General features: G+C 71.8%; 47 protein-coding genes and 1 pseudogene (2 of these 48 running past the window's edge). 31 read left to right on the forward strand and 17 right to left on the reverse strand.

Annotated elements, in window-relative coordinates:
* The 8 genes from ACFWXC_RS07290 to ACFWXC_RS07325 form a co-directional block, all read left to right on the forward strand.
* Positions 1-758: the 3' portion of an ABC transporter permease gene (locus tag ACFWXC_RS07290; protein ID WP_384474435.1), read on the forward strand. 106 nt of this gene lie to the left of the window's left edge; the window shows 758 of its 864 coding nt (coding positions 107-864); its start codon lies off the left edge, out of view; it ends in the stop codon at positions 756-758.
* Between the two features lie 11 nt (positions 759-769).
* A complete protein-coding gene (locus tag ACFWXC_RS07295; RefSeq protein WP_384474438.1) occupies positions 770-1,585 on the forward strand; it encodes an ABC transporter permease in 816 nt (271 codons plus the stop codon).
* Positions 1,586-1,641: 56 nt separating this feature from the next.
* The gene (locus tag ACFWXC_RS07300) at positions 1,642-2,637 is read left to right on the forward strand and encodes a LacI family DNA-binding transcriptional regulator (protein WP_384474441.1); all 996 of its coding nucleotides are present in this window, start codon (positions 1,642-1,644) and stop codon (positions 2,635-2,637) included.
* Positions 2,638-2,777: 140 nt separating this feature from the next.
* Positions 2,778-4,130: an ABC transporter substrate-binding protein gene (locus ACFWXC_RS07305; RefSeq protein WP_384474444.1), complete on the forward strand. Its 1,353-nt coding sequence runs from the start codon at positions 2,778-2,780 to the stop codon at positions 4,128-4,130.
* A 5-nt stretch (positions 4,131-4,135) separates the two neighbouring features.
* Positions 4,136-5,092: a carbohydrate ABC transporter permease gene (locus ACFWXC_RS07310; RefSeq protein ID WP_384474447.1), complete on the forward strand. Its 957-nt coding sequence runs from the start codon at positions 4,136-4,138 to the stop codon at positions 5,090-5,092.
* On the forward strand, positions 5,089-5,970 hold the full coding sequence (locus ACFWXC_RS07315) for a carbohydrate ABC transporter permease (RefSeq protein ID WP_384474450.1): 882 nt from the start codon (positions 5,089-5,091) through the stop codon (positions 5,968-5,970). The genes ACFWXC_RS07310 and ACFWXC_RS07315 overlap by 4 nt, the downstream gene beginning before the upstream one ends.
* 30 nt (positions 5,971-6,000) lie before the next feature.
* Positions 6,001-7,608, forward strand: a complete 1,608-nt coding sequence (locus tag ACFWXC_RS07320; protein WP_384474453.1) for a glycoside hydrolase family 13 protein — start codon at positions 6,001-6,003, stop codon at positions 7,606-7,608.
* A gap of 87 nt (positions 7,609-7,695) precedes the next feature.
* Positions 7,696-9,840 carry a discoidin domain-containing protein gene (locus ACFWXC_RS07325; protein ID WP_384474456.1) on the forward strand — a complete coding sequence of 715 codons (2,145 nt, stop codon included), beginning with the start codon at positions 7,696-7,698 and terminating at the stop codon, positions 9,838-9,840.
* On the opposite strand, the gene ACFWXC_RS07330 is transcribed toward ACFWXC_RS07325, so the two are convergent.
* The 4 genes from ACFWXC_RS07330 to ACFWXC_RS07345 are packed head-to-tail and all read right to left on the reverse strand — an operon-like array spanning position 9,809 to position 13,166.
* Positions 9,809-10,624, reverse strand: a complete 816-nt coding sequence (locus tag ACFWXC_RS07330; protein WP_384474459.1) for an ABC transporter ATP-binding protein — start codon at positions 10,622-10,624, stop codon at positions 9,809-9,811. The two genes, ACFWXC_RS07325 and ACFWXC_RS07330, sit on opposite strands and share 32 nt — an antisense overlap.
* Positions 10,625-10,648: 24 nt before the next feature.
* A complete protein-coding gene (locus ACFWXC_RS07335; RefSeq protein WP_384474462.1) occupies positions 10,649-11,425 on the reverse strand; it encodes an ABC transporter permease in 777 nt (258 codons plus the stop codon).
* A complete protein-coding gene (locus ACFWXC_RS07340) occupies positions 11,422-12,195 on the reverse strand; it encodes an ABC transporter permease (RefSeq protein ID WP_384474887.1) in 774 nt (257 codons plus the stop codon). Before ACFWXC_RS07340 ends, ACFWXC_RS07335 begins: the two co-directional genes overlap by 4 nt.
* A gap of 5 nt (positions 12,196-12,200) precedes the next feature.
* Entirely contained in the window at positions 12,201-13,166 is a 966-nt protein-coding gene (locus ACFWXC_RS07345) for an ABC transporter substrate-binding protein (protein ID WP_384474464.1), read from the reverse strand.
* A gap of 244 nt (positions 13,167-13,410) precedes the next feature.
* Here ACFWXC_RS07345 and ACFWXC_RS07350 point away from each other — a divergent pair, with 244 nt between their 5' ends.
* Positions 13,411-14,163 carry a helix-turn-helix domain-containing protein gene (locus ACFWXC_RS07350; protein ID WP_384474467.1) on the forward strand — a complete coding sequence of 251 codons (753 nt, stop codon included), beginning with the start codon at positions 13,411-13,413 and terminating at the stop codon, positions 14,161-14,163.
* On the opposite strand, the gene ACFWXC_RS07355 is transcribed toward ACFWXC_RS07350, so the two are convergent.
* From ACFWXC_RS07355 to ACFWXC_RS07370, 4 genes and pseudogenes are all read right to left on the reverse strand, one after another.
* Positions 14,114-15,061 (reverse strand): PDR/VanB family oxidoreductase, encoded by a 948-nt coding sequence (locus ACFWXC_RS07355; RefSeq protein ID WP_384474470.1) that lies wholly within the window; start codon positions 15,059-15,061, stop codon positions 14,114-14,116. The genes ACFWXC_RS07350 and ACFWXC_RS07355 overlap by 50 nt on opposite strands.
* Positions 15,058-15,228 (reverse strand): hypothetical protein, encoded by a 171-nt coding sequence (locus tag ACFWXC_RS07360; protein ID WP_351711551.1) that lies wholly within the window; start codon positions 15,226-15,228, stop codon positions 15,058-15,060. Before ACFWXC_RS07360 ends, ACFWXC_RS07355 begins: the two co-directional genes overlap by 4 nt.
* On the reverse strand, positions 15,225-16,289 hold the full coding sequence (locus ACFWXC_RS07365) for a Rieske 2Fe-2S domain-containing protein (protein WP_384474473.1): 1,065 nt from the start codon (positions 16,287-16,289) through the stop codon (positions 15,225-15,227). Before ACFWXC_RS07365 ends, ACFWXC_RS07360 begins: the two co-directional genes overlap by 4 nt.
* A gap of 299 nt (positions 16,290-16,588) precedes the next feature.
* Positions 16,589-16,774: pseudogene (locus ACFWXC_RS07370) on the reverse strand (VOC family protein); the annotation flags it as partial.
* A gap of 172 nt (positions 16,775-16,946) precedes the next feature.
* Between ACFWXC_RS07370 and ACFWXC_RS07375 the strand changes: the two are divergent.
* Positions 16,947-18,359, forward strand: a complete 1,413-nt coding sequence (locus tag ACFWXC_RS07375; RefSeq protein WP_384474476.1) for a DEAD/DEAH box helicase — start codon at positions 16,947-16,949, stop codon at positions 18,357-18,359.
* A gap of 142 nt (positions 18,360-18,501) precedes the next feature.
* Here the strand turns inward: ACFWXC_RS07375 and ACFWXC_RS07380 are convergent, their stop codons facing one another.
* Positions 18,502-19,896, reverse strand: a complete 1,395-nt coding sequence (locus ACFWXC_RS07380) for a PLP-dependent aminotransferase family protein (RefSeq protein WP_384474479.1) — start codon at positions 19,894-19,896, stop codon at positions 18,502-18,504.
* A 114-nt stretch (positions 19,897-20,010) separates the two neighbouring features.
* Between ACFWXC_RS07380 and ACFWXC_RS07385 the strand changes: the two genes are divergently transcribed.
* The 4 genes from ACFWXC_RS07385 (at position 20,011) to ACFWXC_RS07400 (ending at position 23,480) form a co-directional block, all read left to right on the forward strand.
* Positions 20,011-21,234 (forward strand): Tm-1-like ATP-binding domain-containing protein, encoded by a 1,224-nt coding sequence (locus tag ACFWXC_RS07385; RefSeq protein WP_384474482.1) that lies wholly within the window; start codon positions 20,011-20,013, stop codon positions 21,232-21,234.
* 79 nt (positions 21,235-21,313) lie between these two features.
* Positions 21,314-22,141 (forward strand): phosphoenolpyruvate hydrolase family protein, encoded by an 828-nt coding sequence (locus ACFWXC_RS07390; protein WP_384474485.1) that lies wholly within the window; start codon positions 21,314-21,316, stop codon positions 22,139-22,141.
* A 46-nt stretch (positions 22,142-22,187) separates the two neighbouring features.
* Complete coding sequence (locus ACFWXC_RS07395) at positions 22,188-22,619, forward strand: cupin domain-containing protein (RefSeq protein WP_384474488.1); 432 nt, start codon at positions 22,188-22,190, stop codon at positions 22,617-22,619.
* A gap of 243 nt (positions 22,620-22,862) precedes the next feature.
* Positions 22,863-23,480 (forward strand): TOPRIM nucleotidyl transferase/hydrolase domain-containing protein, encoded by a 618-nt coding sequence (locus ACFWXC_RS07400; protein WP_384474491.1) that lies wholly within the window; start codon positions 22,863-22,865, stop codon positions 23,478-23,480.
* A gap of 130 nt (positions 23,481-23,610) precedes the next feature.
* On the opposite strand, the gene ACFWXC_RS07405 is transcribed toward ACFWXC_RS07400, so the two are convergent.
* The gene (locus ACFWXC_RS07405) at positions 23,611-24,996 is read right to left on the reverse strand and encodes an MFS transporter (protein WP_384474494.1); all 1,386 of its coding nucleotides are present in this window, start codon (positions 24,994-24,996) and stop codon (positions 23,611-23,613) included.
* A 304-nt stretch (positions 24,997-25,300) separates the two neighbouring features.
* Here ACFWXC_RS07405 and ACFWXC_RS07410 point away from each other — a divergent pair, with 304 nt between their 5' ends.
* On the forward strand, positions 25,301-25,675 hold the full coding sequence (locus ACFWXC_RS07410; RefSeq protein ID WP_384474890.1) for a hypothetical protein: 375 nt from the start codon (positions 25,301-25,303) through the stop codon (positions 25,673-25,675).
* Between the two features lie 60 nt (positions 25,676-25,735).
* Here the strand turns inward: ACFWXC_RS07410 and ACFWXC_RS07415 are convergent, their stop codons facing one another.
* Positions 25,736-26,536, reverse strand: a complete 801-nt coding sequence (locus ACFWXC_RS07415) for an IclR family transcriptional regulator (protein ID WP_384474497.1) — start codon at positions 26,534-26,536, stop codon at positions 25,736-25,738.
* Entirely contained in the window at positions 26,526-27,350 is an 825-nt protein-coding gene (locus ACFWXC_RS07420) for an IclR family transcriptional regulator (RefSeq protein WP_384474500.1), read from the reverse strand. Before ACFWXC_RS07420 ends, ACFWXC_RS07415 begins: the two co-directional genes overlap by 11 nt.
* 217 nt (positions 27,351-27,567) lie before the next feature.
* On the opposite strand from ACFWXC_RS07420, the gene ACFWXC_RS07425 reads away from it, so the two are divergent.
* The 15 genes from ACFWXC_RS07425 (at position 27,568) to fxsT (ending at position 47,082) form a co-directional block, all read left to right on the forward strand.
* On the forward strand, positions 27,568-29,478 hold the full coding sequence (locus ACFWXC_RS07425) for a PEP-utilizing enzyme (protein ID WP_384474503.1): 1,911 nt from the start codon (positions 27,568-27,570) through the stop codon (positions 29,476-29,478).
* A gap of 33 nt (positions 29,479-29,511) precedes the next feature.
* Positions 29,512-30,615, forward strand: coding sequence for a PEP/pyruvate-binding domain-containing protein (locus tag ACFWXC_RS07430; RefSeq protein WP_384474506.1), 1,104 nt, complete (start codon positions 29,512-29,514; stop codon positions 30,613-30,615).
* Positions 30,612-31,061 (forward strand): acetyl-CoA carboxylase biotin carboxyl carrier protein, encoded by a 450-nt coding sequence (locus tag ACFWXC_RS07435; RefSeq protein WP_384474509.1) that lies wholly within the window; start codon positions 30,612-30,614, stop codon positions 31,059-31,061. Before ACFWXC_RS07430 ends, ACFWXC_RS07435 begins: the two co-directional genes overlap by 4 nt.
* A complete protein-coding gene (locus tag ACFWXC_RS07440; protein ID WP_384474512.1) occupies positions 31,058-32,440 on the forward strand; it encodes a biotin carboxylase N-terminal domain-containing protein in 1,383 nt (460 codons plus the stop codon). The genes ACFWXC_RS07435 and ACFWXC_RS07440 overlap by 4 nt, the downstream gene beginning before the upstream one ends.
* On the forward strand, positions 32,437-34,011 hold the full coding sequence (locus tag ACFWXC_RS07445) for a biotin carboxyl carrier protein (protein WP_384474515.1): 1,575 nt from the start codon (positions 32,437-32,439) through the stop codon (positions 34,009-34,011). The genes ACFWXC_RS07440 and ACFWXC_RS07445 overlap by 4 nt, the downstream gene beginning before the upstream one ends.
* A complete protein-coding gene (locus ACFWXC_RS07450; RefSeq protein WP_384474517.1) occupies positions 34,008-34,973 on the forward strand; it encodes an HAD-IIA family hydrolase in 966 nt (321 codons plus the stop codon). The genes ACFWXC_RS07445 and ACFWXC_RS07450 overlap by 4 nt, the downstream gene beginning before the upstream one ends.
* Complete coding sequence (locus ACFWXC_RS07455; protein WP_384474520.1) at positions 34,948-36,966, forward strand: acetoacetate--CoA ligase; 2,019 nt, start codon at positions 34,948-34,950, stop codon at positions 36,964-36,966. Before ACFWXC_RS07450 ends, ACFWXC_RS07455 begins: the two co-directional genes overlap by 26 nt.
* Positions 36,963-38,036, forward strand: a complete 1,074-nt coding sequence (locus ACFWXC_RS07460) for a LacI family DNA-binding transcriptional regulator (protein ID WP_384474523.1) — start codon at positions 36,963-36,965, stop codon at positions 38,034-38,036. The genes ACFWXC_RS07455 and ACFWXC_RS07460 overlap by 4 nt, the downstream gene beginning before the upstream one ends.
* Positions 38,037-38,116: 80 nt before the next feature.
* Positions 38,117-38,980 (forward strand): dioxygenase, encoded by an 864-nt coding sequence (locus ACFWXC_RS07465; RefSeq protein WP_384474526.1) that lies wholly within the window; start codon positions 38,117-38,119, stop codon positions 38,978-38,980.
* Between the two features lie 228 nt (positions 38,981-39,208).
* The gene (locus ACFWXC_RS07470; protein WP_384474528.1) at positions 39,209-40,216 is read left to right on the forward strand and encodes a zinc-dependent alcohol dehydrogenase family protein; all 1,008 of its coding nucleotides are present in this window, start codon (positions 39,209-39,211) and stop codon (positions 40,214-40,216) included.
* Positions 40,217-40,352: 136 nt separating this feature from the next.
* Positions 40,353-41,279, forward strand: coding sequence for a LuxR C-terminal-related transcriptional regulator (locus ACFWXC_RS07475; RefSeq protein ID WP_384474531.1), 927 nt, complete (start codon positions 40,353-40,355; stop codon positions 41,277-41,279).
* Positions 41,280-41,408: 129 nt separating this feature from the next.
* The gene (locus tag ACFWXC_RS07480) at positions 41,409-42,704 is read left to right on the forward strand and encodes an alpha/beta hydrolase fold domain-containing protein (protein WP_384474534.1); all 1,296 of its coding nucleotides are present in this window, start codon (positions 41,409-41,411) and stop codon (positions 42,702-42,704) included.
* 147 nt (positions 42,705-42,851) lie between these two features.
* Positions 42,852-43,310 (forward strand): hypothetical protein, encoded by a 459-nt coding sequence (locus ACFWXC_RS07485; RefSeq protein WP_384474537.1) that lies wholly within the window; start codon positions 42,852-42,854, stop codon positions 43,308-43,310.
* 75 nt (positions 43,311-43,385) lie between these two features.
* A complete protein-coding gene (locus ACFWXC_RS07490) occupies positions 43,386-43,619 on the forward strand; it encodes a hypothetical protein (protein ID WP_384474540.1) in 234 nt (77 codons plus the stop codon).
* A complete protein-coding gene (gene fxsT, locus ACFWXC_RS07495) occupies positions 43,612-47,082 on the forward strand; it encodes an FxSxx-COOH system tetratricopeptide repeat protein (protein ID WP_384474543.1) in 3,471 nt (1,156 codons plus the stop codon). Before ACFWXC_RS07490 ends, fxsT begins: the two co-directional genes overlap by 8 nt.
* 38 nt (positions 47,083-47,120) lie before the next feature.
* Here the strand turns inward: fxsT and ACFWXC_RS07500 are convergent, their stop codons facing one another.
* The 4 genes from ACFWXC_RS07500 to ACFWXC_RS07515 form a co-directional block, all read right to left on the reverse strand.
* Entirely contained in the window at positions 47,121-50,873 is a 3,753-nt protein-coding gene (locus ACFWXC_RS07500; protein WP_384474546.1) for a tetratricopeptide repeat protein, read from the reverse strand.
* Between the two features lie 58 nt (positions 50,874-50,931).
* Positions 50,932-54,378: a tetratricopeptide repeat protein gene (locus ACFWXC_RS07505; RefSeq protein WP_384474549.1), complete on the reverse strand. Its 3,447-nt coding sequence runs from the start codon at positions 54,376-54,378 to the stop codon at positions 50,932-50,934.
* Positions 54,379-54,622: 244 nt separating this feature from the next.
* Entirely contained in the window at positions 54,623-55,372 is a 750-nt protein-coding gene (locus ACFWXC_RS07510; RefSeq protein WP_384474552.1) for a class I SAM-dependent methyltransferase, read from the reverse strand.
* 86 nt (positions 55,373-55,458) lie between these two features.
* Complete coding sequence (locus tag ACFWXC_RS07515) at positions 55,459-55,854, reverse strand: nuclear transport factor 2 family protein (RefSeq protein ID WP_384474555.1); 396 nt, start codon at positions 55,852-55,854, stop codon at positions 55,459-55,461.
* 53 nt (positions 55,855-55,907) lie between these two features.
* Between ACFWXC_RS07515 and ACFWXC_RS07520 the strand changes: the two genes are divergently transcribed.
* Complete coding sequence (locus ACFWXC_RS07520) at positions 55,908-56,486, forward strand: PadR family transcriptional regulator (protein ID WP_384474558.1); 579 nt, start codon at positions 55,908-55,910, stop codon at positions 56,484-56,486.
* 51 nt (positions 56,487-56,537) lie between these two features.
* Here ACFWXC_RS07520 and ACFWXC_RS07525 read toward each other — a convergent pair whose 3' ends face one another.
* On the reverse strand, positions 56,538-57,671 hold the 3' portion of the coding sequence (locus ACFWXC_RS07525) for a C40 family peptidase (RefSeq protein WP_384474561.1). It continues 15 nt past the right edge of the window; only the last 1,134 of its 1,149 coding nucleotides appear in the window; its start codon lies beyond the right edge, outside the window; it ends in the stop codon at positions 56,538-56,540.

Raw genomic sequence — 57,671 nt, forward strand, 5'->3', positions numbered from 1 at the left:
GCTCGCTGGCCGTGCTGTTCGTCTCCGCGTTCTGGACGACGGACTCCTTCACCTCCGAGGTGGTGAAGGTCTGGTCGACCGACAACTTCCACGAGCTGTTCACGACACCGGTGTTCCGGCAGGTGATCCTGCGCAGCGTCGGCGTCGCCCTCGCGGTGACCGTCCTGTGCGCGGTGATCGCCTTCCCGGTCGCCTTCTACACCGCCCGGGTGGCCAGGCCGAGCCGGCGGCCGCTGCTCGTGGTCGCCATCCTCACGCCGCTGTGGGCGAGTTACCTGGTCAAGGTGTACGCCTGGCGGCTGATCCTGTCCGAGGGCGGGCTCGCCGACTGGCTGCTGAAGCCCCTCGGGCTGAGCGGACCCGGCTTCGGGCTGCCGGCCACCGTGCTCACCCTGACCTATCTGTGGCTGCCGTACATGATCCTGCCGATCCACACCGCGCTGGAGCAGCTGCCCGACAACCTGCTGGACGCCTCCGCGGACCTCGGCGCCCGCGCCGGGCGGACCTTCCGTTCCGTGGTGCTGCCGATGGTGCTGCCGTCGGTCGCCGCCGGATCGGTGTTCACCTTCTCGCTCAGCCTCGGCGACTACATCACCGTGCAGATCGTCGGCGGCAAGTCCCAGCTCATCGGCAACCTCGTCTACGCCAACATCGAACTCAACCTGCCCATGGCCGCAGCCCTCGCCACCGTCCCGGTCGTCGTCATCGTGCTGTACCTGCTCGCGATGCGCCGCACGGGCGCGCTGAGCAGCCTGTAGAGGAGCCCGCCGTGCAACTCTCCCGTTCCGCGCGGATCGCGGTGCGTGTCGCCGCCGGGTTCGGCTTCGCGGTGATCTACGTGCCGTTGCTGCTGGTCCTCGTCAACTCCCTGAACCCGGACCGCAGCGCGAGCTGGCCGCCGCCAGGCCTGACCACCCGCTGGTGGTCGGTCGCCTGGCACAGCCTGGGCGCCCGCGAGGCCCTGTGGACCTCGGTGAAGGCCGGGCTCGGTGCCACCGCGATCGCCCTGGTGCTCGGCACGCTCATCGCCTTCGCGGTCGCCCGGTACCGCTTCTTCGGCCGGGACGCCCTGTCCTTCGTGGTCGTCCTGCCGATCGCCCTGCCCGGCATCGTCACCGGCATCGCCCTCAACTCGGCCTTCAGCACGGTCCTCGAGCCGCTCGGTGTCGGACTCGGCCTGTTCACCGTGGTCGTCGGACACGCCACCTTCTGTGTGGTGATCGTCTTCAACAACGTCGTCGCCCGGCTGCGCCGCACCTCCGGCACCTATGAGGAGGCGGCGGCCGACCTGGGCGCCGACACCTTCCGGGCCTTCGCCGACGTCACCTTCCCGCTGGTGCGCTCGGCGCTGCTCGCGGGCGGACTGCTCGCCTTCGCGCTCTCCTTCGACGAGATCGTGGTCACCACCTTCACCGCGGGACCGGGCGTCCAGACCCTGCCGCTGTGGATCTACGACAACATGACCCGCCCCCAGCAGGCACCGGTGGTGAACGTGGTGGCGGCCGTGCTCGTACTGCTGTCGGTGGTCCCCATCTACGTCGCCCAGCGGCTGTCGGCGGACACGGCCACCGGCAGCCGCGTCTGACCCTGGCTCCCAGGCTTACGCAAACTGCTTGCGTAAATTGCGCTACGCTTGCGCCCATGACGCGACGACTTGCGGAAGTGGCCAAGAAGGTCGGGGTCAGCGAGGCCACGGTCAGCCGGGTACTCAACGGCAAACCCGGGGTCTCCGAGGCCACCCGGCAGGCGGTGCTCTCGGCCCTGGACGTCCTCGGCTACGAGCGCCCCACCCAGCTGCGCGGCGAGCGCGCCCGGCTCGTCGGCCTGGTCCTGCCCGAGCTGCAGAACCCCATCTTCCCGGCCTTCGCCGAGGTCATCGGCGGCGCGCTCGCCCAGCTCGGGCTCACCCCCGTGCTGTGCACCCAGACCAAGGGCGGGGTCTCCGAGGCGGACTACGTGGAGCTGCTGCTGCAACAGCAGGTCTCCGGAGTCGTGTTCGCCGGCGGTCTTTTCGCGCAGGCCGACGCGCCGCACGACCACTACCGGCTGCTCGCCGACCGCAACATCCCGGTGGTGCTGATCAACGCGGCCATCGACCATCTCGGCTTCCCCGGCGTGTCCTGCGACGACGCCGTGGCGGTGGAACAGGCCTGGCGACACCTCGCCTCCCTCGGCCACGAGCGGATCGGACTCGTCCTCGGCCCCGCCGACCACATGCCGTCGGCCCGCAAGCTGGCCGCCGCGCGCGCCATGGGCGACCTCCCGGATGCGAACGTGGCCCGGGCCATGTTCTCGATCGAGGGCGGTCACGCGGCCGCCACGCGCCTCATCGACCAGGGGGTCACCGGCATCATCTGCGCCAGCGACCCGCTGGCGCTGGGGGCGATCAGGGCGGCCCGCCGCAAGGGCCTGGACGTCCCGTCCCGCGTCTCGGTCGTCGGCTACGACGACTCCGCGTTCATGAACTGCACCGAACCCCCGCTGACCACCGTCCGCCAGCCCATCGAGGCCATGGGCCGGGCGGCCGTCGAACTGCTGAACGTACAGATCGGCGGCACCGCCGTACCGCCGGAGGAGCTGCTGTTCGAGCCGGAGCTCGTGGTCCGCGGCTCGACAGCGCAAGCGCCCCGGATCTGAGATGCAGCACATCCAATTTGCTGTCGAATAATTACAGATTCTGCGCGACATCTTGCGGACTCCTGTCGCCGGTGCTTGAGTGTGCGGCGCCCACCGGTCCCGGTGCGGCGCCCACTGCTCCTGTTCTGGGGGGTCCACCGATGTCCAGCACCGGGTTCCGCCGTGCTCTCGTCGCGATAGGTGTCTGTTCGTCCCTAGCGCTCTCGGCCTCGGCCTGCGGGTCGGGCGACGACGACGCGGGGAGCGGCAAGACGCGCATCACCGTCAACTGCGAGCCGCCGAAGAGCGCCAAGGTCGACCGCTCGTTCTTCGACCAGGACATCGCCGACTTCGAGAAGAAGAACCCGGACATCGACGTCGTCGCGCACGACGCGTTCCCCTGCCAGGACCCGAAGACCTTCGACGCCAAGCTGGCCGGCGGCCAGATGGAGGACGTCTTCTACACCTACTTCACCGACGCCAAGCACGTCGTCGACATCAACCAGGCCGCCGACCTGACGCCGTACCTCAAGGACCTGAAGAGCTACGACACCATCCAGAAGCAGCTGCGGGACATCTACACCGTGGACGGCAAGGTCTACGGCATCCCGCGCACCGGGTACAGCATGGGTCTGATCTACAACCGCGCGCTCTTCCAGAGGGCCGGTCTCGACCCCGACAAGCCGCCGGCGACCTGGGAAGAGGTCCGCGCCGACGCCAAGAAGATCGCCGCCCTCGGCAACGGCACCGTCGGATACGCCGACTACAGTGCGCAGAACCAGGGCGGCTGGCACTTCACCGCCGAGCTGTACTCGCAGGGCGGTGACGTCGTCTCCGCCGACGGCAAGACGGCGACCGTCGACACCCCCCAGGGCCACGCGGTCCTGCAGAACCTGCACGACATGCGCTGGACCGACAACACCATGGGCAGCAAGCAGTTGCTGATCCTCAACGACGTGCAGCAGATGATGGGTTCGGGCAAGCTCGGCATGTACCTCTCCGCCCCCGACAACATCCCGATCCTGGTCAAAGAGAAGGGCGGCAACTACAAGGACCTCGCCCTCGCCCCGATGCCCGGCGGCCAGGGCACCCTCATCGGCGGCGACGGCTACATGTTCAACAAGAAGGACACCCCGGAGCAGATCCGGGCCGGCCTCAAGTGGCTCGACTCCATGTTCCTCACCCCCGGTGACGGCTTCCTCGGCGACTACGCCCGCGCCAAGAAGAACAACGCACCCGTGGGCCTGCCCGAGCCGCGCCTGTTCACCGGCGCCGCCGACGCCAAGGACCAGCAGGTCAAGAAGGCCAACGCCAACGTCCCGGTGGAGAACTACCAGGCCTTCCTGGACGGCAACCAGTCCCTCCAGATGAAGATCGAGCCGCCCAACGCCCAGCAGATCTACTCCGTCCTCGACGGCGCCGTCTCCGCCGTCCTCACCAAGAAGGACGCCGACATCGACCAGCTCCTCAAGGACGCCAACGAGAAGATCGACGGCATCCTGGCGCGGAGCTGACCGCGATGACCAAGACGGCCGAGCACCGACCCGCCCCGGCGGCGGTCGGCGCCCGACAGGCCCCGGCGCCGTCCCCGGCAGGGGACCGGAGGCGGCGCCGGATCCTCGACCAGGCCCGTGCCTACGGGTTCCTGCTCGGCGGACTGATCTGCTTCGCCCTGTTCTCCTGGTACCCGGCGATCCGCGCGGTCGTGATCGCCTTCCAGAAGTACACGCCCGGCTCGTCCCCGGAATGGGTCGGCACCGCCAACTTCACCCGGGTCCTGCACGATCCCGAGTTCTCGGCGGCCTGGCGCAACACCCTCACCTTCACGCTGCTCGCGCTGCTGATCGGCTTCGCGATCCCGTTCGTCCTCGCCCTGGTCCTCAACGAGCTGCGGCACGCGAAGGCGTTCTTCCGGGTCGTGGTCTACCTGCCGGTGATGATCCCGCCGGTGGTCAGCGCCCTGCTGTGGAAGTGGTTCTACGACCCGGGAGCCGGCCTCGCCAACGAGACCCTGAGCTTCCTCCACCTGCCCACCTCGAACTGGTCCAACGGCGCCGACACCGCGCTCGTCTCCCTGGTCATCGTGGCCACCTGGGCGAACATGGGCGGCACCGTCCTGATCTACCTGGCCGCCCTCCAGTCCATCCCCGGCGAGCTGTACGAGGCCGCCGAACTCGACGGCGCCAATCTCCTCCAGCGCGTCCGGCATGTGACGATCCCTCAGACCCGGTTCGTCATCCTCATGCTGATGCTCCTTCAGATCATCGCCACCATGCAGGTGTTCACCGAACCGTTCGTCATCACGGGGGGCGGCCCGGAGAACGCCACGGTCACCGTGCTCTACCTCATCTACAAGTACGCGTTCCTCTACAACGACTTCGGCGGCGCCTGCGCCCTCAGCGTCATGCTCCTGGTGCTGCTCGGTGTCTTCTCCGCCGTCTACCTGCGGCTGACCCGCTCCGGGGAGGACGGATGAGCAGCGCCACCCGCACCCTGATCTCGCCGGCGACCCTGGCCCGCCCGCGCGGGAAGGCGGTCTACTGGACCGTCTTCACCGGAGTCGTCCTGCTCTTCGCGCTCGCCTTCCTGTTCCCCGTGTACTGGATGGTGACCGGCGCGATGAAGTCCCCGGACGAGGTCACCCAGACCCCGCCCACCCTCATCCCCAAGCACTGGCACCTCACCGGGTACACCGACGCCTGGGACCTGATGCAGCTGCCCCAGCACCTGTGGAACACGGTGGTGCAGGCGGCCGGCGCCTGGGCCTTCCAGCTGGTGTTCTGCACGGCCGCCGCCTACGCCCTGTCGAAGCTCAAGCCGGCCTTCGGCAACGTGGTCCTCGGCGGGATCCTGGCCACCCTGATGGTCCCGGCCCAGGCCCTGGTCGTCCCCAAGTACCTGACCGTGGCCGACCTGCCGTTCATCCACACCAGCCTGCTGAACGACCCGCTCGGCATCTGGCTCCCGGCCGTCGCCAACGCCTTCAACCTCTATCTCCTCAAGCGGTTCTTCGACCAACTGCCGCGCGATGTGCTGGAGGCCGCCGAGATCGACGGCGCCGGCAAGCTGCGCATCCTGTGGTCGGTGGTGCTGCCCATGTCCCGCCCGGTGCTCGGGGTGGTGTCGATCTTCGCCCTGGTCGCGGTGTGGCAGGACTTCCTGTGGCCGCTGATGGTCTTCTCGGACACCGACAAGCAGCCCATCAGCGTGGCCCTGGTCCAGCTGTCGCAGAACATCCAGCTCACCGTGCTCATCGCCGCGATGGTGATCGCCAGCATCCCGATGGTCGCGCTGTTCCTCGTCTTCCAGCGGCACATCATCGCCGGGATCAGCGCGGGCAGCACCAAGGGCTGACGCCCTTCCTCCGACAGAAAGGCACGCACAGTGGGACAGCCCAGCCATGCCCCGAAGGACCTCGACTGGTGGCGTTCCGCCGTCATCTACCAGGTGTACGTCCGCAGCTTCGCGGACGGCGACGGCGACGGCACCGGCGACCTCGCGGGCGTCCGCGCCAAGCTGCCGTACCTCGCCGGCCTGGGCGTGGACGCCCTGTGGTTCAACCCCTGGTACCTGTCACCGCTGAAGGACGGCGGCTACGACGTCGCCGACTACCGGGCCATCGACCCGGCGTTCGGCACCCTCGCCGAGGCCGAGAAGCTCATCGCCGAGGCGGGGGAGCTGGGCATCCGGACGATCGTCGACATCGTCCCCAACCACGTCTCCGACCAGCACCCCTGGTTCCGGGCGGCGTTGGCGGCCGGGCCCGGCAGCCCCGAGCGCGAGCTGTTCCACTTCCGCCCGGGGCGGGGCGCGCACGGCGAGCTCCCGCCCAACGACTGGCCGTCGCAGTTCGTCGGCTCCACCGAACCGGTCTGGACCCGGCTGCCCGACGGCGACTGGTACCTGCACCTGTTCACCCCCGAACAGCCCGACCTCAACTGGGCCCACCCGGCCGTCCGCCAGGAGCACGAGGACATCCTGCGGTTCTGGTTCGAGCGGGGCGTCGCCGGCGTCCGTATCGACTCCGCCGCTCTGCTCGCCAAGGACCCGGACCTGCCCGACCTGGCCACGGATCCGCAGCCGCACCCCTTCGTCGACCGCGACGACCTCCATGACATCTACCGCTCGTGGCGCGCGGTCGCCGACGCCTACGACGGGGTCTTCGTCGGCGAGGTCTGGCTCCCGGACGCCGAGCGCTTCGCCCGCTACCTGCGCCCCGACGAACTGCACACCGCCTTCAACTTCTCCTTCCTGTCCTGCCCCTGGGACGCGAACCGGCTGCGGACGTCGATCGACACCACCCTCGCCGAGCACGCCCCGGTCGGCGCGCCCGCCACCTGGGTGCTGTGCAACCACGACGTCACCCGCACGGTCACCCGCTACGGCCGCGAGGACACCGCCTTCGACTTCGCGACCAAGGCCTTCGGCACCCCCACCGACCTGGAGCTGGGCACCCGCAGGGCCCGCGCGGCAGCCCTGCTGTCCCTGGCGCTGCCCGGCGCGGTGTACGTGTACCAGGGGGAGGAGCTGGGGCTGCCCGAGGCCGAGATCCCGGCGGACCGCATCGAGGACCCGATGTACTTCCGGTCGGACGGCACCGACCCCGGCCGGGACGGCTGCCGGGTGCCGATGCCCTGGGCCGCCGGTCTGCCCTACGCGGGGTTCGGTTCGCGCGAGGAGCCGTGGCTGCCGCAGCCGGCCGGCTGGGCCGCGTACGCGGCCGACCGCCAGCAGGACGACGGCGACTCCATGCTCAGCCTCTACCGCCGGGCCATCGCCGCCCGCCCGCTCTTCGGGGCCGGCCCGCTGACCTGGCTGCCCGCTCCCGAGGGGGTCCTCGCCTTCACCCGCGCCGAGGGACTGATCTGTGTGGTCAACCTCGCGCCCGACCCCGTCGAACTCCCCGCCCACACCCAACTTCTCCTCACCAGCGGCCCGTTGGACGGCACCGGCCGTCTGCCGCAGGACACGGCGGCCTGGTTGATGAGCTGAGCCGCCGGTACCGCTCGCGCTATTCCCCTCCCCCCACCCCGAAGGGATCAGCAGATGCAGCGCACCACAGCCAGAGCTGTCAGGAGCATGCCAGCGGTGGCGGCCGCTGTCGCCCTCGCCGCCGGCATGCTCGTCGCCGTCGCGCCCGCCGCCCACGCGGCCGCGGGCGCGAGCCTGCCCTTCACCTCGGTCGAGGCGGAGGCGGCGACCACCACCGGCAGCAAGATCGGCCCCGACTACACCCAGGGCACCCTCGCCTCCGAGGTCTCCGGCCGCCAGGCCGTGCGGCTGACCTCCGGGCAGCGCGTCGAGTTCACCGCGCCCCAGGCGTCCAACGCCGTGAACGTCTCCTACAGCGTCCCCGACGGCCAGTCCGGCACGCTGAACGTGTACGTCAACGGGGTCAAGCTGGCGAAGACCCTGACCGTCACCGCCAAGTACTCCTACGTCGACACCGGCTGGATCGCGGGCGCCAAGCAGCACCACTTCTTCGACAACGCACGCCTGCTGCTCGGCCAGAACGTCCAGGCCGGCGACAAGGTCGCCTTCGAGTCCACCGGCACCCAGGTCACCGTCGACGTCGCCGACTTCGAGCAGGTCGCCGCGGCCGCCGCACAGCCCGCCGGATCGGTCTCCGTCACCTCCAAGGGCGCCGACCCCAGCGGCAACGGCGACTCCACCCAGGCCTTCCGGGACGCCATCGCGGCCGCCCAGGGCGGGACGGTGTGGATCCCGCCGGGCGACTACAGGCTCACGTCCTCCCTGAGCGGCGTGCAGAACGTCACCCTCCAGGGCGCCGGCAGCTGGTACTCGGTCGTGCACACCTCGCGGTTCATCGACCAGTCCAGCTCCTCCGGGAACGTCCACATCAACAACTTCGCGGTGATCGGCGAGGTCACCGAACGTGTCGACTCCAACCCGGACAACTTCGTCAACGGGTCGCTGGGGCCGAACAGTTCGGTCTCCGGGATGTGGATCCAGCACCTCAAGTGCGGGTTCTGGCTGATGGGCAACAACGACAACCTGGTCGTCGAGAACAACCGCATCCTCGACACCACCGCCGACGGCCTCAACCTCAACGGCACCGCCCACGGCGTCCAGGTCCGCAACAACTTCCTGCGCAACCAGGGCGACGACTCCCTGGCCATGTGGTCGCTGTACTCGCCCGACACCAACTCCAGCTTCACCAGCAACACCATCTCCCAGCCGAACCTGGCCAACGGCATCGCCATCTACGGCGGCACCGACATCGCCGTGCGGAACAACCTGATCTCCGACACCAACGCGCTGGGCAGCGGCATTGCCATTTCCAACCAGAAGTTCGCTGACCCGTTCTCACCGCTGTCCGGGACGATCACCGTCGACGGCAACACGCTGGTCCGCGCGGGCGCGATCAACCCCAACTGGAACCACCCGATGGGCGCGCTGCGCGTCGACTCCTACGACAGCGCCATCAACGCCACCGTCAACATCACCAACACCACGATCACCGACAGCCCGTACAGCGCCTTCGAGTTCGTCTCCGGCGGTGGGCAGGGGTACGCGGTCAGGAACGTCAACGTGACCGGTGCGACCGTGCGGAACACCGGGACGGTCGTGGTGCAGGCCGAGGCGCAGGGCACCGCCGCCTTCCGCAACGTCACCGCCACCGGCGTGGGCGCGGCCGGCATCTACAACTGCCCCTACCCGGCGAGCTCCGGCTCCTTCGCGCTCACCGACGGCGGCGGCAACTCGGGCTGGTCCAGCACCTGGTCGGACTGCTCGACCTGGCCGCAGCCGGGGCAGAGCAACCCCGACCCCGACCCGAGCCGCAACCTCGCCAAGGGCCGCCCGGCCACCGCCACCGGCTCCCAGGACGTCTACACACCCGGCAAGGCGGTCGACGGCGACGCCAACAGCTACTGGGAGTCCGCCAACAACGCCTTCCCGCAGTCGCTGACCGTCGACCTCGGCTCCGCCTACGCGGCCCGCCGGCTGGTGCTGAAGCTGCCGCCGTCCTCGGCCTGGGGCGCGCGCACCGAGACCGTCACCGTGCTGGGCAGCACCGACGGCTCGAACTACTCGACCGTGGTGGGCTCCACCGGGTACCGGTTCGACCCGGCCACCGGCAACACCGTCACCGTCGCCCTGCCCGGCAGCACCAACCTGCGTTATCTGCGGCTGACCGTCACCGCCAACAACGCCTGGCCTGCCGGGCAGTTCAGCGAGGTGGAGGCGTATCTGACGGCGTGACCTCCGCCGCCCGGGGAGTCCCGCGTTTCGCCGCCTGGATCTGCTCGTACACATGGGTGCGCAGCTCGGCGAAGCGCGGGGCGACCCGGGTGTGCAACTGGTCGCGCCGGTCCGGCAGGTCGACCTTCAGCTGTTCCTGGACGACGGTCGGCGAGGCGGACAGGACGATCACCCGCTGGCCCAGGTAGACCGCCTCGTCGATGTCGTGGGTGACGAACAGGATCGTGATGCCGCGTTCCTGCCACAGACCCCGGACCAGATCCTCCAGATCGGCCCGGGTCTGGGCGTCGACGGCGGCGAACGGCTCGTCCATCAGCAGGACCCGGGGTTCGTAGGCCAGGGCCCGCGCGATCGCGACCCGCTGCTGCATACCGCCGGAGAGCTGCCAGGGATAGGCGCCGGCGGCATCCGCGAGGCCGACCGAGCGCAGCGCGTCGGAGACCAGCTCCCTGCGCCGCTCCCGCGGCAACCGCTTCTGCTTCAGCGGGAGTTCGACGTTGTCGGCGACCCGCATCCAGGGGAACAGGCTGCGACCGTACTCCTGGAAGACGAACGCCATCCCGGGCGGCGGCCCGGTCACCTTCCGTCCCTCCAGGAGGACTTCGCCGCCGGTCGGGGTGAGCAGGCCGCCCATGCACTTGAGCAGGGTGGTCTTGCCGCAGCCCGACGGGCCGACGAGACAGACGAGTTCGCCCGCCTCCACGGTGAAGGTGAGGTCCCGCACCGCCTCGATGCGGCGGCCGGATCCGTCGTAGACCTTCTGCAGGCCGCGTACGTCGAGCATGGACCGCCCCTTCACGATGTTCACTCAGGACCGCCGGGTTGTCGCGCGCAGCCCGTGGTACCAGCCGAGCACCCGTCGCTCGACCACCTGGAAGACCACCGACAGCGCGAAGCCGAGCAGGCCCAGCACCAGGATCCCGGTCCACATGTCGGGGATCGCGAAGCTGCGCTGGAACTGCACGATGGTGAAGCCGAGCCCGTTGCTGGCCGCGGACATCTCGCTGATGACCATCAGGATGATCCCGATCGACAGCGCCTGCCGCAGGCCCGCGAAGATCTGCGGGCTCGCCGAACGCAGTACCAGCGTACGCAGCCGGGTCACGCCCGTGATGCCGTAGGAGCGGGCCGTCTCCGTCATCACCGGGTCGACCGCCCGTACGCCCTCGACGGTGTTGAGCAGGATCGGCCAGACGCAGCCGCTGACGATCACCACGATCTTCATGGTGTCGCCGATGCCCGCGAACAGCATGATGACGGGGACGAGAACGGGCGGCGGCACCGCCCGCAGGAATTCGAGCACCGGCTCGCACACCGCCCGCACCCGCCGGTACGAGCCGACGACCGTTCCCAGGGCCACGCCCACGACGGCCGCCGTCGCGTACCCGGCGAGCAGCCGCAGCACACTGCGCAGCAGGTCGTCGCGGAGCCGCTGACCGGTCCAGACGTCCGGGAAGGTCTTGAGGATCGTGCGCAGTGGCGGCCAGAAGGGGTTCGTACTGCCGTCGGAGGCCACCCACCACAGCGCGACCAGCACCGCGGGCAGGGCCAGCACGTACACCGCGCCGAGCAGCAGCCGCCTCACACCGCCACCTCCCCGCGCACCGACTGGTGCCAGGCAAGCGCCCGCCGCTCCACCGACCGGGCGCCCACGTTGATGAGCAGCCCCAGCAGCCCGGTGACCACGATCAGGGCGTACATGTCCGGCACCGCCTGCGAGGTCTGCGCCACGGCGATCTGCTGGCCCAACCCAGGTGCGCCGATGACCAGTTCGGCGGTGATGGTGAGGATCAGCGCGACCGCGGCGGCCAGCCGGACGCCGGTCATGACGTACGGCAGCGCGGTCGGCCACAGCACATGGCGGACCCGGGCCCAGGTACCGAGTCCGTACGACCGTGCCGTCTCCTCCGCGACCGGGTCGACGTCCTGGACGCCGTACATCACCTGGACCAGGACCTGCCAGAAGGAGGCGTAGACGACGAGCAGCAGGACCGAGCGGAGTTCCGTGCCGTAGAGCAGGATGGCGAGCGGGATCAGGGCGACCGAGGGGATCGGGCGGAGGAACTCGACCGTGGAGGCGGTGGCCTCGCGCAGGTGCGGGACGACCGAGAGGACGACCCCCGCCACGATGCCGGCGCCGACCGCGATGGCCAGGCCCGCCGCCCAGCCGGTGAGGGTGTCGCCGAGCGCCGACCAGAAGGCCCCGTCGGCGAGTTCGGTACCGAGGGCGCGGGCGATCCGGCTGGTCGGCGGGAAGTAGTCCGCCTTGACCAGACCGAGCCGCGGCACCGCCTCGCCGAGGGCGAGGAAGGCCGCGAGCCCGGCCGCACCGAGTGCGGTGTTCAGCCCCTTCACTTCCTTCACGGCAGCAGCTTGTCCAGGTCGGGCGCCGTCTTGAAGAGGCCGTCCTGCTCGCTGAGCTTCTCCAGGGTGTCGATCGACGCACGGTTCGGGTCGGCGGGCCACTTCGGCAGGGTCACCGCGGCCAGCACGTCCGCGGGGGTCTTGGTGTAGGTGGTCACGATCCCCCGGACCTCGTCCGGGTGCGCGTCCGCGTAGGCCAGCGACTCGGCCGTGGCCTCCTGGAACCTCTTCACGACGTCCGGGTTCTTCTGCGCGTACGACGTCGAGGTGAAGTACATGGCCACGGTGAGGTTCTTCGCCACGTCGACCAACGGCGAGGCGATCTCGGTGGCGCCCTGGAGCTTCATGGTGGCGAGCGCCGGCTCGACCGCCATCGCCGCGTCGATCTGCCCCTTGTCGAGCGCGGCCGGCATCTGGTCGAAGGCCAGCTCGACGAAGCTCACCTTGCCGGGGTCGCCGCCCGCCTTGCGCACCGACTCGCGGACCGCGGTCTCGTTGATGTTCTTCAGCGTGTTGACGGCGACCTTCTTGCCCTCCAGCTGCTTCGCCGAGGTGATGCTGCTGCCCTTCTTCACGACGAGCCCGCCGAAGTCCTTGCCCGCCACGCCCGTCGAGGCCACGCCGTTCGCGATCGCCTGCACCGGCACGCTGTTGGACTGGGCGATCATCAGCGAGGTCATGTTGCTGAACCCGAACTGGAACTGACCGCTGGTCACACCCGGAACGATGGCCGCGCCGCCCTGCGCGAGCGTCATCGACAGTTTCAGGCCGCGCTTGCTGTAGAAGCCCTCCTTCTGCCCGAGGTAGAGGGGGGCCACGTCGACGATGGGGATGATGCCCACCTTGACGGTGGTGGTGCCGCCCGACGAGGGCGATGTGGACGACGAGCCCCCGGAGGAGCCGCAGGCCGCCGTGGTGAGCAGGATGGTGGCGGCCGCGAGACCGGCGAGCAGACGACGCATGGGCTCCTCCTGTGCAGACAACGGTGTTCCGACAGGGTGTGCGCTGTGCGCACAGTGGTGCTCGGATGGTGCTCAGCGGGAAGGTAGAACCGGCCGGACAACCCGGTCAATGGGTTCAGCTGACAAAATTGTTGACAGTTACCGAACCGCGCTCTCACCGTGTTCTCGTGTCGAGCCGTCGAACCGCCGCGCAGCGGCGGACCGCGACGGGCCGTGACGGGACGTACCGGACCGGGAGGCGCCGATGTCGAGTGATGCCCGCGCACCGCACTTCGTGAGGTCCTTCGAGCGCGGCCTGGCCGTGATCCGCGCCTTCGACGCCGAGCATCCGGCGCGCACGCTCAGCGAGGTGGCCCGCGCCTGCGACCTGACCCGGGCCGCCGCCCGCCGCCTGCTGCTCACCCTCGTCGACCTGGGCTACGTCCACTCGGACGGCCGCCGGTTCCGCCTCACCCCGCGCGTCCTGGAACTCGGCTACGCCTACCTCTCCGGCCTCGACCTGCCGAGCCTCGCCCAGCCGCATCTGGAGCAACTCGCCGCACTGGTGGGGGAGTCGGCGGCACTCTGCGTCCTGGACGCAGACGCGGTGGTGCATGTCGCCGCGGTCCCGGCCCGGCGGGTGATGGCGGCGACCGTCGCGGTGGGCGCGAGGTATCCGGCCCACCGGACCGCGGCGGGGGCGGTACTGCTCGCCCACCCGCCCGAGCCCTGCTCACCCGGCCCGCCTGCGGCGGAGTCGATACGCCGTCAGGGATTCGCCCTGCTCGAGGACGACCTGGAGGACGGCGTCAGAACACTGGCCGCCCCGGTGCGGGACCGGAGCGGCCAGGTGGTGGCCGGGGCGGTCCTGGCGGTCCACTCCGGCCGGATGTCCGCCGCCGCGGTCCGCCGCGACCTGCTGCCGCCGCTGCTCGTGGCGGTGGCGCGGATCGAGGCGGACCTGCGGATCACAGATCGAGCACCAGGCGTTCCCCTCGGCACCGCGACACACAGATGAGCATGGTCTCCCCGGCAGCCCGCTCCTCCTCGCCGAGCACCGAGTCCCGGTGGTCCGGGGTGCCTTCGAGGACATCCGTCTCGCACGTCCCGCAGGTGCCCTCCGTGCAGGAGTAGAGCACCTCCACCCCGGCGGCCCGGACGGTGTCGAGCACGGAGACCCCGGGTGCGACGGTGAGGGTACGACCGCTCCGCCCGAGGACGACCTCGAACTCGCCGTCCTCGCCGTCCTCGCCGCCCTGTCGGGCCTTCGGCTGGAAGCGCTCCACCCGCAGCACGCCCGCCGGGCAGCGCTCCTCCACCGCGTCCAGCAGCGGCCCCGGACCGCAGCAGTACACCAAGGTGCCGTCCGGGACGTCGTCCAGCACCGGGCCGAGGTCCAGCAGCCCGGTCACGTCCTGCGGGGCGACGGTGACCCGCTCCCCGCCGTACCGCGCCAACTCGCCGGTGAACGCCATGGACCGCAGGGTCCGGCCGCCGTACAGCAGCGTCCACTCGGCGCCCGCGGCCTCGGCGGCGGCCAGCATCGGCAGGATCGGGGTGATGCCGATGCCGCCCGCGACGAACCGGTAGCGCGGGGCCGGCTCCAGCCGGAAGTGGTTGCGCGGGCCGCGCACCCGCACCTTGTCGCCGACGCCCAACCGCTCGTGCACGTAGGCGGATCCGCCCCGGCCGGCGGGCTCCCGCAGCACGGCGACACGCCAGCCGGTACGGTCCCCGGGATCCCCGCACAGCGAGAACTGCCGCTCCAGCCCGGGACCGAGCACGACATCGACATGCGCCCCCGGCTCCCAGTCCGGAAGGTCCTCGCCGAGGGGGTGCCGAAGGGTGAGGGCGAGGACCCCCTCGGCCGCCGACACCCTGTCGCCGACGACCAGTTCGGCTTCGTACAGGCTCATGTGGTGCGCTCCGGGGGCTGGTGTCCTTCGGGGTGGCCGAGCATCCACTCCCACATCTCGACCGGGTCCTGCGCGGTGTGCTCGGCCCCGCAGTGACAGGTGCCGTGCAGCACGTCGGTGCCCGGCAGCCAGTCGATGCGGTAGACCTCACCGGCCGGCGTGCTCACAGGACCCTCTCCACGGGCTTGTCGCCCTCCTCGACCAGCCGGGCGAGGATACGGCGGGCGGCGAGGCCGCCGGTGTCGATGTTGATGCTCAGCTCCTGGTAGCCGGCGCGCTCCGAACCCAGCGTCCGCTGGAGGAGGTTGAGGGCGTCGACGTCCTGCATGACGACCGTGTGGTTGTTGCTCCGCAGGAATTCGGTGACCTCGGCGTCGTCGGTCGCCCAGTCCCGGGAGACCATCCAGAAGTCGTACACCTTGCCGTCCGAGGACGGGGTGATCGCGTAGGTGATCTCGGTGTGGAAGCCGTTCGGGTCGCTGCCGTCGGCCTCCGGCGCCACACCGACCGGTGCGATCCGGCTGTGCAGCAGATACAGACACGGCGCGTGGTACTCGATGTCCTGCCAGCGGGTGATCCGTCCCTCGATCCCGGTCGAACGGGCATAGAACGGCGGGCACTCGGCGTCGTCCATGTGCCGGCTGACCCGCACGATCCCGGCACCCTCGTCGACCTCCGTGGTGTTCGGCGTCTCGGCGACCTCCGGGGTGCCTATGTAGCCGCCGTGCAGATAGGTCTCGTGGGAGAGATCGAGGAGGTTGTCGACGAGGAGGCCGTAGTCGGCGTCGATGGGCTCCATGCCCCGTACGGTCGTCCAGCCGGGGGCGTCGAGGTGCCGGGCCCGCGGGACGGTGTCCGCGTCGGCGAGCCCGGGGTCGCCGATCCACACCCACACCAGGGAGTCCTGCTCGACCACCGGGTAGGAGGCGACCCGGGCGGTGCGCGGGATACGTTTCTGCCCCGGTACGTACACGCACGCGCCGGTCCGGTCGTAGGTGAACCCGTGGTACCCGCAGACGATCCGGTCACCGTCCAGCCCGCTCTCCGACAGCGGGTAACGCCGGTGCACACAGCGGTCGTTGAGCGCGACCGGGCTGCCGTCCTCCTCGGTGCGGTAGAACACGAGCGGTTCCCCGAGAACCGTCCGCCCGAGCAACTCCCGGCCGATTTCGTGACTGTAGGCGGCGACGTACCACTGGTTCCTGGCGAAGGCGGTCGTGTGCGGCATGGCTGCGGCTCCCGTCGTTGGGTGGTGGCGACATCGTCCGGAAGGGCTTCGCAGGGGTGCAATACCACTTCCGTCTCCCGGAAGGATCGATGTAAAGCTCCTGGCCGGAAGGCTGAGCGATCGACGTACTCGGAGCGTGACCCTGCTGAAAGGGCAGCTGCGTTTCCCGTTCTGAGCCGGCGGCTCGTCGAGCACCACGTCGTTAAATGCGAAGAGCCGATGAATGTCGTCCGGATTCTCGTGCCTCCGGTGCAACCGGCGGTCTGGGGGAACGGCGATCGTCGGTGGCGTTTGGCTTGTCAGGCGCGGTCGTGGAGAGTGACTTGGTGGCCGTCGGGGTCGGCGAAGGTGAAGGTCCGGCCGAGGGGGCCGTCGATCGGTGCGGAGACGATGGTGTGACCGTCGGCGACGAGAGCATCGTGGATGGCCTGGACGTCGGTGGCGTGGAGCCAGATCGCGGCACCGATGCCGGGCTGGGCGACGGACTGTCGTTCCGCGGCTGAGCGGCGCGGCCGTGGGAGGCCCGGGCGGTGTGCCCCGTGCTAGCGTGGGGCGTTTACAGCGTCGCTGTGTCGGTGCCCGGTTGGCGGTCCCTGGCCGGTGGCCGCGTCCCCGCCGCGCCTTCCTCGGTACGGTCCCTTTGGAGGAAGGCTTTCTATGAGCGAATCAGCACGTGTCGATGCCCAGCAGCAGGACGAGGCGTCGGCCGCCACCGCGGCTCTGCCCCCGGCGGCGTCCTTCGCGGAGCTGGGGCTGCCGGCCGGGATCCTGCGGGTGCTGGACGAGCACGGTGTGACGGTGCCCTTCCCCATCCAGGCGGCGGCACTGCCGAACGCGCTCGCGGGACGGGACGTCCTGGGCCGGGGCCGCACCGGATCCGGCAAGACGCTCGCCTTCGGCCTGGGGATGCTCGCCCGGACGGCCGGGCGGCGCGCGCAGCCCAAGGAGCCGCTGGCGCTCGTTCTGGTGCCCACCAGGGAGCTGGCGCAGCAGGTCGGTGAGGTGCTCACCCCGTACGCCGAGGCGTTGCGGCTGCGGCTGGCGACCGTGGTGGGCGGAGTGTCCATCGGTCGGCAGGCCGCCGTGCTGCGGGACGGCGCCGAGATCGTCGTCGCCACGCCCGGCCGACTGCACGACCTCATCGACCGCAAGGGCTGCCGGCTGGGACAGGTGCGCATCACGGTCCTGGACGAGGCCGACCAGATGTGTGACATGGGGTTCCTGCCGCAGGTCACCGAAGCCCTGGACCAGGTGCGCCCCGACGGGCAGCGGATGCTGTTCTCCGCCACCCTCGACCGTGATGTCGACCAGCTGGTGCAGGACTACCTGCGCGACCCCGCCGTCCACTCCGTGGACCCCTCGTCCAGCGCGGTCTCCGCGATCGAGCACCACGTCTTCGTCGTGCACGGCCCGGACCGGTACGCCGTGACCACGGAGATCGCCGCCCGGGACGGCCGCGTCCTGCTGTTCCTGGACACCAAGCACGGCGTCGACCAGCTCACGCGGCATCTGCGGGCCGGCGGCGTGGCCGCCGCCGCCCTGCACAGCGGGAAGTCCCAGCCGCAGCGCACCCGGACCCTGGCCCAGTTCAAGAACGGGCAGGTCACTGCCCTGGTAGCGACGAACGTCGCCGCACGCGGCCTGCACGTCGACGACCTCGACCTCGTGGTCAACGTCGACCCGGCCACCGACCCGAAGGACTACCTGCACCGCGCGGGCCGCACGGCCCGGGCCGGCCGCTCCGGCACCGTGGTGACACTCGTCCTGTCGGGACAGCGCCGCGAGACGAGCCAGGTCATGGCGGACGCCGACGTCGCCCCCAAGGTCACCAAAGTGCGGTCCGGGGAGGCGGAGCTGAGCCGGATCACCGGCGCCAAGGCTCCCTCCGGAAAGCCTCTCGACGGGGGGCCGGCCGTGCCGCGCCCCAAGAACCACAACGCCCCGTTCCGTGGCCTGGGCAGCACCAAGGACGCGAAGGGCGGCTCCGGTGGCAGGCCGTCGCGCAAGAGCAGCGAGGCCCGCAAGCTCGCCGAGGCCCGCGAGGCGGCCCGGGTGCGGCGCGGCGGCTGAGCCCGGCTTCCCCGGCTGCCGGGCGGTGTCTCCGGCTACGCCGCTGGACGGACACGTGGGACCGGAGATCGGCCGGGGGGGGGGGGGCACCGGATGGCGTCATGTACGGCTGACCGTGCGCAGGGGGGCGTCCAGGCGGCCGTCACGGAGACCGGGTGCTCCGAAGGTCGGCGATGACCTGAGCCGCATCGGCGAATCGGCCTTGCGGGTGCCATACGGGCAGCCGCACGAAGGTGCGGTGCCCGCCGTGCGGAGAGAACGCCGGGCCCGCGGTGAGCCGGATGCCGCGTGCCAGGGCACGCTGGGTGAGAGCCACCGCGTCCTGACCGGTGTCGGTCCAGAGGCCTGATCCGCCCACCGGGGTGCTCCAGTGCCAACTGGGCAGCGCGGTACGGAGGATCTCCGCGGTGACCGCGAACTGCCGTGCCAGGAACTCGCGGCGCACCTCGCGCTGCCGATCCGCCTGGGGCAGCAGCTGCAGCGCCGCCAACTGGTCGGCGATCGGGCCGCCCAGGTCGACGCTGCCGCGCAGCGCCGCGAGCCGTCCGATGATCTCCCGAGGCCCTCGTACCCAGCCCACGCGCAGCCCGCCCCAGAACAGTTTCGAGAGGGTGCCCACGATCAGCAGCCGTTCGGGGTCGGCCATCCGTTCCAGCCCCGGCAGCGGGTCGGAGCGGAACCAGCCGAGCTCCGACTGGGACTGGTCGTCGACCACGAGCGTGCCGCGCCTGGCCGCGATGTCGGCGAGCGCTCTGCGCTGCGCCTCCGGCATGTGGATGCCGGTCGGGTTGTGCAGTGCGGTCTGCACGTAGAGCAGATCCGCGTCGGCGACGGCGGCCTCCAGAAGGTTCAGGTCCATGCCGGCCGGGGTGAAGGGGACGCCCCGCAGACGGCCGCCCGCGGCCGCCAGGGCTTCCAGAGCCCCTCGGTAGCTGGGGTCCTCGACCAGGGTCGAGGTGCCGGGTCCGGCGAGGGCGGTCGCGATCAGCCAGACGGCCTGCTGGGAACCTCCGGTGACCAGCACCTGGTCGGCCCGCGTGGGCAGACCCTGCGCCGTGCAGCGGGCGGCGAGCGCGGCACGCAGTTCCGGCAGGCCCGCGGGGTGGTAGCCCGTGTCCTGGAGGTGGCGCTCGCGCAGCTGCCTGCCGACCTCCGGCATCACGCGTGCGACCAGCTCGGAGCCGGGCAGTGCCCCGGAGGAGAGATCGACGACCACCTGTCCGTCACCGAACGAGGTCAGCCGCCCTTCGTCGGGCCGTAGCAGGCCGACGGCGCCCTGGACATACGTGCCCGAACCCCGTGTCGAGGTCAGGCGGCCGCTCGCGGTGAGCTCGGTGTACGCCCGTGCGACCGTGCCCCTGGCCACGCCGAGCGCCTTCGCCAGCGCACGCTGGCCGGGCATGCGCCACCCGGCGGGCAGGTACGAGCCGTCGATCAGCTCGGCGAGCGCGTCGCGGAGCGGGACACTCACGGGCGCCTTGTCACGCCACACCCCGAGCAGCCGGGCCACCCGCTCGGCGTCCTCACTCGTCCGCATCGATCGCACGCCTCCCAGCTTGGTCCGCTCGGCCCCAAGTGGACCATTCAGGGACGTCCCCGCGTGGCAACAATGCCTGGCACAGGGCTCGAAGGAGAGCAGGAGGCAGGCACGATGGCGACGGTCGTTCTCATCGGCACGATGGACACCAAGGGCGAGGAGTACGCCTGGATCGCCGACCGGGTACGCGCCCATGGGGCGAGCACCGTCACGGTCGACGTCGGTGTGTACTCCGATGCGGAGGCGGACGTCACCGCCGCGCAGGTCGCCGAGGCCGGGCAGGCCGATCTCGCGGTGCTGCGGAAGGCGCGGGACCGGGGCGCGGCGATGGAGGCGATGGCCGCCGGCGCCGCGTCGACGGTGCTCGCGTTGTACGCGGAGGGCCGGCTCGACGGGGTGCTCGCCGTCGGCGGTTCGGGTGGTTCGTCGGTCGCGTCCCGCGCGATGCGTGCCCTGCCGGTCGGGGTGCCGAAACTGCTGGTCTCCACGATGGCCTCGGGTGATGTCTCGCCCTACGTCGGCGAGAGCGACGTGACGCTCATGCACTCGGTGGTCGACGTCGCCGGGATCAACTCCCTCTCCGAGCAGGTCTTCGGCAACGCCGCCGCGGCGATCGCCGCGATGGCCGCGGTGCAGGAAGCCCGCCGCGACGCACCGGCCGGCGAGCAGCGGCCCCTGGTCGGGGTGACGATGTTCGGCCTGACCACGCCGGCCGCCGACGAGGCGCGGGCGGAGCTGACCGGCCTCGGCTACGAACCTCTCGTCTTCCACGCCACCGGTGCCGGTGGACGCGCGCTGGAGAAGCTCGCGCGCGACGGGCGGCTCGCGGGCGTCCTCGACCTGACCACCACGGAACTTGCCGACGATCTCGCGGGCGGCGTCCTCAGCGCCGGGCCGCACCGGCTGGAGGCGGCCGGGGAGCGGGGCATCCCCCAGGTCGTCTCGCTCGGCGCCCTCGACATGGTCAACTTCGGGCCACGGGAGACCGTGCCCGCCGGTTTCGGCGACCGGACCCTTCTGGTCCACAACCCGACGGTCACGCTGATGCGGACCACCCCGGAGGAGAACGCCGAACTCGGCCGGCGTATCGGCGCGAAGGTGTCCCGCGCCCGCGGGCCGGTCGCGGTACTCCTTCCGCTGCGCGGGGTGAGCGGTATCGACAAGGAGGGCGGCCCGTTTCAGGACGCCGCGGCGGACGCGGAGCTCTTCTCCGCGCTGCGCGGCGCGCTCACCGGGTCGCCGGCCGAGATCGTCGAGGTGGATCAGCACATCAACGACCCCGGGTTCGGGCGGGACGCCGCCCGGCACCTGCACCGGCTGATCACCTCACCCCGGTGACGGTCCCGACTCGACGTACCCGGCCGGCACGGCCGGGCAGCGGGTGCCCGCACATGCGTGGGCGGAAAGGAACGCGATCATGGACCGGAGCACGGCGCTCGGACGGTTGAAGAAGACCGTCGCGGCAGGCCGGCCGATCATCGGCGGCGGTGCCGGAACGGGCATCTCCGCCAAGTCCGCCGAGGCGGGCGGCATCGACCTGCTCATCGTCTACAACTCGGGGCGCTACCGGATGGCCGGCCGGGGATCCCTCGCGGGTTTGCTGGCCTACGGCGACGCGAACGCCATCGTCATGGAGATGGCGGACGAGGTGCTCCCGGTGGTCAAGGACACGCCCGTGCTCGCGGGCGTCAACGGCACCGACCCGTTCCGGGTGATGGGCCGCTTCCTCGACCAGGTCAAGGAGGCCGGGTTCGCCGGCGTGCAGAACTTCCCCACGGTGGGGCTGATCGACGGTGTCTTCCGCCAGAACCTGGAGGAGACCGGGATGGGCTTCGACCTGGAGATCGAGATGATCGCGGCCGCGCGCGACCGCGACCTGCTGACCGCGCCGTACGTGTTCGACGCCGCCCAGGCCACCGCCATGGCCGAGGCCGGTGCCGATGTCCTCGTCCCGCACATGGGCCTGACCACCAAGGGCACCATCGGCGCGCACACGGCGCTCACGCTCGACGAGTGCGTCGAGCGGATCCAGGCGATGCGGGACGCGGCGGTCGCGGTCGACCCGGACATTCTCGTCCTGTGCCACGGCGGCCCCATCGCGGACCCCGCGGACGCACAGTACGTACTCACCCACACGGACGGGGTCGTGGGCTTCTTCGGCGCGAGCTCGATCGAGCGCCTGCCGACGGAAGCGGGCATCCGCCGGCAGACCGAAGACTTCAAGTCCGTCGTCATCCGGCCCTGAGGGCGGGTGCGGGCGGAAAACACGCGTGCTGGAGAGGAGAGGAATCGTGAGCGAATCCGGGACGAGGGCGCACACCGTGCAGGCGGAGCTGGCGACCGAGGTCTTCGACTGGGGAAGCATCAAGTGGGGGGTGAGTGCGGATCGCTTCTCGGGGGCGCCCCTCACCGTGGGTGAGGTGATCATCAACCCCACCAAGGGCCACGACCTGCATACCCACCCGAACTCCGACGAGGTCCTGTACTTCATCGACGGCGAGGGCATCCAGACCGTGGGCGACTCCGGGGAGTTCCCGGTGCGGGCCGGGGACTTCGTGTTCGTGCCCAGGGGAACACTGCACTCCACCTTCAACACCGGCTGGCGGCAGCTGCGCGTCATCGCGATCTACACGCCCGGCGGCGCGGAGCTGGCCCTGCGGGACGCACCCGACTACCGGCTGCTGACTCCGGGTGCCTCACCGGTCTGGGAGCGGGCGCGCTGAGCGGACGGCGTCCGTCGCGACGCCTCCGGTGGCTGTACGCCGTACCGGACGTGGAAGCGGAACCAGCAGGTGACGTGGCTTCGTGCCCGGTCGTCAGTGGGGCGCGGGTCGTGTCCGGCCGAGTGGTGCAGCGGATCACACTCCGCTTTGGGGTGGTGCCCACCGGGCCCGGGGACCGTCGCAGCTCCTGGGGCCGTCGAATAATCCTGTGCGGTGCCACCGGTGGATGTGCAGACTCGCCCCATGGCGGAGATGAGGGCGTTCCAGGATGCGGTCGTCGGCTGGGCGACGGGCGGTCCCGAGGGGCCGGCGCGCGATCTGGCGGAAAGCCTGGGGGTACGGACCGCGGTACTCCTGGAAGGGCTGAGCGATCTCGCGGCCGTCGAGGCGCTGGCCGCCCGACGCGGCCGGGACCTGGCCGCCGAGGGAGTGGTCGTGGTGCCGATGGGCGGGGCGATGAGCGTCGGTCGCTATGCCGGCCTCCTCGGGCCACCCGGCCTCGGTCTGTGCCTTGCGGGACTGTGCGACGAGGGCGAACAGGGCTTCTACGAGCGCGGCCTGACACGGGCCCAGGCGCCGCTCCAGGACATCTACGTATGCGCCGCGGACCTGGAGGACGAACTCATCCGCGCGCTCGGCGTGGCAGGAGTCGAGGAGATCCTCCGTGCCGAGGGCGACTTCCGCGCCTGGCAGACCTTCCAGCGCCAGCCCGCACAGCACAACCGGCGCCGGCATCAGCAGATGCGGCGCTTCCTCGGCACAAAGAAGGGCCGCAAGATCCGCTACGGCCGTCTCCTCGTGGAGGCCCTCGCACCGGACCGGACACCGCCCCCGCTCGACGGCCTCTTCGCGAGCCTGTGAGGTCGTGGACGGACCGCCGTCTCGAGCGTCCTCGACAAGGGCACGAGACCTGTTTCTCGGGCGGTCACCTGGAGGCCTTCCTGGTCGGGGACCGTGGGCCGGTCCCCGATCAGACGCTGCCGGCCGCGGCTCACGAAGGCTGAGCAGCCTCCGCCTGACCGTTGACGGGCAGCGGTGCCGAGGAGTCCGTGGTCCTGCCGGTGAGATCGGTACGGCTGGTCTCGCCGAGCAGGGTGAGGCACACCACCGTCCCCAGGCAGAACGCGGCGATGATCGTGGAGATGAGGAGCGTCGCCCCGTCACCGGTGTCGGCCTGCACCTCGGTGAAGATCAGCGGGGCGAAGCCCGCTCCGAGGCCTGCGATCTGGTAGCCGAGCGAGGCGCCGGTGTACCGGCTCCGGGTGGAGAACAGTTCCGTGTAGAGCGCGGCGAGCGGGCCGTACATCATCGGGTGCACCAGCGACTGCCCGACCACGAGCGCCAGTACGAGCAGCGCCGTGCTGCCCGTGTCGACCAGCGGGAACAGCGCGAAGGAGTAGGCGCCCACCGCGAGCGCGCCCGCCATGACCACCGGACGCCGTCCCACGCGGTCGGACAGCGCCGACCAGCCGATGATGCCGAACATCGCCAGCGCGGAGGACACCGCCAGGCTGTTGAGCACCGTCTGCCGTGCGAAGCCGCCCTGTACCGCGTACGAGATGATGTACGTCGTCACCGTGCCCTGGAAGACGAACGCGGACAGGCCGACGCCGATGCTCAGCAGCAGCACCCGGGGGTGGTGACGGAGCACGTCCCACAGAGGGAGGGACCGCCGTGGCGTCGACTCCTGCTTCTTCTCCTTCTCCTCCGCCTCGGCGAACACCGGTGTCTCGGTGACGCGCAGCCGGACGAACAGGCCGACGGCCAGTAGGACCACGCTCAGCAGGAAGGGGATGCGCCAGCCCCAGGAGAGGAAGGCCTCCTCGCCGACGGCGCCGGACGTCGCGGACAGGACGACCGTGGAGAGCGCCATGCCCGCCGGGGCCCCGGCGTTGGTGAAGCTCGCCCACAGTCCTCGCCGTCCGGTGGCGTGCTCGGCCGAGAGAAGTACCGCGCCGCCCCACTCACCGCCCACCGCCACGCCCTGGACGATCCGCAGGAGCAGCAGCAGGACCGGCGCCAGCGTGCCGGCCTGGCCGTACGTGGGCAGGACGCCGATGAGGAAGCTGGCGACGCCCATGAGGGACATCGTCACCACGAGCATCCGCTTGCGGCCGAGCCGGTCCCCGAAGTGCCCGAAGATGATCCCGCCCAATGGCCGGGCCAGGTAGCCGGTCGCGAAGGTGGTGAAGCTGGCGAGGGTGCCGGCCACGGGGCTCAGGTTGGAGAAGAAGACGTGGGCGAAGACCACCGCCGACGCGGTGGAGTACAGCAGGAAGTCGTAGTACTCGATGACGCTCCCCAGGAAGCTGGAGGTCACCGCCCGGCGCAACTGCGAGGGATCCGGCGTTGCCTGTGGTGGAGAAGCGGCCTGCATGTCGTGAGCTCCCTTGCTGTCGCTGAGGTGCGTCGGCCCGAGACGGGGTGCGACCTCTGTGATGGATGACGGGGATGCCCGTCCGGCACGGGGCGCTCGCGGCAAGTGGCGACGAGATGCGCCCGGTGGCTGTGGGGGCCGCGGCCGGCCCGGCTGGTCGTCGGCCGTGTCCGGCCGTCTCCCGGTACGGCCGTCGGGGTCCGATCGACCGATCCCTCGAAGTGGGGCAGTTTTTTGCTCTGCGTCAGGATTCTGACCAACATTGCTCGCCTCGTCTACCCTCTCGGCGTGAGAATCGAGCACCATCGACGTCTTCGCCCGCCTGGGAGTGTCGGAGGACGCGGTGCGCTCCGCCCTGTCCCGCATGGCCGGGCGCGACCTTCTGACGCGGCATCGCAGGGGACGCAAGGCCTACTTCGGCCTCACCGAGCACGCCGTGCGGGTGTTGCGCGACGGGCGCCGCCGGATCCGGGACGCCGGCGCGGGCAACCGGGACTGGGACGGCACCTGGACCGTGGTCGCCTTCTCACTCCCCGACGACCGCGGAGACGCACGTCACGACCTGTGCTCCCGGCTCTCCGGGGCGGGTTTCGCCTCGCTCCAGCGAGGCCTGTGGATCGCCCGGGCACCAAGGACAACGCGAAGGCCCTCGCGCCGGCCGGACGAGACAAGCCTCTGAGGCCGACTCGTGCGGGCAGTGCCTCAGAGGGTGACCGAACAGAGGCGGGTCACTGGGCGGTCAGTCCCGGTCCAGGCCGCTCAGGCTCGGATAGGCCGTGCCCGCCGTCTCCTCCAGTCGCCTGGCCAGGCCCTTCGTGGCCTGCAAGAGCGAGGGCAGGTAACGGTCCAGATCCTCGCGCATCGTGTAGCTGACGATGCCGATGGCGGCCTTGGCGGTCCCGCCGACCAGGACCGGCGCGGCGATGGAGGTGGAGCCCAGGTGGTACTCCTGCCGGGTCCGGGCGTGGCCCTGCTGCCTGATCTGCGTGAGCTGGCGGGACAGCGTGCGGCGGTCGGTGACGGTGTCGGGTGTGTACCGCTTCAGGGGCATGGCCAGGATCGCCTCCGTGAAGGCCTCGGGGCTGAACGCCAGCAGCGCCTTGCCGATGCCGGTGGCGTGCAGCGGTATCCGGCCGCCGATGCGGTTCTCCACAGGGACGGACACCTCGGAGGTCAGCTTCTCGATGTAGATGGCCGCCGTGCCGTCGCAGACGGCGAGCTGCACGGTCTCCCGGCACTCGTACTGGAGGTTGAGCAGGAAGGGCAGGGCGGTCTCGCGCAGCCGGCCGTGGACGGGCGTGAGCACCCCCATCTCCCACAGGCGTACGCCGAGTCCGTACCGGCCGGCGTCGTCGCGTTCGAGGAAGCGGCCGTCCTCCAGCTCACCCGCCAGGCGGTACACGGTGGCGACCGGCAGTCCCGAGCGCCGTGCCAGCTGACTGAGCGTGAGTCGCGGGTGTTCGACGTCGAACGCCGCCAGCACGGCGAGCGCCCTGGCGGTGACGGACTTCGGGGGGCTGCTGGGGGACTCACTGCTCATGGTCGGCGGTGCCCTTCGAGTTGGCGCACGGGGATGGACTCTCGGGCTCGGCCGGCGGATCGGCGGGGCCGGCCAGGAGGGCGGCGAGGGCATGGGCCGCGTTGTGCAGCTCGGGTACCAGGCACTTTGCGGCGGCAGGCGAGGGATCGGCCGTGGCTCCCGCGGTCCGGGCCGGGGGCGGGCTGACGGAGAGTGCCATGGGCGGGCGGCCCACGGCGTCCACCGCGACGGCGTACTCGGCCTGTCCATCGGAGTGCACGAACCGTACCCAGCCCTGTCTCCCGTAGGTGGCGATGCCCTTTTCCACCCGGTCGAACTGGGTCCGGGTCAGCGGCAGGGACTTCCTGGCCACGGGTGTCATGCCGGCGAGGAGAACCCACCCGGCCGCGGAGTCGGCAGGGGGCAGCGTCAGCCCCGGTCCGCCGCCGGGGGAGCTGGCGCCGTTGGCCAGGACCTCCTCCACGCACAGCGCGCTGTGGCCGTTGTGGGTGAAGACCCGCACGAGCATGCCGGTCCTGGCCGCCAGCCGGACCAGCAGCGGGCGCGCGCCCTTGCCGATCACGTCATGGGTGGGGGCCAGGATGCCGAGCTCCCAGATCCTGGCGCCGATGCTGTAGCGGCCCGCCGTGTCGCGCTCGACGGCGCCGATCGCCTCCAGGTGGTCGAGCAGCCGGAAGGTGGTGGCCACCGGGAGGCCGCTGCGGCGCGACAGCTGCGAAAGCGTCATGGACCGGTGGGCGGCGTCGAAGGACATGAGGACGGCGAAGGCCCGGTGGATCACCGACTTGCCGGGGTTGCCGCTGTCCGTCGCCATCGCTCTTCCCGACCGCTCGTCCCTGAGGGGAAGCCAGCGTAACCAGCACTTCATTGAATGGAAAGGTCTGTTGAGTGATCCCGGTCCGAGCTGCCGGATCGGATGCCCTGAGGTCATTTCTTTTTACTGAGTGAAAAGGCCTCTTGGTCGTGTGAGCCACCGGCGCTCATGGTGGGCTCCAGCCGCCAGCCCCTCCCGAAGACGTGAAGGAGCCGCCATGACCACCACGGACGGTGAACGGAGCCAGGGCCCGCCTTCCGGCCGGCCCGCTCCCGCGCGCGGATTCCCGGACCCCTACGAGATCGCCACTCCGGACGGGGCCGAGGGCTGGCAGGAGATGTACGCCTACCACAACCGGTTCCTGGACGGCCGGCGCGCGGAGGACTCGGCGAAGACCTGGTTCCGCAACTCGCTGCACTATCCGGAGGTCTCCTACCCCTTCGACCAGCTCACGGTCGACGGCGCCTTCACCGGCACCGGCGTCACCAACACCCGGGTGTTCGCGCTGCCGCCGGCCAAGGGCCTGGACGTACGCATCGTCAACGGCTACACGTACATGTCCACGATCCCCAGCCCCGACGCGGCCGAACAGGCGTGCCGGGCCGAGGAGTTCGCCCTGCGGGCCGGCCACTACTTCCGGAACTGGGACAGCCTCTACGCGGAGTGGGAGAGCCGGGTCACGGACGCCATCCGCGCCGTGCGCGACCTCAAGGTGCCCCCGCTGTCGGAGTTCGAGCCGATCGAGCGGGTACTGGAGGAGCGCGGTCCCACCCAGGGAAACGAACTGCTCGCCGCCTACCACCGGCTGCTGGAGCACGGCGACCGGATCTGGACCCTGCACTCGGAGTTCCTGAACCTCGGATACGCCGCCTACCTGCAGTTCCTCACCCTGTGCAAGGAGCACTTCCCCGAGATCGACGACCAGACGATCTCCCGGATGGTCAGCGGCATCGACGTCCTGCTCTTCCGCCCCGACGACGAACTGCGCGCGCTGGCCCGCAAGGCCGAGGAGCTGTCCGTCGGGGACGTCGTCCGCGCGGCCACCACCGAGGAGGAGCTGGTCACCGGCCTGAGCGGGAGCGACGCCGGCCGGCGGTGGCTGGCCGCCCTGGAGGAGAGCAAGGACCCCTGGTTCAACTTCTCCTACGGCTCGGGCATGTACCACTCGCACCGCAGCTGGATCGACGACCTGACCCTGCCGATCCGGGCGATCGGCGACTACATCGACCGCCTGCGCGGAGGCGACGACCTCGTCCGCCCGCTGGAGAAGCTGCAGGCGGAACGCGACGCGCTGGTGGCGCAGTACCGCTCACTCCTGGACGAGGAGGACCTCCCCGGCTTCGACGAGGCGCTCGGTCTGGCGCGGACGGTCTTCCCCTACGTGGAGAACCACAACTTCTACGTGGAGCACTGGTTCCTCACCAACTTCTGGAACAAGGCGCGCGAGTTCAGCGCCCTGCTGCACCAGTGGGGTCTCTGGGAGGACGTGGAGGACATCTTCTTCCTGCGTCGCGCCGAGGTCGAAGAGGCGATCGTCGACCTGCAGATGGCCTGGGGCGCAGGCGGCGGCCCGCAGGGCGGCTACCACTGGCCGCAGGTCGTCGCGCGGCGCAAGGAGATCTACGCGGCGCTCAGCGCGTGGAACCCGCCGCCGGCCCTGGGACCGGTCCCGGAGCAGGTCGACGAGCCGCTGACCATCATGCTCTGGGGCATCACCCCGGAGACCGTCGAGCGCTGGCTGGCCGCCCAGGAGGACGGCGCGAACGGCACCACCCTCACCGGGTTCGCCGGATCACCCGGCATCGCCGAGGGCCGCGCCCGCGTCGTCCTGCGCCCGGACGAGCTCGACACCGTGCAGGACGGCGAGATCCTGGTGGCCCCGGTGACCAGCCCCAGCTGGACCCCCGTGTTCGGCCGGATCCGCGGAGCCGTGAGCGACATCGGCGGCATCATGTGCCACGCCGCGATCGTCTCGCGCGAATACGAGCTTCCCGCCGTCGTCGGCACCGGCTTCGGCACCTCCGCCATCAGGACTGGCCAGCTGATCCGGGTCGACGGCAACACCGGCACCGTGACCGTCCTGGAAGAGGCCGCCGATGCCTCGGAGGGCCTCTCCAGCCCCCGCTGATCCGAGGGCGCACCCAGCTGACAAGGACGAACCGTGGGAAAGTACACGCGAAGCTTTCATCAACTCGGCGCGGCGGACAGGCCGTCGGTCGGCGGCAAGTGCGCGAGCCTCGGCGAGCTGGTCCGGGCCGGACTGCCGGTCCCGGACGGGTTCGCCGTGACGGTCGACGCGTACGAGGAGTTCCGGGACGCCTCCGATCTGCGCGAGCGGCTCAAGGGCCTGGTCCGCGGAGCCGACCCCGACAGTGCGCGGTCCCTCCAGGCCGCACATGAGCGGGCCACCGCGCTGATCCTGGAGCGGGACCTGCCGGCCGCCGTCGAGGAGGACATCCGCGCGGCCTATCTGGAGCTCTCCCGGGAGACCGCCCGTCGTCGCGGCACGGGCGATCCGGACCGCATCCCGGTCGCCGTCCGCTCCTCCTCCGTCGACGAGGACGGCGACGCCGCCAGCTTCGCCGGTCAGCAGGAGACCTACCTGTGGGTGGTGGGAGTGGACGCCGTGCTCGCCAAGGTGCGCGAGTGCTGGGCGAGCCTGTACACGCCCCAGGCGATCGCCTACCGCTGCGGCATGTCGGACACCGACGGCAACGAGGCCTCCAGGATCTCGGTCGCGGTGCAGCTCATGGCCAACGCGGACGTCGCAGGGGTCACCTTCACGGTCAGCCCGCGCACCGGCGACCGCTCGGTCATCGCCGTCAACGCCAGCTGGGGGCTCGGGCAGGCGGTGGTCTCGGGCGAAGTGACGCCCGACGAGTACTGGCTGACCAAGGTCGGCCCCGCGGTCACCGAGAGCCGCATCGTCACCAAGCTCCGCGAGTACGTGCCCGCCCCGGACGGGACCGGCGTGATCCTGCGCGAGGTGGCGGCGCCCCGTCGTCGTGTCGCCTGCCTCAGCGAGAGCGACCTGCTGCACCTGGCGGAAATCGCACTGCGCGTGGAGCGGCACTACGGCTGTCCGCAGGACATCGAGTGGGCGCTGGAACGCGACGCCGACGGCACCTGCCGGGTCATGGTGCTCCAGTCCCGGCCGGAGACTAACTGGCGCAGGCGGAAGCGGGAGAAGGGCCGCGCCACGACCAAGGCCACGACCGACCTGCTCGGCTTCGTCGCCTCCGCGGCGAAGGGAGGAACCCGATGAGCACCGACGCCTCTCCGAGCTGGCAGGACATCCTGGACCTCGTGGCCCAACTGGATGAGGGCGGCTACGAGTTCGCCGACGTCGAGTTCGGCGACGTAAGGGTACGGATGTCCCGCTCGGCGGAACTCCCGCCGGACCAGCGGCCCGCACTGCCACCCCAGGTGGCTGAGAGCGCGCCCCCGACTCCCGCCGCCGAGGGCACGCCCGTCCCCGCCCCGATGATCGGCGTCTTCTACCGCTCGCCGTCCCCCGGCGCACCCCCCTTCGTGGAGCCCGGCACGACGGTCGAACCGGACACCACCGTCGGGATCATCGAGGTGATGAAGCTGATGAACCCGGTCGCCGCCGGGGTCGCCGGCACGCTCACCGACTTCCTGGTCAAGGACGGCGAGCAGGTCGAGTTCGGCCAGCCGCTCGCCGTCGTCACCGAGGCGGGTACGTCATGAGCGACGACCGGGCCCCCGTGGTCCTCGTGGCCAACCGGGGAGAGATCGCGACGCGGATCATCGCCGCCGCCCGGCGCATCGGGGGCGTCCCGGTGCTGGCCGCCAGCACCGCCGACACCGACTCCCGCGCCGCACGGCTGGCCGATCGCGTGATCGTCATCGGCCCGGCGCAGGCCGGACTGTCCTACCTGCGGCCGGAGTACGTCGCCCAGGCCGCCGTTCACGCGGGCGCGGACGTCGTCCACCCCGGCTACGGATTCCTGAGCGAACAGCCCGAACTGGCCGAACTGCTCGCGGCCGAGAACATCGCCTTCGCAGGGCCGCGACCCGAGACGCTCCGCGCGGTCGGGGACAAGAGCAGCGCCCGGAAGGTGGCCGTGGCGGCAGGTGTCCCGGTGGCCCCTGCCGTCGAGGTGGACGACCCGCACGCGGTGGTCCCGCTCGCCGCGTCCATCGGCTATCCGCTGCTCATCAAGGCCGTCCACGGCGGCGGCGGGCGCGGCATCCGCCTGGTGACCGACGACCGTGAACTCGCCCGGCTGGCCCCGCAGGCCGCGGCCGAGGCACAGGCGGCCTTCGGCGACGGCGCGCTCTACCTGGAGCGCTACTACCCGGCGGCCCGCCACGTCGAGGTGCAGGTTTTCGGAGACGGCGAGGGCGGTGCACAGATCTTCGGGGACCGCGACTGCTCGGTGCAGCGCAGACACCAGAAGCTCATCGAGGAATGCCCCGCGCCAGGGATCTCGGAGGCGAGGCGCGCGGTGTTGCACGACTCCTCCCGGGCACTGGTACGGGCCCTGCGCTACCGGGGCGCCGGAACCGTCGAGTTCCTCGTGGACACCGAGTCCGAGGACGTGGTCTTCCTGGAGATGAACGCCCGAATCCAGGTCGAGCACCCCGTGACCGAGGAGGCGTACGGCATCGACCTGGTGGCGGCACAGCTGCGCCAAGCCCTCGGCCGGGACCCGGAGTTGCCCGACGTCCCGCCGGTCCCACCGGCCACCGCGATCGAACTGCGCATCAACGCCGAGGACCCGGACGACGGCTTCCGGCCCAACCCCGGAGTGATCGACCGCGTGCGGTGGCCCGCCGGGCCGGGGATCCGCGTGGACACCCATGTCGAGGACGGCTACGCCTTCCCGCCCTACTACGACAGCCTGATGGCCAAGGTGATCGTCCGCGCCCACAGCCGCCCCGCCGCACTGGCGGCCGCGCGCGCCGCGGCGCGATCGGTGGTGCTGGACGGCGTGCGGACCACCCTGCCGCTGCATCAATTCGTGCTCTCCCACCCGGACTTCGTCCACGGCCGGGTGAGCACGTCGTGGTTCGGGCCGGTCTGGGAACAGCGGCAGAAGCGACGCAAGGAGGCCGTCCGATGACCACGCTCGCCCGTGAGTCGGCCACGCCGAGGACCGGCCGACGGCAGAAGACGATCCGCCTGGTCGACACCAGTCTGCGGGACGGCAACCAGAGCCTGTGGGGAGCCACCGGGCTGACCACGGGCATGGTCGAGGCCGTCGGCCCGCTGCTGGACCGGGTGGGGTACGAGGCGATCGACTTCACCAGCTCGACCCACCTCGCCATGGGCGTGAAGTTCCACCGGGAGAACCCCTGGGAGCGCGTCTCCCGCATGCGCGCCGTCATGCCCGACACCCCGCTGTCGGCCATCACCACGGGCATGCGCTTCATGTCCTGGGAGAAGGCCTCGGAGACGGTGATGCGCATGGCGCTGCGGCTGCTGGCCCGCCACGGACTGCGCCGGCTGCAGATCGCCGAGCCGATGAACGACGTCGACTCCCTGCTCCGGGTGGCCCGTTGGGCCAAGGAGGAGGGCATCGAGCGGGTCGTGGCGGCGGTGACGTTCACCGAGAGCCCGGTCCACACCGACGAGAGCTACGCCCGCAACGTCCGCGCGTATCACGCCAGTGCGTATGTCGACTCCGTCTACGTCAAGGACCCCGGCGGCCTGCTCACCGTGGAACGCACCCGGCAGCTGATCCCCGACATCCGCCGCGCCGCCGGTGACAAGTCCCTTGAGCTGCACAGCCATTGCACCACCGGCGCCGCCTCGCACCTCTACCTGGTGGCCGCCGAACTGGGCGTGGACGTACTGCACACCGGGCTCGGCCCCCTGGCCAACGGCACCGCCCAGCCCAGCCTGGAGAACCTGCTGGGCAACCTCGACGCCCTCGGCATCCCGGTGCACGCGGACCGCGAGGCGGCCTCCGCCGCCGCCGAGATCCTCCACACCATCGCCGACTCCCAGGGGCTGGCGGCCGGGGAGCCCACCGAGTACGACCTGAGCCCGCATGTGCACCAGGTCCCCGGCGGGATGATGTCCACCCTCAGACGCCAACTCGGCGAACTGCGCATGCTGGACCGGCTGCCCGCCGTCATCGAGGAGGTGGGGCGGGTCCGCGCGGAGCTCGGCCATCCGATCATGGTCACGCCGTTCAGCCAGTTCGTGGGCAGCCAGGCGCTGATGAACGTGCTGGCCACCGGCTCCGGCCAGGACCGCTACAGCCGTGTCCCCGACGAGGTGGTGCGCTTCGTCCTCGGCCACTTCGGCACTCCGCAGGGAGAGATCGCGACGGAGGTCGCTGAGAGGGTTGCCGCTCTGCCCCGTGCCCAAGAACTGGCCGTGCCCCCGGCCGAGCGGTCCCTGGCCGAGCTGCGCGAGGAGTACGGCGGCCGGGCCGGTCGTGAACTGCCCGAGGAGGAGCTGCTGTTGCGCCTGGTCCTTCCGCAGGACCAGGTGGACGCCGTGCTCGCCGCCGGACCGGCCCCGCGCTGGTCCCCGGTCGGCGTCGGCCGAGCCACCGCCCCGGTGACCGGCGTCGCGGACTTCGTCCGGGCCGCTCACCGGCTCCCGCGCTGGAAGTACCTCGCGGTGACCCGCGGCACGGAGCGGGTGGAGCTGCGCCGTACCGGGACCGGAGGCGACCGGTGAGCACGGTGGATGCGTTGTGCCAGGAGGAGCGGCGGGCGGAGCTGCTCGCCAGGCTCGCCGAGGTGCGCGGCGTGATGTTCGACATCGACGGCTGCCTGGTGCTCTCCGACGGTCCCAGCGGCCACGGAGGACGAGCGCTGAGCGGCGCCCGTGAGGCCATGGACCTGGTGCGGGCCACCGGACGGAGCCTGGCCGTGTTCACCAACGGCTCCATGCAGACCACCGGCCGGATAGCCGAGACCCTGCGCTCGCTCGGCCTGGACGTGCGGGACGAGGAGGTGCTCACCCCCGCCGTGGTCGCGGCGGAGACGATGCGGACCCGGCACCCCGGGCAGCCCGTCCTGGTCTTCGGCGGCCCCGGCATGCAAGGGGAGTTCCGGCGGTGCGGGATCCCCATGGTGGACCTGGACCGGGCCATCGCCGGGGAACCGACGGACGCCGCCGCCGTGGTCATCGGCTGGGACACCGGGTTCGGCCGGGACAAACTCCAGGTGGCCGCCGAGGCCGTGCTGGCCGGGGCCGCGATCTACTGCACCTCCGACGCTCCCTCCTTCGCTTCCGAACACCGCCTGAACGTGGGCGTGTCCGGCTTCATCGCCAGCGGGCTCAGCCATGTCACCGGGCGCCCCTACCGCGTCCTCGGGAAACCGTCGCGAGAGGCCCTGGACCTGCTGGCCGGGCGGCTGCGGGTGAGGCCGGAGCAGATGCTCATCATCGGCGACGACCTCGACCTGGAGTGCGCGATGGCCCGGTCGGCCGGCGCTCTGGGATGCCTGGTCACCACCGGTACGAGTTCCGCCGCCGACGCCGCGGCGGCCCCGCCGGACCGACGTCCGGACTTCGTGGCGGACTGCCTGACCGAGGTAGTGGAGCTGCTCGCGCTCGCGTCGCGGCAGGGCCGGGGACGGACACACGGCACAGGAGAGGAAGGCGACGATGTCGGCCAACGGCAACACAGTTGATGACGGGACGTCGGACGGTCGACAGGTCACCTGGCAACCCACTGCGGAGCAACGGGAGTTGACCCGCCTGTGGGACTTCATGTCCTGGGTGGCCGAACGCCGCGACCTCCGGTTGACGGACTACCGCGAGGTCTGGCGGTGGTCGGTCCGGGAACCGGCCGAGTTCTGGGACGCGGTGCGGGAGTACTTCGGCGTACTGGGCGAGGGCTTCCAGGGGCCCGCGCTGGCGGAGGAACGCATGCCCGGAGCGGTCTGGTACCCGCACGCCCGGCTGAACTTCGCCGAGAACGTCCTGCGCCACGCGCGCGATCCGCGGCTCGCGGACACCACGGCGGTGCTGACCGTCGACGAGGACGACGCGGTCTCCGAGCTCACCTGGTGTCAACTCGCGGCCCAGGTCGCGTCGTTGGCGGCACACCTCAAGCGCCTGGGCGTCGAACCGGGGGACCGGGTGGCGGCCGTCCTGCCCAACCTGCCCGAGGCCGTCGTCGGGCTGCTGGCCGCGGCGAGCGTCGGGGCGGTATGGACGATCAACTCACCCGACCTGTCCGCCCCGGCCACCCTGGACCGCCTGCGTCAACTCGAACCGAAGATCCTGATCGGCGTGGACGGTTACCGGTTCAACGGCAGGGAGTTCCCCCGGCTGGACCACCTGGCCGAGGTCGAGGCCGGGCTGCCGCGCCTGCAACACACCCTTCTCGTACGGCACTTGGAGCCGGAGTCCGCGGAGTCCGACCGGTTGGACTTCGCCGCCCTGGTGGCGGACGACGTCGAACCCACCTTTGTCCGGGTACCCTTCGACCACTCGCTCTGGGTCCTCTTCTCCTCCGGCACCACCGGCGCGCCCAAAGGCATCGTCCACGGACACGGCGGCATGACCCTGGAGGCCCTCAAGGGGACCGGCCTGAACCAGGACATGGGTCCGGGCGACCGCTACTACGTCGCCGCCAACACCTCCTGGATGGTCTGGAACACCCTGGTCAACAACCTCATGTCCGGGGCCTCCGTGGTCACTTACGCCGGGTCGCCCACCCTCCGGCGCAAGGACCGGCAGTTCGAGATCATCGCGCTGACCGGCGCCACCATGTTCGCCACCGGCGCCGCCTATCTGTCCCTGGTGGAGAAGGCGGCGCTGGAGCCCGGCAAGGAGTGGGACCTGTCCCGGCTCCGCTCCGTCCTCTCCACCGGTTCGCCGCTGCCGGACTCGACCTGGCGCTGGGTGCACGACCACGTCAAGCACGACGTGCACCTCGGCTCCGACACGGGCGGCACCGACATCTGCAGCGGGTTCATCGGCTCGAACCCGCTGGAACCGGTGCACCTGGGCCGACTCCAGGGACCGCTGCTCGGTGTGGCGGTCGAGGCCTGGTCGGAGGCGGGGGAGCGGGTCGTCGGCGAGCTGGGGGAGATGGTCGTCACCCGCCCCATGCCCTCAATGCCGTTGTTCTTCTGGGGAGACGAGGACGGCGCGCGGTACCGCGGCTCGTACTTCGAGAAGTTCCCCGGCGCCTGGACCCAGGGCGACTGGATCACGGAGACGTCCGAGGGCGAGTTCGTCGTGCACGGACGGTCGGACGCCACGCTCAACCGGCAGGGGGTCCGCCTCGGCAGCGGCGACATCTACGCCGCGCTGCAGCACGTGCCCGAGGTCCGCGACGCCCTGGTGATCGGAGTGGAGCGGCCGGGCGGCGGCTACTGGATGCCGCTCTTCGTGGTCCTCGACGACAGCGTCCGGCTCACCGACGAACTCGCAGCGAGGATCAACGCGACGATCCGTGCGCGCACTTCGCACCGGCATGTCCCGGACGAGATCATCGCCGCGCCCGCCGTGCCGGTCACCCACGCGCAGAAGAAGACCGAGGTTCCGGTCAAGAAGCTCTTCGTCGGACATGACCCGGACTCCGCCGTCAACCGCGGTTCCCTGGCCAATCCCGAAGTGATCGACTGGTACGTCGAACAGGCGCGACGGTTCCGTCAGGAGCGCGTCGGATGACCTCGCGCGAGGACGTGGCACGACGTGCCGAAGTCTCTCCCTCGGTCGTCAGCTACGTACTCAACAAGGGCCCGCGCCCCGTGGCGCCGGCCACCCGGGAACGCGTCCTCGCGGCGGTGCGCGAGCTCGGCTACCGTCCCAAGAGCGCGGCCCGCGCCCGGCGCCTGAGCCACACCATGACGCTCGGCCTGGTCATCCCGGACCTGGCCAACCCGTACTTCGCAGAGCTGGCCATCTCGCTGGAGGACCACGCCTGGGCAGCGGGATACACCCTGCTGGTGGGCAACTCGGCGGGCGGCGCGGAGCATGAGGCCAGATACATCCAGACCTTCCTGGACCGCCAGGTCGACGGGCTGCTGCTGACCCCGGCCCACCGAAGCCAGCCGTGGCACGCACGCCTCGCCCGCACCGGGGTACCCAGTGTGGCCGTCGACCGCGAGGTCAGGGCAGCGTCGATCTCCCACGTACTGGTGGACAACGTACGCGGCGCCCACCAGGCCACCGAACATCTGCTCCGCCACGGACGCCGCCGGATCGGCTGCATCGCCGGGCAGTTGGGCCTGCGACCCACCATGGACCGGGTGGCCGGCTGGCGCACCGCGCTGGAGGCGGCCGGGCTCAGGGCGGGCACGGGCTCGGGAGGCCGCACCGGCTGGCAGGCCCGGCCGGCCGCGGCCCCGCTGCTGCACGGCTCCTACGGACGCCTGGAGGGATACCGCGCCGCACTCGCTCTCCTGACTCATGACCGATTGGTGGATGGGTTGTTCGTCACCTCCGACGAGCAGGCCGCCGGGGTACTGCGCGCCGCGCACGAGCTGGGCATCCGGATCCCGGACGACCTCGCGGTGGTCTCCTTCGACGGCACCACGGGCGGCGCGTACAGCGCCCCGACCCTGTCGACGATGCGCCAGCCCGTCGAACAGCTCGCCCGTACCGCGATGGTGCGGCTCACCGGCCTGATGCGGGACCCGGACCTGCCGCCCGGCCGCGACGTGCTGCCCGCGGAACTGCTCGCTCGCGGATCCTGCGGCTGCCCAGCCCCAGAAGGCGCTCCACCGTCACCCCCCTGAAGAACCCGCCGCGGCCGAAGATTCCCCAACAGCTTGAGAGCAGGCCCCGTTGACCCCGTTGACAACTACAGTCCCGCCGCATGACCCAGGACACACCCCACCCCCAGTCCTCCGACTCCACCCCCCACCCGCACGGTCCGTCGAGGCGCAGGGTGCTGCTGGCAGGCGGCGCGGGCCTCGCGGTGGCCGGCCTCGCGGCAGCCGCCACCGCGCCCTCGGCTTCGGCGGCGGCATCGGCGGCGGCGTCGGCGGCGGCGGCCGAGACCACCGCGCCGGCCTGCTACCCGCTCGCTCCCGAGGCCATCGAGGGCCCGTACTTCCTCGACTACGACCTGTTCCGGCGCGACCTGACGGAAGACCGCACCGGCATCCCCTTCACCCTCCGGCTCACGTTCATCGACGTGGTCACCTGCAAGCCGCTGCGAGGTGCCGCCATCGACATCTGGAGCTGCGACGCGACGGGCGTCTACTCCGGCTACACCGAGATCGGCAACGACACGCCACCGCCGGCCGGCGGCACCCACGTACCTCCCACCGACGACCTCACGTACCTGCGGGGCTCACAGATCACCAATGGTCGTGGCAAGGTCGAGTTCCGCACCCTCTTCCCGGGTTGGTACATCGGCCGCACCGTCCACGTCCACGTCAAGGTGCACGTCGGCGGCGAGCTGACGCCGGACGGCTACGAGAGCGGCGAGGTCTGCCACACCGGCCAGCTGTACTTCACCGAAGACGCGGTACTCGCCAGCGCCGACGTCGCCCCGTACAACACCAACACGCTCACGCGCACGACTCTCGACGAGGACCGCTTCTACGGCGGAGGCGGCGCCGTGGACGGCCTGCTCGATCTGTCGTACCGCGCGGGGGCGATCGAGGACGGGGTCCGCGGCAGCCTGGTCGTAGGAGTCGACCCGAGCGCGACACCGGCAACGCCGGCTTCGTAGGCGATCGCAGTCCGACCGACGACGGCCCTGGACCACCGCCGGTCCGGGGCCGTCCGGGCCAGGGTCCTGGAGGCGCTGGTGCGGCGCCGCTCGCGCAGATGCGCTGGTGAACGCTTATTTCGATACTCATCAAGATTTGACGACCATCGAACTTTGGGGCAGGGTGAACGTCGGCACCGGGCAGGTTCGGTGCACTTCCCCCATTCCCGCCCCTAGGACGGATGCGCCATGGCAAGACTCGTACAGTTCGACCGGCTCGGCGGCCCCGAGGTCCTGACCCTCCGCGACGTCGAAGTGGGCGCCCCCGGCGCGGGGGAAGTCCGGATCCGCGTCGACGCGATCGGCCTGAACCGGGCCGAGATCATGTTCCGCGAGGGCAGTTACTTCGACCAGCCGCGCTTCCCCTCCACACTCGGCTACGAGGCCGCGGGCGTGGTCGAGGCGGTCGGCGAGGGCGTGGACGGTTTCGCCGAGGGCGACCCGGTCGCGGTGGTGCCGGCGTTTCTGCAGAGCGAGTACGGCACCTACGGCGACCACGTCGTCGTTCCGGCCTCGGCCGTGGTGCCTCGCGCCGCGGACGTCGAGCCCGTCCGGGCGGCGGCCGTCTGGATGGCCTACATCACCGCCTACGGCCCTCTTGCCGAGAGCGGCCGGGTGCGTCCCGGGGACCACGTCCTGATCACGGCGGCCTCCAGCAGCGTCGGCCTGGCCGCCATCCAGGTCGCCCGCCACGTCGGCGCGATCCCCATCGCCACCACGCGTGGCGCGAGCAAGAAGCAGCGTCTCCTGGACGCCGGTGCGGCCCACGTGATCGTCACCGACGACGAGGACCTGCCCGCCCGGATCAAGGAGATCACCGACGGCGAGGGCGTCCGCCTGGCCTTCGACCCGATCGCCGGCCCCGGCGTCGAGACCATCGCCCGGGGCATCGCCCCAGGCGGATTCCTGGTGGTCTACGGCGCCCTCGACCAGCGCCCCACCCCGCTGCCCAACGCGCAGTCCTACCCGGCGCTGAACAGCAGCACGTACACGCTCTTCGAGATCACCGGCGACCCCGAGCGCCTGCGCCGCGCGGTGGCCTTCGTCAACGCCGGCCTCGCCTCGGGGTCCTTCACCCCCGTCGTCGACGGTACCTTCGACCTCGCGGACATTGCCGAGGCCCACCGCTACATGGCAGCCAACGCCCATGTCGGCAAGATCGTCGTCACCGTCACCCACGACGACGCGACGGCGTGAACCGGACCGTCCGTCAGAAGGGCGCCCGAACGCAGCTGTCCGCCACCGGGCGGGCATGCTCGTCGGCCCCCTCGGACGGGCGGTCGCCGAACCAGTCGCGCAGCATGCGTGCGACTCCGTCCCGGAGGCGTGGTACGTGACCGATCCCGCCGTCACGGCAGCGCAGTCGTCAGCGTTCACCCTGCTGCTCCACGACGTGCGCCGTGTGGCGGGCGTCGATCTCGCCGTGGGTGCGCTCATGGCCGCCGACGCCGACCACTTCGTCATCGACCGGCTCGTGGGTGTGACCACCGAGGGCCTGCGCGACCTGCGTATCTCCGTCGGCGCGGGGCTGGGCGGCAAGGCGACGCTCCTGTCGAGACCGGTACAGGTCCAGGACTACTGCAGCGCGAGCGGAATCACCCACGACTACGACGCCGCCGTACGCCGGGAACGGATCCGCGCCTCCTTCGCCGTCCCGATCCGGGTGCCCCGGGGCCCTCGGGGCGTGCTCTGGGGCGCTCTGCGCCATGAGTGCGTCTTCGGCGACCGGGTCATCGGCGATGTCATGGCGGTCGTACGTGCCCTGGAGCGGGACCTGGCCGAGGACCTGGCCCTGAGCCGCCGCCTGGAAAGCCTGCGGGCGGCGGCCGGAGGGACGGTCACAGAGGGCGGCCGTGCGGCCGGGGAGCCGATGACGAGCGCGGCCGAGCGTCGTCGGCTCGTCGGCATCTGCTCGGAACTCGCACACATCGCGTCCTCGATTCCGGACGGACCCCAGCGGCAGCAACTCGACTCCCTCGTCCGGCGCTTGATCGACGAGGCCATGGACGGCGTGCCGGCCGGTCCGTCCGTGGCCGCGGTGCCGGGCGGTCGACGGGCGGCCCGCGCGGGCCTGACCGTCCGCGAACGGGAGATCCTCGCCGAGGTCGCGCTCGGCGCGACGAACCGGGAGATCGCCGCGAAGCTCGGTATCGGCGCCGAGACCGTGAAGTCGAGCCTCACCTCCAGCATGCGCAAGCTCGGCGTCCCCAACCGTGCGGCTCTGGTGGCCGTCGCCCTCGGCCAGGAACTTCTGCGCTGACCCCCCGTTCGGGGGGTGCACGCACGCGACGCGTTGCCGTCGTACCGGTCGACTCTCATGCTGATCAGCACCCCCACTCATCCGCTGTCGGCCCTGTCCTGACCAGCACCACGAGAGACGCGATCCACCATGCGCAACGACCTCGAAGGCTCCGCAACCACCGGCACCGCACCCCCAGCACCAGGACGAGGCACGACGGACCGCACGCGGTCGCGTGGCGCCCTCGTCGGCCGCATCGCTCGCGGCGCGCTCCTGGTGGCGGTCCTGGTCCTGGTCCTGTTCCTCCTGCTCGGTCAGCTCCTGGCGGTGCTGCCGGTCAGCTGGTGGTCACCGTTCCTGCACGTCCTGCCGATCGAGATCCCGCTGCTCGTCGTCGGCATAGCCAGGGACGTGCTCGGCTCCTGGAGCCTCCTGCCGGCGGCCCTGGCCCTGGCCGCAGGCGTGTTCTCACTGCGCCGCCGCGGCCGGCGACGACTGCCCCTCGCCCTCTCCGCGATCAGCGCAACAGCGCTGCTGCTGGCCCTGGCCACCACCACCGTGCAGGTCGTCTCGGTGCACGGCGCCACCGGCCAGTGGTTCCTGTTCTCGCCGGCCACCCCCGCCAGTGCGGTCGGCCGGGGCCCCGACAAGACCGTCACCTACGCCACCCTCGGCGGCGAGCGGATGAAGGCGGATCTGTACCTGCCCGAGGCCGCATCGGCGACGGCGGTCCCGCTGGTCGTCAGCATCCACGGCGGCGGCTTCATCAGCGGCAGCCGCGGCCCCACCGTCTACACGAGCTGGCTGGCCGACCACGGCTACGCCGTCCTCGACGTCGACTACCGGCTGGCCACCGCCACCCAGCACACCTGGAACACCGCGGACGCCGACGTCGGCTGCGCCCTGACCTGGGCCACCGCGCACGCCGCCGAGTACGGCTGGGACATGGACCGGGTCGCCACCTTCGGCGGGTCCGCGGGCGGCAACCTGGCCGTCAACGTCGCCTACAAGGCCAACGCGGGCACGCTCGAGCCCAGTTGCGGAGCCGCCGGCCAACTGCCCCAGGTCAAGGCCGCGATCGCCGCCTACCCCGTGGTCGACCTCTCGACCTCCGTGGGGGAGAGCGCGTACGGCGCGGAGTCCGGCGACTGGTACGTCGGCGGCGACCCCGCCCGGTACCCGGAGCGCTACAAGGCCGTCGACTCCGCGAACCAGATCAGCAAGGACGCCCCGCCGACCCTGATCCTCCAGGGCTCCCGCGACCACCTCGTCTTCGCCGACCACACCAAGGCCTTCGCCGACAAGCTGACGACGGCAGGCATCACCCACCGGTACGTCGAACTCCCCTTCCTGGACCACGCCTACGACAGTGTCTCCGCCGGCATCGGCACCAAGGCCACACGGGCACTGACGCTGCCGTGGCTCCAGGAGTACATCGGAGGCTGACGAACTCCTGCTCTCCCGGGCCACGGATCGCAGCGACCGCGCCCGGCACCGCAGTCCGAGGAGTCCCGCCCGGACGGCGTCCGGTGGTGTCGGTCGCGGTCTTGATCAAGGTGACCGTCGTTGGTTCACTTGCTGGTTGTGGAGAGCATGCTGGCAGCGCTGGTAGCGGTGGCGGGCACATTGCTCGGTGTCGTCGTGACGAACAGGCAGCAGAACAGGCGTGCCGACCGGAGCGAGAGGACCGCCGTGGCCGAGCGGCTCCGGCAGGAAAGGATCACCGCCTACGCCGAGTTCGCCCGCATGGTGATGGAGTTCAGGTCGTCCCAGTACCAGCGCTGGCGCCTTCGGCAGACCGAATACGACAGCCCCTCCTACGAAGAGGCCCGGTACGAGTCCCAGCAGCGCAGGGCGCAGGCCTGGTACGCGCTCTACCGTGTCCGCCTGGTGGCGGGCGAACGCGAACTGGTGGAACTCGGCCAGACGGCGATGACCCTCGCCACGCGCATCGACGAGGCGAGTGACCTCGAAGAGCTCAGAAACATCGGCTCCATGACCCGGATCGCGGTGGAGGAGTTCATCGACGCGGCCTCCCCCCAGGTCTCCTGAACCATGCGGGCGGGTGAATCGCCTCCCTTCCGCCGCGCCGAAGCAACCGCGCCGATAGCCTGGAACAACCCCGTTGTGCGGGTGAAGGGTCACGGCACGGAAGGGCTGCGGATGGGCGGCGGTGCGGAGCACGAGGACGAGCCCGAACCGGAGACCGGCGATGTCAGGTTCGGCGACGAGGGCGAGGTGGAGCTGTTCGACGGAACCCGGTGGACCGTCTACAGCCGCCTGCCCGGCGACGACGCCGGAAGTGCCATGCGGGAGGACCCGGAGACCGATCCCGTGACGCCACCGCCCGGCAGTGACTGAGGCATCCGGTGCACCGCCCGAAGCGGCACGGAGCGATGTGCTGCGGCGGGTACGGGACCCCGATGCCCGCCGCACACTGGAGGCGTGGCTGGTCAAGACCGGGACCGTGCTGTCCTACGCGGGCTGGGAGGACGCCGGGAACTCCGGCGCCCAGGTCTTCGCGGTCTACGCCCAACGCCGTCACGAAGGGCGGGACACCGACGCCCGCAAGCTCGTCGTCAAGGTGCTGCCACCCCGCCGCGCCCAATCGGTCCGCGAACCCCAACGGCACGCACGTGCCGAGGAGTTGTCGACGCCCTACTTCGTCGAGCGGCGCCTCGCACGCCAGTTGCCCGACTATCCGCCCCAGCCTCTCGCCGACAACGGCTGGATCATGTTCCAGGAGATCGCCGGCGGCAGCCTGACGGACTACCGGTCGCTGTCCGCGCTGATGGAGTCCGAGACCTTGGGCGGCCCCGCGATCGCCGCGCTCTGCGGGCAGGTCGTCGAGTCCGTCCTGAACGAGTGGAACACGCCAGGGACCCTGCGCTTTCACCAGGGAACCGTCTCGGACGTCCTCACGGGACTGCTCGGTCCCCGTATCCAGGAGGGCGGAACGCTTCACACCTGGGCGCGTCACGACCCCGGCCTGCTGGAGAATCCGCGCCGGTTCCTCTCACTGCCGAGTGAGACCCGGGCCTTCCCCAATCCCTTCGCCCTGGTGACCGGCCCCCGGATGGCCGGCGACGAAACCCTGTCGCTGCTGGCGGGCCTGGGACACGGCGATCTGCACCCGGGCAACGTGGTCTGCCGCCGGCGGTCCGAACGGGCCGCGGACGCCCACCGGTTCATCGATCTGTCGAGGTTCGGCGAAGACGCGCCCCTGGTGTGCGACCCCGCCCACTTCGTTCTCTCCATCGTGGCCTCGCAGCTGGCCAAGGAGCGGGCCCCCGAGGTCCGCACCGACCTCGCCCGGTATCTCATCGACCCCGACGGGTATCCGGGGGAGCAGGTCCGCGTCGGCCTGCGCGAAGTGATCCGGTCGATCCACGAGGCGGAGAAGCGCTGGGTCGAGAACAACGGCCGCGGGCTGTACGCGGAATGGAAGAGCCACCGGCTGCTGGCCCACCTCGCCTGCGCCCTGGTCTTCACCGGGCGCGACCGGCTCCGCCCCGAGGACAGACTGTGGTTCTTCGAACTGGCCGCACGCGCCGCCGCGGCGTACCTCGGACGCCACGACGAGCGAGCCACCGAGTGGCCGGCCGGGTCCACCGCCTCCCGGGAGACCCGGCACATCGATGTGAAGCCCGGCCCCCCTGCGGTGTTCTGGCGGACCGAACGGCCCACCGCCCCGCTCGGGTACCACGTGCCCCGCGAGCGGGACCTGAGCGAGGTCGGCCGACTCCTCGCCCAGGGGGAACAGCCGGTGATCATCACCGGACCGCCCGGCACCGGCAAGTCGCAGCTGGCCCTCGCATACCTGGACCGGCACGGCGGCGCGTACGACTTCGTCGCCTGGCTGCCGGCCCAGCGCGAGGAACTGCTGTCCCAGGTCTTCTCCGACCTGGCACGGCTCTGCGGCGTCGAGGCCGAAGCCGCCTCCGGACCCGACGCCGTCGTGGCCGCCCTGGGCCGCATGGGCAGCTGGCTCGTCGTCTTCGACGACGCCGACCAGCCCTCGGCGGTCCGTCGCCACCTCCCGCACCCCGGATCGCGCTTCACCGTACTGATCACGTCCCGCAACCCGCTCTGGTCCCAGCTCGGGCCCCAGCACCCGCTCGGTGACTTCGACCGCACCCAGTCCACCCTTCTGCTCACCCGCAGGGCCCGGCAACTCTCCGCGGACGACGCCGACCGTGTCGCCGACGCGCTGGGCGACCTGCCGCTCGCCGTGGACCAGGCCGCGCAGCAGCTGGAGGGGTCACCGATGGGCGCGGACCGCTACATCGCGCTCATCGAGAAACACGCCACGGACACGCTGGCCCGCGGGCTCGACGAGGACGTCTACCCCGCCTCCCTGGCCGCCGTCGTGCGGATCGCCGTCGACCGGCTCGAGGAACGGGAACCCTGTTCGGCTCATCTCGTCCGGCTGACGGCCTGTTTCGCGACCGCTCCGCTGCCCTTCGCGCTCCTCGACGAGACCGCCGCGCTGCCCCCCGTACTGCGCGCCGCGGTCGCGCAGTCGCCCGGGCGACTGTCCGACCTGGTGAAAGCCGCGTCCCAGGTCGGCCTGGTGCAGGTCGAACGCGGTGACCTCCACATGCACCAGCTGTTCCGCAGGCTCGTCCGTGAGGAATGGGCGCCCGAGGTGGACATGGACCGTTCGTGGGCGCGGAAGATCCTGTCGGCGACCGATCCCGGCGATCCCCGGGACCCCGGCACCTGGCACACGTACGGAGTGCTCCTGCCGCACGTCCTCGAACTCGACCTCCCCACCGCCACGGAACCCGCGTGCCACCGGATGTTCCTGCGGATGGTCCACTTCCTGACCGTCAGCGGCGACGCCCGGACCGCCCGGGAACTCGTGCTGGCCGCGACCGAACACTGGCGCGCCGAGTACGGGGACGACGCGGACATCACGGTCTCCGCCACGGAGCACCTGGCCCGCGCCCAGGTACAACTCGGCGACCACCGGGCGGCGGTGGAGCTGGACCGGCGTGTCCTGGAGCATCGCACCCGCCGGTCGGGAGCCCGGGACGCCGAGACCCTCACCGCCGAGCACAACCTCGCGGCGGACCTGATCACCCTCGCCGCCCACACCAGCGGGCTGTACGGCGACGAGGGCGCCCACGCCCTGCGGCTCCAGCGAGACGTGGTGGACCGCCGTACCGAGCTTCTCGGCGCGGACCACCGGGACACCCTGCTCTCGCTGTACAACCTGGCCCTCGCCCTGCGGGGCGCGGGCCGGACCGCCGAGGCCCGGGACACCCACCGCGGCGCCTACACGGGACTGGCGCGGATCCTCGGCAACGACCACCCGGAAACCCTTCGGGCGGCCCACGGTTACGCCGCCGGACTCAGGGACACCGGTGCGCTCGCGGAAGGCAGGAGCCTGCACGAGGACACCTACCGGCGGCGCAGGGCGGTCCTGGGCCCCCACCACCCCGATGTGCTGCAGTCCGCCTACAGCTGCGCCCGGGCCCTCGGCGCCCACGGGGACCACGCGGCGGCGGTCGTCCTGCTGCGGGACGCCCGCGGCCGGGCCCTGACCGTCCTGGGGCACGACCATCCGGACACCCTGCGCTACGCCCACTGGCTGGCGGTGAGTCTGCGCCGGACGGGCGAAGGGGAGGAGGCCGCCCGGCTGATCGAGGACACGTACCGGCGACGGCTACGCCTGCTGGGCGAGTCGCACCTCGACACCCTGCGCACGGCGTCCGTCCACGCCGCGGAACTGCGGTACGCCGGTGACATCGACGCGGCCCGCGAGCTGGAGCGGGCGACCCGGAGCCGGCTGGCGCTGCTGGTCGCCGGTACCGCCTGAACCGGGCGGGGCCGGCCGCACTCGCGCAGGGCGTTGTCTCAGCCCTGGTCCTCGAGTTCGTGCGCGGTGCGCACGGCTTCGACGAGCGCGTCCGCAGCCGAGGACTCGACCGACGCCGAGAGCAGTTCCCGAAACCGCTTGCCCCCCAAGTCCCGTGCCACGTCCGCGAGTTCGTACAGCGCCGTCGCCGCCACCGGAGTCTGCGGTCCGCACTCCAGGCCCGCGAGGAAACCGCGCAGGGCCAGGCCGAAGGCGGATTCAGGGCTCCCCGCGAGCCGCTCCCGTTCGCTGAGCGCCGACAGGGCCCTCGCCTGACCGTCGTGGTCCTCGACCGCCTCGAAAGTCTCCAGGGCCTGCCGATGCCAGGACACCGCACCGGCCGCGTCGTCCTCGGCGGCGGCCAGCAGTCCGAGCTGGTGGCGGGAACGGCCCGCGCCGTACCGGTCCCCGCAGTCCGCGGCGACGGTGAGCGCCCGCAGATACAGGTCCCGGGCGCGGTCGGTGTCGCCCGTGCCCTGAGCCAGTACGCCCAGTTGGTGGTAGACGGTGCCCACGGCCGCGCGGTCGCCAGCCAGGGACAGGAAGGCCAGCGCCCGCTCGTAGTGGGCCCGTGCCTGCCCGGGTTCGCCGGCGTCGGCGGCGATCATTCCCAGCAGGTGTTCACCGGCGGCGGTTCCGGACACGTCGCCCACCTCGTCGCCGATGCGCATGCCGCGCCGGCACAGTGCCGTCGCTTCCGCGACGTCGCCCTGCTCCCGCTTCAGCAGGGCGAGTTGGAGGTAGCCGGAGGCCGTCGCCGTCCGGTCGCCGAGCTGCTCGTGCGCGGCCAGCGCGCGCCGGTAGTGGCGGTCGGCCTCGTCCAGCCGGCCGTGGCTGTGTTCCACCACACCGAGTTGGTGCAGGGCGGCGGCCGTACCCGCCGGGCTCTCCTCGTCGGGCTGGGAGGCCTCCAGGTCGAGAACCGCCTCGTAGTGCCCGCGGGCCGCGTCCGTGTCTCCCGTGGAGATCGCCACGTTGCCCAGGTAGTGCCGGGCGCGCTTCACCTCCGCCAGGTCACCGAACCCGGCGAAGGCCGCCAGCGCACGTTCGTAGCGCTCCTTGGCGGCCGGGTACTCGCCCATCGCCTCCTCCAGCGTGCCCAGTTCGAGGTCGGCGATCGCGGCTGACTGCTCCGAGCCGGCTCGGGTGAACAGCTCGAGTGCCCGCTCCCGATGGCCCCTGGCCTCGGTGAACCGTCCGGTGTCCTGTGCGGCGCAGGCCAGCGCGTCGTGCAGTACGGCGGTGGCGTGTTCCGTCAGCGGTGTCCAGGCCAGGGACTCCCGCGCCAGGCGCTCCACCTCGGCGAAGGCGCCGGTGGGGCGCAGCCGGTCGACCAACGCGGCGGTCATCGTGAACGCTTCGTCGGTCATGCCCGCTTTCCGGAAGTGGTACCTGCTCTCGGTCAGATCGCGCACGATCCTGCTGGTGTCGCCCTTCTGCCGTTGGATGTCCAGCCAGTGGCGTGCGGCCCGCTCGTGGGCGGCGGTCAGCCGCTCCGGCGGTTCGGACCCGGTGAGCAGCGTGGCCAGCCAGCGGCACACGAAGTAGGACGGTTCGGTGTCCGCGGCGACGGTGGACGACAGCAGGCCCCGGCTCTCCAGTACCCCGAGCGTCTCGGATACCGGGGCGGTGCCCGTCCCCGGGAAGGCCGCGAGGTCGTCCGGACGTACGGGGCGACGGTGGACCGAGAGCGAGACCAGGGCCGTGTGCTGGGCGGGCGTGAGCTCTTCCAGCAGGCTGTTCGCCCCGGCGGCGCGGGCCAGGAGCCGGCACGTCGAGCGGAGCGCGGCGCCGAGTCCGCCGGAACGGGCCGCCGCCAGGGACCGGCCCTCGGCGGCCAGCCAGTCGGACAGCCGGTCGTCCAGCCCGGGGAGGACCGGCGCGGCGCCGCGCACCAGCGCGTCCAGGAGGCCGAGGCCGGCCGGGTGGCCGCCGACCTCGGCGAGAATCCGCTGCACGGCTTCGCCGGGGAACCGGCTCAGGCCGGGCAGCCGGCCGATGAGGAGCCTCGACTCGGCCGGTGACAGGGGGCCGAGGTGAAAAGCCGCCGTCGCACGGCCGGTTCGGGCCGGCACCCGCAGCCGGTGCCGGCTGATGACGATCAGCCGGCACCGGTCCGGCCGGTCGGCCCAGTCGGCCAACTGCCGGGCGAGCAGGGGGTCGACGCACCGGGCGTGAAGTCCGCCGGGTACCGGTTCGGTCTCCACGTCGTCGACGACCACGATCACCGGCGCCCCGCCCGGCCGGACCTCGGCCACCCGCCCGCGTGCCCCGGCCAGGACGGCCGCGTCCGCCGCGCCGCCGATCCGCACCACGTCCTCGGCACGGGTCCCGAGGCGCTGGAGGAACTGGGTGACGAGCGTCGACTTGCCCACCCCGGCGAGCCCGTGCACGACGAGTCCCGCACCACCGTCGTCCCAGAGCCGCATCAGATGACGCAGGACGGCACGGCGGGCCACCGGCCGTATGTCCCGCCACGGGTCCGGGGGTGTCGCCGGTCCGGTGCGGACCACGGTGTCCCGGAGCACCGGCCGGGGTTTCGCGGGGAGCGGCGGCGCGCCGAGGAACAGGGCCGGAGTCGGCCATTCGCACAGGTCGGCCAGGCTGTCGTGGTCCTCCCTGCGCCCGCTCTCCAGCCGATGCCGGGCCTCGGCGACGGCGTCGAGGACGGCCGGTGCGTCCCAGACGCCGTCCTGGGTGTGCAGCCGGCCGAGGACGGCGTACACCTCGGCGCAGAAGGCGGCGGCATAACGGTCGCTCACCGCCGCGCTCATGGCCAGGACGCACCGTACGCCGGCCGCGACCAGCTCGGCGGCGAGTCCGGTGAGCCGTTCCCCGGGATCGGCCGCGGTCCGTGCCGAACCGTCCGAGGAGCGGCCGGCGCCCGTGGAGCAGCCGGCCAGCACCACCAGCCGGGGCACGCCGCCGGCCGGGAAGGCGTCGACCAGATCCCGCGCGGTGACCGTGCGGGTACGGCCGCGGCCGTCCTCCAGCAGCAGCGCGTCCGCCCGCGCATGGCAGGACAGGTGCAGGATGTCGCAGGGCCGGCGCCGGATCTCCCGGCGGATCTCGGCGAGCGTGTCGGGTCCGTCGATCATCGCGACGTCGATGTGCCGCTGCCGCACCCCTGCCTCGACGGCGCCGACGATCCGCCGTGCGTCCGCCTCCAGGTCCAGAGCGGGCCCCTCCAGCTCGTCGAGCGGGTCCGCGAAGGCGGCCAGGATCCGCAGGCTGTCGGCCCCGCCGGGTTCGTGGCCGGGCCCTTGCCGCCCGGCCGGCGCGCGGTAGAAGCGGACCCGCGGCGACAGCGCGAGCGGGGCCGGAGCCCCGGGCAGCAGTACGGTCTCCCACGGAATCCCGGCGAACTCCGGTACGGACACGGCGAATCCGATCCACACGGGCCGGTCGGGACCGCTCCCGTCCAGCGCGCGGGCGACGGCCTCGGCGGCCGGCCCGCCGAGGAACGCCTCTCCGATCGCGATGCCCAACGCGTGCACGGCGTACCGGGACGCGGTGGACGCGGGGGTGGTTCTGCTCGTGACCGGATCGAACCTGGTCAGCGACGGGCGCCCGGCCCGGGAGCGGGTGAGCCGCCACAGGCGCTCCTGCACGGCGCGGGTGAGTCCGCGATGTTCGTGGGTGACGACGGGTGTGCCGTCGACCGACACGGCCGTCTCGGTGCGGGTCACGGTCACCAGGACGGAGACCGGCCGCCCGGCGGAGCCCGGGCCGGACTCGGACCTCACTGTCATCGTTCCCCCGGGGTGTCAGGGGCCGTCCACGACACCGTGCGCGGCGGATCGCGTCGGCTCATCCGGCTGTGGGCGGCGTTGCCGCGGGTTCCTGAGGGCCGCGGGAGTGGTAGCGGCCGGCCGCTGCGGGGCGGCCCAGGTCCTGGAAGCAGTCGCCGATGACCCGATAGGTGTCGGGCCGGTCGCGTGTCTCGTCGGTGCGGCGGAACAGGGCCAGCGCCTCCCGGGCCTTGGCCAGCCCCGCGAGCGGACGGCCGCGCTTGCGGTCGAGGGCGGCGAGCCGGGTCAGACACTGCGCCTGGCCCACCACCCGGCGCAGTTGTGTGTTGAAGTCCAGCGCGGCCCGCACATGTTCCTCCGCGATGTCGAGGGAGCCCTGACGCTCGGCGCAGATGCCCAGGTGCTGGTGGGACCGGGCGATCTCCTCGGTGGCGCCGCGTGCGGTGGCGATGCGCAGCGCCGCGTCGAATTCGGTGTGGGCCTCGTCGAGTTCGCCGGCGACCACATGCAGCGTGCCGACCTGGTTGCGGATCTCCATTTCCTGGATCTCGTCGCCGATGTCCCGGCACAGGCCCGCCGCCGTGCGGCAGTACGCCATCGCGGTGGCCACGTCGTGGGCGTCCTGGGCGACGTAGGCCAGGCTGCGCAGGCAGGCGACGACGGCGCCGGTGTCCTCGGCCCGTTCGAAGGCCGCCAGGGCCTCCTCGTACCCGGCCCGGGCCTGGGCCGGGTTCCCCCGGTACTCGTCCAGCATGGCCAGTTGGTAGCGGGACGCGGCGGCGTCCCGGTCCCGGCCGAGCCCCTGGAACACCTCGAAGGCCCGGCGGTAGCGCCGCTCGGTGTCGGCGTAGTCGCCGAGTTCGTGCAGCACCGAGCCGAGCTGGTGCTCGGCGAAGGCGACCCCCAGGAGATCACCGGCCGTGTCGCTCACCGTCAGCGCACGCTCCAGGTGTTCCCGCGCCTCGTCCATCAGCCCCCGGTCGCGGGCGACCAGACCGAGCTGCCGATGGGCCTGTGCCGCCTGCTCGGAGCCGGGTTCGACCCAGTCCAGCACCCGCCGGCACAGCTGTTCCTCGGCGGTCCAGTGGCCCACCGCGTGCAGCAGCCGGCACACGCGCTGCGCCACCTGCGCGGCATCCGCGGGCCGGTCGCAGGCCTCGTGGTGGCCGACCGCCTCGAACCCGGCGTGGATGCGTTCCCGCTGGGACAGCGCCTGCCGGTCGAGGACGTCCGCCCAGTGAACCGCGGCCCGTTCGTGGCCGGAGCGTGCCGACCGGGCGTCCAGCGCGGCCAGCTCGGCCGCGGTCCAGCGGTGCACCGACCACAGGGTCTCGCCGTCCCGTCCGACGCCGTCCGGGGCCAGGAGACCGGCGGAGACCAGCTCGTCGAGGGCGTCCGACACGTCTTCGGCATCCGTGAACGCCCGCTGCGGGACGGGCGAGCGGTGTACCGCCGCGTACTTGAGCAGGGTCCTGGAACCGGAGTCGAGGGTGGCGACGAGTTCGTCGAGCAGGGTGTCGGCGGCGGTGATCCGCAACGCCTCCCGCAAGGCGCTGCGGGTACGTCCCGCGACCCGGGCCCGGGTGGCGTCGACACCGGCGGTCAGCCGCCCCAGCCGGTGGGCCAGGTCGGTGTCGGTGACGGAGGTCCGGCCGAGCAGGGCGTCCAGATAGCCGTAGGCGCGGGGATGGCCGCCCACGGCTTCCTTGAACCGGTGCCATTCGCTCCGCGGCAGCCGCCGGGTCCCCGGGAGCCTGAGACGCAGCAGGTCCGTCTCGGCCGGCGTCAGCGGAGGCAGGGCCAGGTGCGGCAGCCGTGCCGCGTCCGTCCGTCCGGCCGGGAGCGGGTGCCGGGAGGTGACGAGTACGGGTGTCCTCGGGCCGAGGTCCGCCCAGGCTTCCAGGAACGCGCCGAGTTCCGGATCGGTGAAACCGCCGGCCTCGCCCGTGCCGTGGGCGAGGTTGGCCTCGAACTCGTCCAGCACCAGGACGGGCGCGGGGGTGTCACGGGCTGCGGTCGCGCGGGCGAGTTCGCGCAGCCGGTCCGGCCACGGTCGCAGGGCGTCGGTGAGGGGGCCGGTCTCGTCCTCCGAGCCGGGCAGCACGGCCGTGAGCGCGTGCAGGATCTCCTCGACGTCCGTCCTGCCCCGCACCAGCGCGACGGGGCGGTCGGCCGCGTGGAAGCGCAACAGCTCCCCGACGAAGGCGGACTTGCCGCCTCCGCCGACGCCGTGGACGACCAGCCCCGTCCCGTCGCTCGCCAGGGCGCGCGCGGCCAGCCGTAACTGGGGCCGGCGCCCCACGAACGTGCCGAGGGGCAGGGCGAGCGGCGGCCGCACGGCAGGGCCGGCCGCCGGGCGCCCGCGGCTGTGCCGTCCCTCCCCGACGTCCTCGGTCTCCGCGGTCCGTACGTCGGACACGGGCGCCGTCCGGGCGGCGGTGTACAGGACCGGGATGTGCCACTCGGGAAGGGCGGCGTCACCCGCTGCCTTCTGCCGGGTCTCCTCAAGGGCGACCCGTGCGAGGTGCAGGGCGTGGAGCGGGCCGGTCCCGGAGGCGAGGCCGGTGTAGAAGGCGGCCGTCAGCTCGCCGGCGTAGGCGTCCCGGACGGGTGCGGACATGGCGACGACCGCGGCCATGCCGGAGGCGGCCAGCTCCTCGGCCATTCCGGGCAGGAAGGCCGAGCCGCCGCCGTCCTGACGCGGCTGGCGTCGCGCGGAGGCCGTCGAGCAGCCCGCCAGGACCAGCAACGGCAGCGGACCGGCCACGGACAGCGCGCGGTGCAGGTCTTCGGCCGTGACCGGGGCCGGAGCCCCGTCGACGGTCTCCAGCCGGAGGCGTCCCGGGCGGGCGTGGCAGACGATGTGGACGATGTCCGCGGACGCTTCCGCCAGGGCCGCGGTGAGGGCGTCCAAGCTGCCGGAACTGAGCAGCCGCAGGTCGACCGGGGTGGCGGAACCGGTCACCGCGGCGGCCAGGCGGGCCGTCTCGGCCTCCAGGTCGAGCAGCCCCTCCTCGGGCGTGTGCGCGGAGGAGGGACCGGCGAGCAGCGCCACCAGCCGCAGCGGACGCGCCGTGCCCGGGGCGGCCGTCCGGGCCGGGGCTCCGTCGCCGGGGCCGGTGCGAAAGGGACGGATGACGGGGTGCAGGGCGAGGGGGGCCGATGCGCCGGGCAGGAGCAGCGTCTCCCAGGGCAGGCCGGCGAGCGGTCCCGGCTCGATGTCCAGCGCGAGCGGCAGCGTGTCTCCGCGCCGGACCGCGTCCCGCGCCGCTTCCGCCAGGGCCTCGCGAACGGGTCGCCCGGCCCGTTCGGCGAGCAGCTGCCCCATCCGGCGGGTCAGCTGGATCGCCTCGCCGATCAGCTCGGGGTCCAGGGTCTCTCGTGACCGCTCATGGAGCCGGGCCACGGCCCGTGCCGTTTCCACCAGCGGGAAGTCCGGGGCCCCTCCCGGCGCGTGGGCGACCACCCTCTCGCCGGCCCACAGCGTGACGTCCGTACTCCGCACGGACAGACGGGGGTGCGCCGGGTCACCGGCACGCGCTCGGCGCTGGTGCGCTGGGTTCACAGACCGACTCCTCGACCCGGCAGGACGGTGCGGAGCGTCGCCGGGGTTCGTGCGGAAACGCCCACCTATTGTGGACGTCTCCGGGGGCGGCTCGCGTCAACTGCGCGGCAATTGAGTGAAGTTGATCGAGAATGGGCGATGCCCCCGAGCCGGCGGCCGGCATGGAAGCCCGCGGACCGTCCGCTCAGCCATGGGCCGGGGCACGGACGGCGCTCAGCACCAGGTACGGGGCGAGCCCGGACCCGGCGGCCCGCTCGGACTCCGGCACGGCCGGGGTGGCCGTGGCCGGTGCGGCGAAACCGGCGCCGGTGAGCAGCGCGGTGTAGGCGGACAGCGGACGGAAGTGACAGACCGTCGTGACCCAGCCGCCGTCGAGCCGGCGCAGTCCGATGGGCACGGGGGACCCTTCGGCGTACGACGCGCCGGGCTCGCCGTACCGGAGCGTGGCGAACCGTTCTCCCGCCGCGGCGGGGTTGAGGTCGGCGAGGACGTAGGGGGCGCCCGGTCGCAGCACCCGGTGGATCTCGGCGGTCAGGGCGGTCAGGCGGGCGTCGTCGGGGTCGGTGCAGTAGACCAGGCAGCAGACGGCCGCGTCGATGCTGGCGTCCGGGATCCAGGCCAGGGAACGGCCGTCGAAGAGGCGGTAGTCCACGCGCGGGTCGGGGCGGTCGGCGCGGGCGATGTCCAGCATGTGCGCGGAGGGATCGACCCCCTGCACCGACCAGCCGCCGGCCCGGGCCAGCTCCAGGGTCAGCGCGCCGGTGCCGCAGCCGATGTCGAGGACGGTGGCACCGGGACCCGGGGGAGCGCCGACGCGGTCCAGCACCGCCGGGAAGATCAGCTGCCGGGCCAGCCTCATGTCACGGTCGCGGTAGGCGGCCGCGGCCGCGGGGGTGTCCCAGGCGAGCCCCTGAGGCGGGTCGGTGGCGTTCATGCCCCGAGTCTCGTGGGCGGTGCCCGGCTCCCACCAGTCCCTCGATCGGGCGATGGCGGAAGCCGGGACCGGTGCTCGGGCCGGGGTCACTGCGCGGCGGCGGCCTCCTGGGCGATCGCCTCGAACCGGGCGTTCATGGCCTCGGCCAGCGCCTGGGCGGCGGAGAGCGGGCGCACCATCACCGTGAGGTCGTCGATCTTCCCGTTCTCGTCGACGTGCAGGAAGTCGCAGCCCTGGAGCTTCTTGCCGGCCACCGTCGCCGTGAAGACGAGGGCGTGGTCCCGGCCGTCGGGGTCCCCGATCTCCCGCACGTAGGTGAAGTCCTCGAAGACCTGGGACACCGCGCGCAGGATCGCCACGGTGATCGCCTTGCCCGCGTACGGCTTGAAGGCGACCGGGCTGGTGAAGACGACGTCGTCGGCCAGCAGGGCGGCCACGGCGTCCGCGTCGTCGCTCTCGACGGCTTTGCCGAAGGGGTGCATGGGTCCACCTCACCTAGTCAAAAAATTGAGTAGGTGCATGCTAGCGTGCACCCATGGCTCTGCGGAACGCGCTGATGGCCGCCCTCTTGGAGGGCGAGGCCTCCGGGTACGACCTCGCGAAGGGGTTCGACGCGACGGTCGCCAACTTCTGGACGGCCACGCCCCAGCAGCTCTACCGCGAACTGGACCGCATGGAGGCCGAGGAACTGGTCACCGCGCGCGTCGTCGAGCAGGAGCGCCGGCCCAACAAGCGGCTGTTCTCGCTGACGGAGGCGGGCCGCGAGGCGGTGCGCGCGTACACCGCCGAGCCCCCGGCCCGGCCCGCGGTGGTCCGGGACGAACTGCTGGTCAAGGTGCAGTGCGCGGACGCCGGTGACATCGAGGCGGTCCGCACCGCCGTCGCCGAGCGGATGGACTGGGCCACCGCCAAACTGGCCCGCTACGAACGGATCCGGCGGCGCCTGCTGGCCGGGCGCTCGGAGGAGGCGTACTTCGCGGAGGCGGAGCGCATCGGCCCGTACCTCACGCTGCTGCGCGGGATGTCCTTCGAGCGGGAGAACCTGCGCTGGGGCGAGCTGGCGCTGCGCAGACTCGAGGAACGGGCTGCCGTTCATGGTCAACAAGGTGAGTAGGGACACGGACGGGGCGCCCGAGTCGTCGGGCGCCCCGCGGCCGGGCCCGGATCAGCAGGTGGCGACCCCTGGCAGCCACGCCGGGCCCTTGATGTAGATGTTCGTCATCCACGCACCGTTGGTCAGCTTGGACCACGCGTCGTTGGTGTAGCCCTCGGCCGTGACCGTCTGGGCGTGGGCCTGGCAGACCACGTTGACCGTCGTGGGCTGCGGGAAGTAGTCGACGACGCCGGCGTTCACATTCGGCTCGCTGTGCGTGCGCACGCCCGTGCCCCAGGTCTGGAACGCCGTGCTGCCCCCGCCCGGCGGCGGCGGGGTGTCACCGCCGCAGTCCGGGACGCCGGGCAGCTCGGCCGGGCCCTTGATGTAGATGTTGGTCAGCCAGGAGCCGTCGGCCAGCCTGGACCAGATGTCGTTGGTGTAGCCCTCGGCGGTCACCGTCTCCGCGTGCTCCTGGCACTGGACCGAGACCTGGGTCGGCCCGGCGAAGGTGTCCACGACGGAGGAGCGCACGCTCGGCGTGGAGTGCGTGCGCACCCCCGTGCCCCAGGTCTCGAACGTCGTACCGCCGTTGGCCGGCGGCGGCACCGGCGTGCCCGACGGGTTGATGCGGATCGCGCCCGCATAGTCGCCGCCCGTACGCACCGGGGCGACCCGGATGTGGGTGCCCGACTCGTACGCCTCGACCATCTGCCCGGCGCCCAGGTACATGGCGACGTGGTGGATGTGCCCGCTGCCCCAGAACATCAGGTCACCGGGGGCCAGGGGAGCGGTGCCCTGGGCGGCCGAGAAACGGGCCGAGGCCTGCGCGCTGTGGTACTGGTCGTCGGCCGTGCCGTTGAGCAGGTCCCGGCCGGTCGCCCGGTAGTACGCGTACCGCATCAGGCCCGAACAGTCGAAGCCCCTGCGCTCGTTGTCGTGCAGGCTGTCGGGGTCGGAGCCGTCGTAGTAGCCGTACGTGGCACCGGGGGTGGCGCCGTGGCCGCCGCCCCAGCTGTACCAGACACCGATCTGTGAGCAGGCCGCGGCGACGGCGGCCTCCGCGGTGGCCGAGGCGCCGGAGGCCAGCACCCCGCAGGTCGCGTCCTGGGCGGCGCGCGGGGCGGCCGCGTGCGCGGTGGCGGGGAAGAAGGCGATCAGCGCGACCGCCGCCGCGGCGGCGGTCGCCCGGCCCGGCGTGGTGAG

The sequence above is a fragment of the Streptomyces sp. NPDC058683 genome (genome assembly GCF_042716195.1).
Classification (GTDB): Bacteria; Actinomycetota; Actinomycetes; order Streptomycetales; family Streptomycetaceae; genus Streptomyces.

Bases quoted from the DNA above. Each gene is read 5' to 3' on its own strand.
- ACFWXC_RS07300 (WP_384474441.1), top strand. From the start codon at position 1,642: ATGACGCGACGACTTGCGGAAGTGGCCAAGAAGGTCGGGGTCAGCGAG.
- ACFWXC_RS07305 (WP_384474444.1), top strand. From the start codon at position 2,778: ATGTCCAGCACCGGGTTCCGCCGTGCTCTCGTCGCGATAGGTGTCTGT.
- ACFWXC_RS07310 (WP_384474447.1), top strand. From the start codon at position 4,136: ATGACCAAGACGGCCGAGCACCGACCCGCCCCGGCGGCGGTCGGCGCC.
- ACFWXC_RS07315 (WP_384474450.1), top strand. From the start codon at position 5,089: ATGAGCAGCGCCACCCGCACCCTGATCTCGCCGGCGACCCTGGCCCGC.
- ACFWXC_RS07325 (WP_384474456.1), top strand. From the start codon at position 7,696: ATGCCAGCGGTGGCGGCCGCTGTCGCCCTCGCCGCCGGCATGCTCGTC.
- ACFWXC_RS07330 (WP_384474459.1), bottom strand. From the start codon at position 10,624: ATGCTCGACGTACGCGGCCTGCAGAAGGTCTACGACGGATCCGGCCGC.
- ACFWXC_RS07345 (WP_384474464.1), bottom strand. From the start codon at position 13,166: ATGCGTCGTCTGCTCGCCGGTCTCGCGGCCGCCACCATCCTGCTCACC.
- ACFWXC_RS07350 (WP_384474467.1), top strand. From the start codon at position 13,411: ATGTCGAGTGATGCCCGCGCACCGCACTTCGTGAGGTCCTTCGAGCGC.
- ACFWXC_RS07355 (WP_384474470.1), bottom strand. From the start codon at position 15,061: ATGAGCCTGTACGAAGCCGAACTGGTCGTCGGCGACAGGGTGTCGGCG.
- ACFWXC_RS07365 (WP_384474473.1), bottom strand. From the start codon at position 16,289: ATGCCGCACACGACCGCCTTCGCCAGGAACCAGTGGTACGTCGCCGCC.
- ACFWXC_RS07375 (WP_384474476.1), top strand. From the start codon at position 16,947: ATGAGCGAATCAGCACGTGTCGATGCCCAGCAGCAGGACGAGGCGTCG.
- ACFWXC_RS07380 (WP_384474479.1), bottom strand. From the start codon at position 19,896: ATGCGGACGAGTGAGGACGCCGAGCGGGTGGCCCGGCTGCTCGGGGTG.
- ACFWXC_RS07385 (WP_384474482.1), top strand. From the start codon at position 20,011: ATGGCGACGGTCGTTCTCATCGGCACGATGGACACCAAGGGCGAGGAG.
- ACFWXC_RS07390 (WP_384474485.1), top strand. From the start codon at position 21,314: ATGGACCGGAGCACGGCGCTCGGACGGTTGAAGAAGACCGTCGCGGCA.
- ACFWXC_RS07400 (WP_384474491.1), top strand. From the start codon at position 22,863: ATGGCGGAGATGAGGGCGTTCCAGGATGCGGTCGTCGGCTGGGCGACG.
- ACFWXC_RS07405 (WP_384474494.1), bottom strand. From the start codon at position 24,996: ATGCAGGCCGCTTCTCCACCACAGGCAACGCCGGATCCCTCGCAGTTG.
- ACFWXC_RS07415 (WP_384474497.1), bottom strand. From the start codon at position 26,536: ATGAGCAGTGAGTCCCCCAGCAGCCCCCCGAAGTCCGTCACCGCCAGG.
- ACFWXC_RS07420 (WP_384474500.1), bottom strand. From the start codon at position 27,350: ATGGCGACGGACAGCGGCAACCCCGGCAAGTCGGTGATCCACCGGGCC.
- ACFWXC_RS07425 (WP_384474503.1), top strand. From the start codon at position 27,568: ATGACCACCACGGACGGTGAACGGAGCCAGGGCCCGCCTTCCGGCCGG.
- ACFWXC_RS07435 (WP_384474509.1), top strand. From the start codon at position 30,612: ATGAGCACCGACGCCTCTCCGAGCTGGCAGGACATCCTGGACCTCGTG.
- ACFWXC_RS07440 (WP_384474512.1), top strand. From the start codon at position 31,058: ATGAGCGACGACCGGGCCCCCGTGGTCCTCGTGGCCAACCGGGGAGAG.
- ACFWXC_RS07445 (WP_384474515.1), top strand. From the start codon at position 32,437: ATGACCACGCTCGCCCGTGAGTCGGCCACGCCGAGGACCGGCCGACGG.
- ACFWXC_RS07455 (WP_384474520.1), top strand. From the start codon at position 34,948: ATGTCGGCCAACGGCAACACAGTTGATGACGGGACGTCGGACGGTCGA.
- ACFWXC_RS07460 (WP_384474523.1), top strand. From the start codon at position 36,963: ATGACCTCGCGCGAGGACGTGGCACGACGTGCCGAAGTCTCTCCCTCG.
- ACFWXC_RS07465 (WP_384474526.1), top strand. From the start codon at position 38,117: ATGACCCAGGACACACCCCACCCCCAGTCCTCCGACTCCACCCCCCAC.
- ACFWXC_RS07470 (WP_384474528.1), top strand. From the start codon at position 39,209: ATGGCAAGACTCGTACAGTTCGACCGGCTCGGCGGCCCCGAGGTCCTG.
- ACFWXC_RS07480 (WP_384474534.1), top strand. From the start codon at position 41,409: ATGCGCAACGACCTCGAAGGCTCCGCAACCACCGGCACCGCACCCCCA.
- ACFWXC_RS07485 (WP_384474537.1), top strand. From the start codon at position 42,852: ATGCTGGCAGCGCTGGTAGCGGTGGCGGGCACATTGCTCGGTGTCGTC.
- ACFWXC_RS07500 (WP_384474546.1), bottom strand. From the start codon at position 50,873: ATGACAGTGAGGTCCGAGTCCGGCCCGGGCTCCGCCGGGCGGCCGGTC.
- ACFWXC_RS07510 (WP_384474552.1), bottom strand. From the start codon at position 55,372: ATGAACGCCACCGACCCGCCTCAGGGGCTCGCCTGGGACACCCCCGCG.
- ACFWXC_RS07515 (WP_384474555.1), bottom strand. From the start codon at position 55,854: ATGCACCCCTTCGGCAAAGCCGTCGAGAGCGACGACGCGGACGCCGTG.
- ACFWXC_RS07520 (WP_384474558.1), top strand. From the start codon at position 55,908: ATGGCTCTGCGGAACGCGCTGATGGCCGCCCTCTTGGAGGGCGAGGCC.